Origin of the sequence: Bradyrhizobium vignae (assembly GCF_004114425.1) — a bacterium.
Taxonomy (GTDB): Bacteria; Pseudomonadota; Alphaproteobacteria; order Rhizobiales; family Xanthobacteraceae; genus Bradyrhizobium; species Bradyrhizobium vignae.
On the sequence record NZ_RDQF01000059.1, the window covers coordinates 1 to 48012 of the forward strand.

At 64.5% G+C, this 48012-nt stretch carries 48 protein-coding genes, 1 tRNA gene, 1 pseudogene and 2 riboswitches; of the genes and pseudogenes, 30 read left to right on the plus strand and 20 right to left on the minus strand.

Going from position 1 to position 48012, the window contains the following annotated elements:
- Positions 1 to 180: 180 nt before the first annotated feature.
- Together EAV90_RS32540 and EAV90_RS32545 are read left to right on the plus strand one after the other, a co-directional pair.
- Complete coding sequence (locus EAV90_RS32540) at positions 181 to 921, plus strand: metallophosphoesterase family protein (protein WP_129145773.1); 741 nt, start codon at positions 181 to 183, stop codon at positions 919 to 921.
- A 126-nt stretch (positions 922 to 1047) separates the two neighbouring features.
- Positions 1048 to 1396: pseudogene (locus EAV90_RS32545) on the plus strand (cupin domain-containing protein).
- A gap of 23 nt (positions 1397 to 1419) precedes the next feature.
- Here the strand turns inward: EAV90_RS32545 and EAV90_RS32550 are convergent.
- From EAV90_RS32550 to EAV90_RS32565, 4 genes are all read right to left on the minus strand, one after another.
- Positions 1420 to 1932: a hypothetical protein gene (locus EAV90_RS32550; protein ID WP_129145774.1), complete on the minus strand. Its 513-nt coding sequence runs from the start codon at positions 1930 to 1932 to the stop codon at positions 1420 to 1422.
- A gap of 347 nt (positions 1933 to 2279) precedes the next feature.
- Complete coding sequence (locus EAV90_RS32555; protein ID WP_129145775.1) at positions 2280 to 2702, minus strand: VOC family protein; 423 nt, start codon at positions 2700 to 2702, stop codon at positions 2280 to 2282.
- 138 nt (positions 2703 to 2840) lie between these two features.
- A complete protein-coding gene (locus EAV90_RS32560; RefSeq protein WP_245509670.1) occupies positions 2841 to 3029 on the minus strand; it encodes a hypothetical protein in 189 nt (62 codons plus the stop codon).
- A gap of 3 nt (positions 3030 to 3032) precedes the next feature.
- Complete coding sequence (locus EAV90_RS32565; protein ID WP_129145776.1) at positions 3033 to 4184, minus strand: zinc-binding dehydrogenase; 1152 nt, start codon at positions 4182 to 4184, stop codon at positions 3033 to 3035.
- A 63-nt stretch (positions 4185 to 4247) separates the two neighbouring features.
- On the opposite strand from EAV90_RS32565, the gene EAV90_RS32570 reads away from it, so the two are divergent.
- The 3 genes from EAV90_RS32570 (at position 4248) to EAV90_RS32580 (ending at position 6702) form a co-directional block, all read left to right on the plus strand.
- A complete protein-coding gene (locus tag EAV90_RS32570) occupies positions 4248 to 4841 on the plus strand; it encodes a GNAT family N-acetyltransferase (RefSeq protein ID WP_245509671.1) in 594 nt (197 codons plus the stop codon).
- Between the two features lie 291 nt (positions 4842 to 5132).
- Positions 5133 to 5744, plus strand: coding sequence for a PilZ domain-containing protein (locus EAV90_RS32575; RefSeq protein WP_122402605.1), 612 nt, complete (start codon positions 5133 to 5135; stop codon positions 5742 to 5744).
- Positions 5745 to 6075: 331 nt separating this feature from the next.
- Positions 6076 to 6702 carry a transglutaminase-like cysteine peptidase gene (locus EAV90_RS32580; RefSeq protein WP_122402604.1) on the plus strand — a complete coding sequence of 209 codons (627 nt, stop codon included), beginning with the start codon at positions 6076 to 6078 and terminating at the stop codon, positions 6700 to 6702.
- Positions 6703 to 6822: 120 nt separating this feature from the next.
- On the opposite strand, the gene EAV90_RS32585 is transcribed toward EAV90_RS32580, so the two are convergent.
- Positions 6823 to 8370, minus strand: coding sequence for an FAD-dependent oxidoreductase (locus tag EAV90_RS32585; RefSeq protein ID WP_164937205.1), 1548 nt, complete (start codon positions 8368 to 8370; stop codon positions 6823 to 6825).
- A 127-nt stretch (positions 8371 to 8497) separates the two neighbouring features.
- Here EAV90_RS32585 and EAV90_RS32590 point away from each other — a divergent pair, with 127 nt between their 5' ends.
- Positions 8498 to 8725, plus strand: a complete 228-nt coding sequence (locus EAV90_RS32590; RefSeq protein WP_122402602.1) for a hypothetical protein — start codon at positions 8498 to 8500, stop codon at positions 8723 to 8725.
- Positions 8726 to 8766: 41 nt separating this feature from the next.
- Here EAV90_RS32590 and EAV90_RS32595 read toward each other — a convergent pair whose 3' ends face one another.
- On the minus strand, positions 8767 to 9474 hold the full coding sequence (locus EAV90_RS32595) for a GntR family transcriptional regulator (protein WP_129145777.1): 708 nt from the start codon (positions 9472 to 9474) through the stop codon (positions 8767 to 8769).
- A gap of 260 nt (positions 9475 to 9734) precedes the next feature.
- Here EAV90_RS32595 and EAV90_RS32600 point away from each other — a divergent pair, with 260 nt between their 5' ends.
- The 6 genes from EAV90_RS32600 to EAV90_RS32625 all read left to right on the plus strand — a co-directional run bounded on the left by EAV90_RS32600 (position 9735) and on the right by EAV90_RS32625 (position 15320).
- The gene (locus EAV90_RS32600) at positions 9735 to 10721 is read left to right on the plus strand and encodes an ABC transporter ATP-binding protein (protein WP_129145778.1); all 987 of its coding nucleotides are present in this window, start codon (positions 9735 to 9737) and stop codon (positions 10719 to 10721) included.
- A gap of 42 nt (positions 10722 to 10763) precedes the next feature.
- Positions 10764 to 12053, plus strand: a complete 1290-nt coding sequence (locus tag EAV90_RS32605; protein WP_162500223.1) for an ABC transporter substrate-binding protein — start codon at positions 10764 to 10766, stop codon at positions 12051 to 12053.
- A complete protein-coding gene (locus EAV90_RS32610) occupies positions 12053 to 13012 on the plus strand; it encodes an ABC transporter permease (RefSeq protein WP_129145779.1) in 960 nt (319 codons plus the stop codon). The genes EAV90_RS32605 and EAV90_RS32610 overlap by 1 nt, the downstream gene beginning before the upstream one ends.
- 3 nt (positions 13013 to 13015) lie before the next feature.
- Positions 13016 to 13894, plus strand: a complete 879-nt coding sequence (locus EAV90_RS32615; RefSeq protein WP_129145780.1) for an ABC transporter permease — start codon at positions 13016 to 13018, stop codon at positions 13892 to 13894.
- Positions 13895 to 13915: 21 nt separating this feature from the next.
- Positions 13916 to 14647 (plus strand): aspartate/glutamate racemase family protein, encoded by a 732-nt coding sequence (locus EAV90_RS32620; protein ID WP_129145781.1) that lies wholly within the window; start codon positions 13916 to 13918, stop codon positions 14645 to 14647.
- 178 nt (positions 14648 to 14825) lie between these two features.
- Complete coding sequence (locus EAV90_RS32625; protein ID WP_129145782.1) at positions 14826 to 15320, plus strand: hypothetical protein; 495 nt, start codon at positions 14826 to 14828, stop codon at positions 15318 to 15320.
- Positions 15321 to 15503: 183 nt separating this feature from the next.
- Here EAV90_RS32625 and EAV90_RS32630 read toward each other — a convergent pair whose 3' ends face one another.
- From EAV90_RS32630 to EAV90_RS32645, 4 genes are all read right to left on the minus strand, one after another.
- Complete coding sequence (locus EAV90_RS32630; protein ID WP_122402594.1) at positions 15504 to 15872, minus strand: hypothetical protein; 369 nt, start codon at positions 15870 to 15872, stop codon at positions 15504 to 15506.
- Positions 15873 to 15976: 104 nt separating this feature from the next.
- Positions 15977 to 16315, minus strand: a complete 339-nt coding sequence (locus tag EAV90_RS32635; RefSeq protein ID WP_129145783.1) for a hypothetical protein — start codon at positions 16313 to 16315, stop codon at positions 15977 to 15979.
- A gap of 258 nt (positions 16316 to 16573) precedes the next feature.
- A complete protein-coding gene (locus EAV90_RS32640; RefSeq protein ID WP_122402592.1) occupies positions 16574 to 17104 on the minus strand; it encodes a gamma carbonic anhydrase family protein in 531 nt (176 codons plus the stop codon).
- Between the two features lie 83 nt (positions 17105 to 17187).
- Entirely contained in the window at positions 17188 to 17517 is a 330-nt protein-coding gene (locus tag EAV90_RS32645; RefSeq protein ID WP_027576733.1) for a DUF6949 family protein, read from the minus strand.
- A 222-nt stretch (positions 17518 to 17739) separates the two neighbouring features.
- On the opposite strand from EAV90_RS32645, the gene EAV90_RS32650 reads away from it, so the two are divergent.
- Positions 17740 to 18447: a hypothetical protein gene (locus EAV90_RS32650; protein ID WP_129145784.1), complete on the plus strand. Its 708-nt coding sequence runs from the start codon at positions 17740 to 17742 to the stop codon at positions 18445 to 18447.
- A gap of 311 nt (positions 18448 to 18758) precedes the next feature.
- Here the strand turns inward: EAV90_RS32650 and EAV90_RS32655 are convergent, their stop codons facing one another.
- Positions 18759 to 18977: a DUF3126 family protein gene (locus EAV90_RS32655; protein ID WP_007602550.1), complete on the minus strand. Its 219-nt coding sequence runs from the start codon at positions 18975 to 18977 to the stop codon at positions 18759 to 18761.
- A gap of 128 nt (positions 18978 to 19105) precedes the next feature.
- Complete coding sequence (cysE, locus tag EAV90_RS32660) at positions 19106 to 19930, minus strand: serine O-acetyltransferase (RefSeq protein WP_122402590.1); 825 nt, start codon at positions 19928 to 19930, stop codon at positions 19106 to 19108.
- Between the two features lie 276 nt (positions 19931 to 20206).
- On the opposite strand from cysE, the gene EAV90_RS32665 reads away from it, so the two are divergent.
- Both EAV90_RS32665 and EAV90_RS32670 read left to right on the plus strand, forming a co-directional pair.
- Positions 20207 to 21565 (plus strand): hypothetical protein, encoded by a 1359-nt coding sequence (locus EAV90_RS32665; RefSeq protein WP_164937206.1) that lies wholly within the window; start codon positions 20207 to 20209, stop codon positions 21563 to 21565.
- A 311-nt stretch (positions 21566 to 21876) separates the two neighbouring features.
- A complete protein-coding gene (locus EAV90_RS32670; protein ID WP_122402589.1) occupies positions 21877 to 22263 on the plus strand; it encodes a cupin domain-containing protein in 387 nt (128 codons plus the stop codon).
- A gap of 154 nt (positions 22264 to 22417) precedes the next feature.
- Here the strand turns inward: EAV90_RS32670 and EAV90_RS32675 are convergent, their stop codons facing one another.
- Positions 22418 to 23173 carry an alpha/beta fold hydrolase gene (locus tag EAV90_RS32675; protein WP_122402588.1) on the minus strand — a complete coding sequence of 252 codons (756 nt, stop codon included), beginning with the start codon at positions 23171 to 23173 and terminating at the stop codon, positions 22418 to 22420.
- Positions 23174 to 23339: 166 nt separating this feature from the next.
- A complete protein-coding gene (locus EAV90_RS32680; RefSeq protein WP_129145785.1) occupies positions 23340 to 24476 on the minus strand; it encodes a hypothetical protein in 1137 nt (378 codons plus the stop codon).
- Positions 24477 to 24783: 307 nt separating this feature from the next.
- Between EAV90_RS32680 and EAV90_RS32685 the strand changes: the two genes are divergently transcribed.
- Both EAV90_RS32685 and EAV90_RS32690 read left to right on the plus strand, forming a co-directional pair.
- Entirely contained in the window at positions 24784 to 25029 is a 246-nt protein-coding gene (locus EAV90_RS32685) for a zinc-finger domain-containing protein (RefSeq protein WP_008562814.1), read from the plus strand.
- A 19-nt stretch (positions 25030 to 25048) separates the two neighbouring features.
- The gene (locus EAV90_RS32690; protein WP_129145786.1) at positions 25049 to 26251 is read left to right on the plus strand and encodes an FAD-dependent monooxygenase; all 1203 of its coding nucleotides are present in this window, start codon (positions 25049 to 25051) and stop codon (positions 26249 to 26251) included.
- Positions 26252 to 26276: 25 nt separating this feature from the next.
- Here the strand turns inward: EAV90_RS32690 and EAV90_RS32695 are convergent, their stop codons facing one another.
- Positions 26277 to 26699 carry a twin-arginine translocation pathway signal gene (locus EAV90_RS32695; RefSeq protein ID WP_129145787.1) on the minus strand — a complete coding sequence of 141 codons (423 nt, stop codon included), beginning with the start codon at positions 26697 to 26699 and terminating at the stop codon, positions 26277 to 26279.
- A gap of 173 nt (positions 26700 to 26872) precedes the next feature.
- Here EAV90_RS32695 and EAV90_RS32700 point away from each other — a divergent pair.
- The 3 genes from EAV90_RS32700 to EAV90_RS39825 all read left to right on the plus strand — a co-directional run bounded on the left by EAV90_RS32700 (position 26873) and on the right by EAV90_RS39825 (position 28650).
- Positions 26873 to 26961: transfer RNA gene (locus EAV90_RS32700), tRNA-Leu, on the plus strand.
- 243 nt (positions 26962 to 27204) lie between these two features.
- Positions 27205 to 28455: a multidrug effflux MFS transporter gene (locus EAV90_RS32705; RefSeq protein ID WP_129145788.1), complete on the plus strand. Its 1251-nt coding sequence runs from the start codon at positions 27205 to 27207 to the stop codon at positions 28453 to 28455.
- A 54-nt stretch (positions 28456 to 28509) separates the two neighbouring features.
- Positions 28510 to 28650, plus strand: coding sequence for a hypothetical protein (locus EAV90_RS39825; RefSeq protein ID WP_164937207.1), 141 nt, complete (start codon positions 28510 to 28512; stop codon positions 28648 to 28650).
- A 9-nt stretch (positions 28651 to 28659) separates the two neighbouring features.
- On the opposite strand, the gene EAV90_RS32710 is transcribed toward EAV90_RS39825, so the two are convergent.
- Both EAV90_RS32710 and EAV90_RS32715 read right to left on the minus strand, forming a co-directional pair.
- Positions 28660 to 30252, minus strand: a complete 1593-nt coding sequence (locus EAV90_RS32710) for a glycosyltransferase family 39 protein (RefSeq protein ID WP_129145798.1) — start codon at positions 30250 to 30252, stop codon at positions 28660 to 28662.
- 224 nt (positions 30253 to 30476) lie between these two features.
- Positions 30477 to 32087: an ABC transporter substrate-binding protein gene (locus EAV90_RS32715; RefSeq protein WP_129145789.1), complete on the minus strand. Its 1611-nt coding sequence runs from the start codon at positions 32085 to 32087 to the stop codon at positions 30477 to 30479.
- 267 nt (positions 32088 to 32354) lie between these two features.
- Here EAV90_RS32715 and EAV90_RS32720 point away from each other — a divergent pair, with 267 nt between their 5' ends.
- From EAV90_RS32720 to EAV90_RS32760, 9 genes are all read left to right on the plus strand, one after another.
- Positions 32355 to 33485, plus strand: a complete 1131-nt coding sequence (locus EAV90_RS32720; RefSeq protein WP_129145790.1) for a M20/M25/M40 family metallo-hydrolase — start codon at positions 32355 to 32357, stop codon at positions 33483 to 33485.
- Positions 33486 to 33591: 106 nt separating this feature from the next.
- Positions 33592 to 33696: riboswitch (glycine riboswitch) on the plus strand.
- Positions 33697 to 33699: 3 nt separating this feature from the next.
- A riboswitch (glycine riboswitch) is annotated at positions 33700 to 33812 on the plus strand.
- A gap of 68 nt (positions 33813 to 33880) precedes the next feature.
- A complete protein-coding gene (locus EAV90_RS32725) occupies positions 33881 to 35170 on the plus strand; it encodes a D-amino acid dehydrogenase (protein WP_129145791.1) in 1290 nt (429 codons plus the stop codon).
- Between the two features lie 178 nt (positions 35171 to 35348).
- Positions 35349 to 36290: an ABC transporter permease gene (locus tag EAV90_RS32730; RefSeq protein ID WP_162500221.1), complete on the plus strand. Its 942-nt coding sequence runs from the start codon at positions 35349 to 35351 to the stop codon at positions 36288 to 36290.
- A gap of 19 nt (positions 36291 to 36309) precedes the next feature.
- Positions 36310 to 37197 (plus strand): ABC transporter permease, encoded by an 888-nt coding sequence (locus EAV90_RS32735; RefSeq protein ID WP_122402580.1) that lies wholly within the window; start codon positions 36310 to 36312, stop codon positions 37195 to 37197.
- Between the two features lie 156 nt (positions 37198 to 37353).
- Entirely contained in the window at positions 37354 to 39003 is a 1650-nt protein-coding gene (locus EAV90_RS32740) for an ABC transporter ATP-binding protein (RefSeq protein ID WP_129145792.1), read from the plus strand.
- 214 nt (positions 39004 to 39217) lie between these two features.
- Positions 39218 to 40723: a M81 family metallopeptidase gene (locus tag EAV90_RS32745; protein WP_129145793.1), complete on the plus strand. Its 1506-nt coding sequence runs from the start codon at positions 39218 to 39220 to the stop codon at positions 40721 to 40723.
- A gap of 13 nt (positions 40724 to 40736) precedes the next feature.
- The gene (locus EAV90_RS32750) at positions 40737 to 41909 is read left to right on the plus strand and encodes a M20 aminoacylase family protein (RefSeq protein ID WP_122402577.1); all 1173 of its coding nucleotides are present in this window, start codon (positions 40737 to 40739) and stop codon (positions 41907 to 41909) included.
- A complete protein-coding gene (locus EAV90_RS32755; protein WP_129145794.1) occupies positions 41902 to 43323 on the plus strand; it encodes an amidase in 1422 nt (473 codons plus the stop codon). The genes EAV90_RS32750 and EAV90_RS32755 overlap by 8 nt, the downstream gene beginning before the upstream one ends.
- Positions 43324 to 43462: 139 nt before the next feature.
- Positions 43463 to 44353 (plus strand): crotonase/enoyl-CoA hydratase family protein, encoded by an 891-nt coding sequence (locus tag EAV90_RS32760; protein WP_122402575.1) that lies wholly within the window; start codon positions 43463 to 43465, stop codon positions 44351 to 44353.
- Between the two features lie 55 nt (positions 44354 to 44408).
- Here EAV90_RS32760 and EAV90_RS32765 read toward each other — a convergent pair whose 3' ends face one another.
- Both EAV90_RS32765 and EAV90_RS32770 read right to left on the minus strand, forming a co-directional pair.
- Positions 44409 to 45386, minus strand: a complete 978-nt coding sequence (locus EAV90_RS32765) for an NADPH:quinone oxidoreductase family protein (RefSeq protein WP_129145795.1) — start codon at positions 45384 to 45386, stop codon at positions 44409 to 44411.
- Positions 45386 to 45994, minus strand: a complete 609-nt coding sequence (locus EAV90_RS32770; RefSeq protein WP_122402573.1) for a 2-hydroxychromene-2-carboxylate isomerase — start codon at positions 45992 to 45994, stop codon at positions 45386 to 45388. Before EAV90_RS32770 ends, EAV90_RS32765 begins: the two co-directional genes overlap by 1 nt.
- Positions 45995 to 46103: 109 nt before the next feature.
- Here EAV90_RS32770 and EAV90_RS32775 point away from each other — a divergent pair, with 109 nt between their 5' ends.
- Complete coding sequence (locus EAV90_RS32775; protein ID WP_122402572.1) at positions 46104 to 47126, plus strand: methionine synthase; 1023 nt, start codon at positions 46104 to 46106, stop codon at positions 47124 to 47126.
- Between the two features lie 13 nt (positions 47127 to 47139).
- Here the strand turns inward: EAV90_RS32775 and EAV90_RS32780 are convergent, their stop codons facing one another.
- On the minus strand, positions 47140 to 47769 hold the full coding sequence (locus EAV90_RS32780; RefSeq protein WP_122402571.1) for a hypothetical protein: 630 nt from the start codon (positions 47767 to 47769) through the stop codon (positions 47140 to 47142).
- Between the last annotated feature and the right edge of the window lie 243 nt (positions 47770 to 48012).

Genomic DNA, 48012 nt, shown 5'->3' on the forward strand with positions numbered 1-48012 from the left:
TGCGGTCGCGGATGGGCTATGATCGGCACTGCGGGCAGGCTCGTCGGCCACTTCTACATCCACAATGGCGACGATTCAGCCTTCGTTTGCGAACGCGGCTGAGTTCTTCAACAGCCTGCTAGATGAGTCCTGCGACCCGGCAGAGCTAAGTTCAGATAAAACAGAATAGGGAGCACGACGATGCGGTTGGCAGTCATTTCCGATATCCACGGCAATCTTGCTGCGCTTGAGGCGGTGCTGGCCGACATCAAGGCGCGGGGCGTCGACCGTACGGTCAACCTCGGCGATTGCGTCACCAGCCCGCTGTGGCCGAGAGAAACCTTCGAAGCCCTCCAGTCGCTGGCGTTGCCGACCGTGCGCGGAAACCATGATCGCTGGATTGAGGAGTTTCCGGACGACAAGCTCTCGCCGGCAGGCCTGTTTGCGCGTCGCGCACTGACTGCGGAGCAACGGCGCGCGCTCCACAGCCTGCCTTCCCAAATTCGGCTGGACGATGGGATCCTGGCCTGCCATGGCACGCCCGAAGACGATACGGCGTGCCTGCTGGAGGAAACGCTCGACGACGGCCGCTTTGTGCCGGCACGCCGCGAAGTTCTGGCGACGCGCCTTGCGAGCGAGCCGACGGCGCGCGTGGTGCTGTGTGGCCATAGCCACCGCCAAGCCGTCATTCACGGTCCGCGCGAGTGTCTGGTCCTCAATCCCGGGAGCGTCGGATGCCCGGTCTTCGCGGACATTCCCTTTGCCGCGAAACTGGAACACCGCTCGCCTCACGCCCGGTATGCGATCATCACGAAGGGAAAAAGGGGCTGGCAAGTCGAACTTCTCGCCCTCGAATACGACTGGGAGGCCGCCTCGGCACGCGCGCTCGCCAACAACCGCCCGGAATGGGCGCAGGCGATGTTGTCCGGATACGTCAAATAGAAGCCGGCTGCCGTGAGATCTCCGAATCCACGCCACAGGGCAGGATCGACCGATGAACGCGTACGGCCTTGTCGCGCCCGCAACGCGCCCCCAAATCGTGCCCCAAGCGCGAGCAACGGGTGAAACATGGCCGACAGCATATCGCTTGCCGACAAACTGGCGACCTTTGGGGATTATTGGTCGCCGCGCACAATCACGACCTTCAACGATTGCGACGTGATGGTGGTGAAGGTGAAGGGCGAGTTCACCTGGCACAAGCACGACGACACCGACGATTTCTTCCTGGTCCTGAAGGGCCATCATCGAAATGCGGGATCGCACGGTGACGCTCGGTCCGGGCGAGCTCTATGTCGTGCCCAAAGGCGTCGAGCATCGCCCAGTGGCCCGCGAGGAGGTTCATCTCATGCTGATCGAACCGACCGGCACGCCAAATACGGGCGACACGGCGACCGCCGCTGCGCGCAAGCTCGCCTAGCGAGCAACGCCGTTGTCTCTGGTCTAGTCCCTCGAGGTCTCCAGCCTGCTGAAGCTGCCGACCAGCTTGGCTTTTGCCCGCGCAACAGTGTCCTTGGCAGCGCGGGCCAAGGCTCGGACGGCGCGCCAGGCTTCGGTCGCCTGCAGCCACGCCTTCATCGCCGCGACCTTCCCGTAGGTCCAGGCGAAGGCCGGAATCCGCATCAGCTTGTCCCGCGTGAGATGGAACAGGCGCTCCACCAGCACGAGCTTGAGCAGCTCGCCGACGATGAAAGTCACCGCACCGGTCACGAACTGCCCCGTTGCAGCGAGGTAGGCAGCGACCGGTTTGATCGGTTCGAGAATGATGACGGGCACGGAAAACAAGGCGAGTGACGGATAAGGCGGAAGCGCCCTGATCCAGTCGCGCAACCGCCGGAATTCGAAATGCCGCCCAATCCAGCGGGCGATGGGCCGTGCCACGGCCATGAAGACCGCATCCACCAGGAGGTAGACCGCAGCCAGGATGTAAGTGACGGGTTTCAGGATTCGCTTCACGATACCTCTCCCGCGAACTGAAAGCCGGAACTGGGGCCTAAGTTTCACCTCGACGTGAATAACTTGCGAATTCCTGGTGGAACTTTTTGGGCGAAGGGCGCCCCAACTGCGCTCTTCCTTCTCCCTTTGTGGAAGAAGGTGGGATAGGCGGCCTTCGGCCGCCGTTCCTGAGAACGCCGAAGCGAAGCTTCGGCTGTGGCGCGGGATGAGGGGTATCTCTGGGAACAACGACCGAAAGAGGCTCAGGCGCGGAGAGATATGCCTTACCCGTCTCGCCGCTTTGCGGCGAGCCACCCTCTCCCACAAGGGGGCCCACAAGGGGAGAGGGTGAAGTCAGACCAACGTCCTCATATCTCCGCATAGACCTCCAGAAGATTGCCGTCGGGATCGCGAAAGAACAGCGTGCGGTGGCCGAAAGACTGGTTCGTCGGTGGCGACAGCAGCGCCACGCCATGCCGCGCGAGTTCATTGGCGCATTGATCGACCTCGGCCACGGAAACCCTAAAGGCCAGCTGCAGCGAGGCGCTGCCCGCCGGAATCGGCGCATCGGCGGCGGTGCGGCTCGGTCTTGCCAGCGCCAGCGTGTTGCTGCCGAGGCCGTATTCGATCCAGTTCGGCGACAGCTCGCGCGAGAGCGGAAAGGCGAGGACGTCCTCGTAGAAGCGCCGCATCGCGGCCATGTCGCGCACGAAGATGACGGTGTAGTCGATTGCGCGGATGGAGTTGAAGGGTGAGCGCCGGGCCGGTTCGGGTGTCTTTTCGTCGGTCATTTCGTCACTCGTTCCAGGCTCCGACTTGTAGCCCGCATGGAGCAAAGCGGAATGCGGGACCGGCGTCCCCGGATTACGCTGCGCTCCATCCCGGGCTACGGATTTAGCTATCGCAGCAGGCCGCCACCATAACGCAGCTCATAAAGCGGTGTACCATCGTGCCGCGCAATCGTCTCGATGCCGTGAAACCGATGGCGCGCGGTGCGCGAGCTGCTTCGAGCCGGTGAGCAGGGGCGTGGCGACGGTCGCGTCGTCGTCGAGGCCCGCATAAGTGCGTCGCTTGGCCTCGACCAGGAATGCCGCGAGATCGGGCGGGATGAACGGCATCGCCTATTCCACCAGCTCCGGCCACGGCACGATGGTCGACTTCACCGTCTTCATCGCCATCGCGTCCTTCACCGCCTGCGCGACGCCCGATTCCGTGAACGGATAGATCGTCTGCATCTTCAGCCACGGATATTTGTCACGCGTGCGATAGAGCATGTCGACGCCGAGCGGCAGGTCGTTGCCGGTGAAGCCCCAGGATCCCAGCACGTTGAGGTCCTTGGTGCAGATGCGATGCCAGGAGGTCTCGATCGAGCCGGCGTCGGTGAACTGGCCCATCTCGACATAGGTGCCGCCATCGCGCAACATCTCGATGCCTTCGGGGCCCGCCGAGGGATGTCCCGAGCAGTCCATCACGAGGTCGGCGCCGAAGCCGCCGACGATGTCGCGCACGCGCGCGATGCGCTCCTGCGGTGATTTCAGCTCCTCGATGTTGACCGTCGCCGCCGCGCCGAATTCGCGGGCGAGCTTGAGCCGCGGCTCCTCCGGCGCGCCGACGCAGATGACGCGCCCTGCCCCCATCTCCTTTGCGGCCGCGACCGCGAGAATGCCGATCGGGCCCGAGCCCTGGATCACCACGGTGTCGCCCCAGCTGAACCCGCCCGCGCGGGTCGCGCGATTGAAGGCGCGGATGCAGGAGGTCAGCGGCTCCGACAGCGCCCCCAAACGCAGCGACATGTCATCGGGCAGCTTGTAGATCTTGGTGCCCGGCAACATGTCGAGATCGACATAGACATATTCGGCCCAGCCGCCCCACAGATGCGGCGCCTTGTCGAAGCCGAGATAGCGGCCGTAATAAACCGGCGTCAGGCATTTGTTGGCGGTTTGTGGATAATGGATGCAGTAATAGCAGCGTCCGCACGGCATCAGCGGCGGGATCATTACTTTTGAGCCGACCTTGAGCGGTTTGCTCATGAAGTCCTCGGTGAATTCATCGCCGCATTCGACGATGACGCCGCCAAGCTCGTGGCCGAGCGTGAACGGCCAGGGCAGCGGCTTCGGCCAATGCCCTTTGAGAATATGCAGATCGGTGCCGCAGACCCCGCAGGCGCCGACCTTGATCAGCGCAGCCTTGCGGCCGACCTTCGGCCACGGCACGGTTTTGATGACGGGCTCCGAGCCCGGCCCTGCGTGGGTGCAGACGCGGATTTGCTCCATGGTGTGTCCTCGCTGCCCGTTTGTTATGATTGGTTGTGCGGGCTGATGGGAAGCGTATGTGAGATGCGCGGCCATGCCAAGGTGGTGCGGCAACGCGTAGCCCGCATGGAGCAACGCGGGATGCGGGGACAGCGGCCCCGGATTACGCAGCTCCATCCGGATCTACAAGGATCACGCCGATGCTGCGCGATTATACCCGACGATGCGGATGCGATCGTGCGCGTTGCTCTCGCGGCGTTCGCACAATTCGAGCATGACTATTCCGACTGGCCGCTGTTTACGGCCAATGTCGCGAAGATGCCGCTACTTGCCAAGACCGGCGAGATCATCGTTGCCGAAAACGGCGATCAGATCGTCGGCGCCGTGGCCTATGTCGGCCCACAAGCGCCGAAGCCGGCATTCTTCGATCCGTCCTGGCCAATCATCCGCATGCTGGTGGTCGATCCTTCCGCGCGCGGCAAGGGCATCGGCCGGCAATTGACCGAAGAATGTCTGCGCCGCGCCGAGCGCGATCAGTCCCCGGTCATCGCACTGCATACGACGACGATCATGACGGTTGCGCTGCCGATGTATCTGCGCATGGGGTTTGAGAAGGTGCATGAGGCGCCGGATATCTCCGGCGTGCCGTATGCGGTTTACGTGAAGTCACTCGGGTAGTCTGGTGGCCCGCATGGCGCGCAGCGTAATGCGGAGACAGCGGCCCCGGATTTCGCTTTTGGTCCATCCAGGCTATGGCGCTGATCGGCCTGATCGACGGCGATCCGGCCGGCCCGATCATGAGCGGGGCCGCCCGCGGGTGCGACGGTATCGGCCTGCCCGCCCTTGATGTGGCTTTTCGAGCGCATTGTGTCTGTCCGTTACCGCCGCGCCCGATCCTAACGCGGCATTAACCCTATGCACTTTAGGGTCGTGCCGGACTCCGCCCGGGCGGGGGGTCGGGTGTTGGAAATGGCGTTGGCGAACAAAAAATTTCTTCCTGCCACCGAGGAGCGCAGGCGCTTCCAGCGGGTGAAGGTGCACCTGCTCGGCCGCTACATGCTGCCGGACCGCCGGGAATTCCCCTGCCAGGTGATCAACATGTCGCCGGGCGGCCTTGCTTTGCTCGCCCCCGGCATCGGCAATGTCGGCGACCGCGTGGTTGCCTATCTCGACCATATCGGCCGCGTCGAGGGCAAGATCACCCGCATCATCGACAACGGCTTTGCCATGACGATCGGGGCGACGCCGCGTAAGCGCGACAAGCTCGCGGCCCAGCTGACCTGGCTCGCCAACCGCGACATCCTCAATCTGCCTGAGGATCGCCGTCACGACCGTATCGTGCCGCGCAACCCGATCGCGGTGCTGACGCTCGAGGACGGCACCAAGATGACCTGCCGCATCATCGACCTCTCGCTGTCGGGCGCGGCCATCGCCGCGGAGAACCGGCCGCCGCTGAAATCGACGGTTCTGCTCGGCCGGGTCCAGGGCCGCGTGGTCCGAAACCTCGAAGACGGCTTTGCGCTGGAGTTCATGCACGAGCAGCCGGCCGAGACACTCGAAGAGAGCGTTACCGCGCGGTAAAACGCGAGGACGCGAAAACCTCGGCATTTCCAGGCTCGAAGGCGGCCTCCGCGATGCGGACGCCGCCTTTTTCATGTCTCGCGGCAAGCCGCCCCGCGGTTAACGCGTGGGTTGTAGATGCCTGCAAACAACGCTTCCGCCGGCGTTTCCCCGTTAATGGATAAAATTTGAATCAATTGCAGTCATATCGAATTTTATTTGAATTCGATTCAAGTATAGATCGAATTCGCCGCGCCTTTTACTTGCATTCGTCTCGACTTGACTTGGTTGACTTAGCGGCAACTCAAAAGCTCCGTGCCAAACGTGGTCCCAACAAGAAACGGGGGCCGCAATGTTTGACTTCAAGGGACAGGGGAAGAGGCTGGCGATTGTCGCCATGCTCTTCGGGATCAGCGCGGCAGCGCAGGCCGGCGAAGGCCGTCTGCTCTACGCGAGCCTCGGCGACACCACGCGTGCGCCGATCGGCTGGGTCGAGTTCTGCGCGGACAATGCTGCCCAGTGCCAGGGTGCGCCGATGCAGCCGCGCGACATTGTGATGTCACAGGCCGCGTGGCGCGACCTCGTCAAGGTCAATCGCTGGGTCAACGAGACCATCAAGCCTTTGACCGACCAGGAGCACTGGGGCGTGATCGAGAGGTGGTCGCTGCCGACCGACGGCTACGGCGACTGTGAAGACTACGTGCTGTTGAAGCGCAAGATGCTGATGGATGCCGGATGGCCGCGCCAGGCCCTTCTCATCACCGTGGTGCGCGACAAGAAGGGCGAAGGCCACGCGGTGCTGACGGTGAAGACCGACAAGGGCGAGTTCATTCTCGACAACCAGAACGAGAACGTCGTCGCCTGGACGGAGACCGGCTACCGCTTCGTCAAGCGCCAGTCGCAGAGCGATCCCAACGTGTGGGTCTCGCTGGGCGATACCAAGCCGGCGGTCTCCACCGCCAGCGCGAAGGATCAGTAGGAACGAGACAACGAGTTACGCGGCCCGGTCACATCCCCACCCCTCCCCGTCCCAGACCGGTTCGCGCGCGGCCAGCCATCCCCCAATGGCTGGCCGCAACTTTTTCGGGGGGATGACCACTCACTCTGCGGCTTCAAGATTGGCGGGCTTGTCGGCCTCGCCCAGCGGCGACACTGCGGGGCCGTTGAGCGCGGTGCCGTCGGGCGCAAACTGCGATCCGTGACACGGGCAATCCCAACACTGCTCGAGTGAATTCCAGTGCACGACGCAGCCGAGATGGGTGCAGCTTGCCGAATGCAAGTGCAATTGCCCGTTCCGGTCGCGGCACGCCGCGATCTTCTTCAGGCCGCTGCGGACGAGGCGCCCCTCGCCCGGCCGCAAATGTTCGACGCTCGCGATCTCACTCGCGGTGAGATACTCCGCGAAATTCTTCAGCGGCGTGATGTTCTCGCTGATGAACTCGCCGATGTTCTTGTGGATCTTCCGCGTCGGAGCGTAGACCTCTTCCCACGGGCTCGCGCCAATCGTGATCAGATCCGTCACCAACAAGCCGGCAACGAGCCCGTTCGTGATCCCCTGCCCTGAATCGCCGCTGACGACATAGAGATGCTCTTCGCCGGGACTGCGGCCGATGAAGCCGGCGAAATCGATCGGCTCCAGCACCTGGCCGGACCACCGGTGAGTGACCTCGCGCAGGTGCGGCAATCGCTCGCGCGCCCAGCGTTCGAGCGCATCAAGGCGTTGTGCGCCGTCGTTCGCTTCGCCCGACTTATGGTCTTCGCCGCCGATGATCACGAGATGCTCGTCGGTGGAGAACGGCTGGAGTCGGACATAGTGATACGGATCGAGCGTATCCCAATAGAGCGCGTCCTCCAGCGCTCCGGCCGCGATCTTCGCGGCGAGCGCATAGGTGCGGTAAGGCGCCTGCTTGGTATGGATCGCGACCTGCACATTGACGGGCGAGTTCGTCGCGACCACCACGTCGGCGGCGTGGACCTCGTGGCCTGAGGCGGTCGTCACGACCATGTCGCCTTGGCGTTGACGGATGCTCTCGACACAGGTGTCGGCGTAGAGCCTGGCGCCCCGGCGCTCCAGTGCGCTCGCGAGACCAGCGAGATATTTGGTCGGGTGCAGGCGCGCCTGGCGCGGAAAACGCAGCGAACGCATCTGGCCGTTGGCATGGAACGGGGTCGGCTCGACGTAGTTTTCGACGGGAATCCCCAGCCTGAGACAGCAATCCAATTCCTCGTCCAGCTCGGATGCTGGCGTTTCGGGCGCCTGCACCCAGTAACCGTCGACGCGTTGAAAATCGCAATCGATGTGCTCGATGCGCTGAATGGCCTCGGCGCGATCGATCGCGGTCACAACGCTCTGATAGTAGTGGCGGGCACAGTCGGGGCCTCGCACCCTCAACAACTCGTCGTAACCGTCGTCGAGCGCCGTCGCCAGGTGTGCGGTGGTACGCGCCGTCATCCCGCTGCCGATGCCGCCGCGGTCCAGCACCACGACCGAACGTCCGTGGCTGGCAAGCTCATAGGCGACCGATAATCCGGAAATTCCTGAGCCGACAACGGCGAGGTCCGCTCCCACGGTCCCGGATAGCGCCGGCGCGTCTGCGACCGAGATATCCATCCAAGGCGATCGGGTGTGCTCGTCCCGTACGTTCATGGCAGTTCTCCTCGGAAGAACAAACGATGTGGTACGATCAGGGTTCCTGTCGGCGGCCGGCGAGCGGAACGTGACCGTGCTCACCTCATCGATTAGGAACCTTCATCGTGCTCGCGCATGAAACCGCATGAAAACTCCATCACCCGGAATGCGCAGGGCGCTGCGTCAGGCTCAGTTGTACGGGCACCTGCTCGTCCGCAATGACAGGCTGTATCACCCGGGAGGCAATCATCCGATCTGCTCCATACAGCTTGCACGAGAGATGGTCAGGTCAGGATGGATGACCAAGCACGACGGCGAATACGAAATCACGCCTGACGGCCAGCTCGCCGCTGAAAGCGAACTCAGCCGCTGATGCGGCGTCGCGAGCGCGACCGCAACCCCGCGCGGTACCGGTCAGGCGCCGAGCACATCCGCCAGCCGCAACTCGTCGGCCGCGGGATCCTTCAGGAACAGCTCCGCCTCGATCTCGTTCAGATGCGACAGCATCAAGGCCCCCGCGCGCGCCTTGTCGCGCTTGCGGATCGCAGCGACGATTCCCGCGTGATGATCGGTGCCGCAGGCCGGCGTGTCGTGGCGGCGGTAGAGCAGGATGATGAGCGAGGAGCGCGCGATCAGCTCCTTCAGGAAGCCGAGATAGATGCCGTGGCCGCTCATCTCGGCGACGAGGCGATGAAACTCGCCGGAGAGCCGCACCGAGGCGCGCGCATCGCCGCGCAATTCCGCTTCGCGCTCCTCGGCAAGATGCTGGCCGAGGCGATCGAGCCAGGCCGGCGAAACCGCATCGATCGCGCGATCCACGATGGTAGGCTCGATCAGGCGGCGCGCCTCGAACACTTCGCGGGCATCGGCGGGCGTCGGCCGCGCGACGAAGGCGCCGCGGTTCTTCTCGATGTTGACGATGCCCTCATGTGCGAGCTGCTGCAGCGCGGTGCGCACCAGCGTACGGCTCGCGCCGTAGATCTCGCCGATCTCGTCCTCACCGAGCTTGGTGCCGGGCAGCAGGCGATGTTCGAGGATCGCCGCGGTCACGCCCTCCCGGATACGGCTGACGCGATCGCTCGCATCTGGCGCATCGGGTTTTTGGCGGGTCTTGGCGGCCATGGGGGGCGGGAGCTCGATCGACAGGCGTTCGGCCTCGAATGTTAGTCGACGAGCTGTATCCAATCACAGGCGAAACTTTATACAATCTTCGCCCGTTTTGTGTGCAGATGACTGCGCAGGTGGTGGCCAGCCAACCGGGGGCCGGAACTGACCTAACGATCTGACTCCGCTGCACAGTTTTGGAAATTCGCACAGCCGCGGGCTGTTGGCACGGACCTTGCGGAGAGAGGCGAGACGCATCGCCCCTCCTCGGACACGCCATGGCCACTCCCGCCGCTCTCGAACTGGTCGCCGTCACCAAGCGCTACGACACCACGCTGGCGGTCGATAACGTCAATCTGAAGATTCCGGCCGGCACCTATTGCTGCCTGCTCGGCCCCTCCGGCTGCGGCAAGACCTCGACCCTGCGCATGATCGCCGGCCACGAGGCGGTCAGCGCGGGCGACATCATCCTGGGCGCGCAGAACGTCACCGACCTCGAGCCCGCCAAGCGCGGCACCGCGATGATGTTCCAGTCCTATGCGCTGTTTCCGCACCTCTCCGTGCTCGACAACGTCGCATTCGCTTTGAAGATGCGCGGCATCGACAAGCCGACGCGGCACAAGCGCGCCGGTGAATTGCTCGAGCTGGTCGCGATGAGCCAATATGCGGGCCGTCTGCCGGCGCAGCTCTCCGGCGGTCAGCAGCAGCGCGTCGCCCTCGCCCGCGCGCTGATCACCGAGCCGCAGATCCTGTTGCTCGACGAGCCGCTGTCGGCGCTCGATCCTTTCCTGCGGGTGAAGATGCGCGGCGAGCTGAAGCGGCTGCAGCGCGAGCTCGGGATCAGCTTCATCCAGGTCACCCACGGCCAGGAAGAGGCGATGGCGCTCGCCGACCACATCGTTGTGATGAATCACGGCCGGATCGAGCAGCAGGGCACGGCGCGCGAGATCTTCCACCATCCGCGCACCGAATTCGTGGCGCGCTTCATCGGCGGCCACAACGTGATCAGCGACGCCGGCAATCTCATCGCCGTGCGCGCCGATCAGCTCGGCATCGTGCCGTTGGCCGACGGCGCCTTCGGTGCGCCGGCGCTGCTGACGCAGACCGAGTACCAGGGCTCCTATATCGCCGTCTCGCTCACGCTCGACGACGGCACTGCCCTGTTTTCCCATGTTCCCGAGGCCACCTTCGACGTCCACCCGTTCCGTCCGGGCGATCGCGTGCTGGCCACCTGGGATCCCGCCAAGGCGCAACGCCTGCAATAGCGCCGATCGATCACTGGAATGCGCAACAGAGGAGTGACTGACATGAGCGAGACCACCAGGACGACCGGCGTCAGCCGCCGCACGCTACTCAAGGGCACCGCGGGTCTCGCGGGCCTTGCCGCCGGCTCCGGTGCGATCACCGGCTTTCCCTACGTGAAATCGGCCGACGCGAAGGTGCTGCGTTATCTCGGCACCGCCGTGAACGAAGGCGACGACATCTCCAAGCAGTGCCTGAAGGACACCGGTATCAAGATCGAATACATCACCGCGACCACCGACGACGTCACCAAGCGCGTGATGACCCAGCCGAACTCCTTCGACGTGCTGGATACCGAATATTTCTCGCTGAAGAAGCTGGTGCCGTCGGGCAACATCCTCGCGCTCGACGCCAAGAAGATCAAGGAGTTCGACAACATCACGCCCGTCTTCACCAAAGGCGAGACGCCCGGCGGCAAGAAGATCGGCGGCCAGGGCACGGCACCCTGGAAGGTGCTCTATCTGGAAGGCAAGGACTCCAAGAAGTTCGCGACGTCGGCGACCGAATTCGTGACGCTGATCCCGACCGTCTACAACGCCGACACGCTCGGCATCCGCCCCGACCTGATCAAGCGGCCGATCAGCTCCTGGTCCGAGCTGCTCAATCCCGAATTCAAAGGCAAGGCCTCGATCCTCAATATCCCCTCGATCGGCATCATGGATGCCGCCATGGTCGTGGAAGCCTCCGGCAAGTACAAATATGCCGACAAGGGCAACATGACCAAGGAGGAGATCGATCTCACCATGAAGGTGATGACCGAGGCCAAGAAAGCCGGCCAGTTCCGCGCCTTCTGGAAGGACTTCAATGAGAGCGTCAACCTGATGGCTTCGGGCGAAACCGTCATCCAGTCGATGTGGTCGCCGGCCGTCACCAAGGTCCGCTCGATGGGCATCCCCTGCACCTTCCAACCGCTCAAGGAAGGCTACCGCTCCTGGGCCTCCGGCTTCTGCGTCTCCAAGGGCGTGTCGGGCGCGAAGCTCGACTGGGCCTACGAATTCGTCAACTGGTTCCTGTCCGGCTACGCCGGCGCCTATCTCAACCGCCAGGGCTATTACTCCGCAGTGCTTTCCACCGCGAAGGCACACATGGAGCCCTACGAGTGGGCGTACTGGATGGAAGGCAAGCCGGCCGAGAAGGACATCAAGGCGCCCGACGGCTCGCTCTTGGAAAAGGCCGGCGCGGTGCGCGACGGCGGCTCCTACGAAGACCGCATGGGTGCGGTCGCCTGCTGGAACGCCGTGATGGACGAGAACGACTACATGGTCCGCAAGTGGAACGAGTTCATCGCGGCGTAATGGACATGTCGGAAGAAGTCCTGCAAGAGGCTACCCCGGGCTTGCTCCCGGGGTCGGGCACAGCGCGCGCCGCAAAGCCGACGCGCCTGTCGCCGTCATTCATCTCCTGGCTCCAGGCCGGGCCGATGATGCTGGTGTTTCTCGCCTTCTTCCTCATTCCGCTCGTCTTCGTCGTCATCGTCTCGTTCTGGGACTACAACGAATATCAGCTGCTGCCGGCTTTCTCCGGCCGCGGCTACACCGATACGTTCGAGGGCTGCATCGCGCAGCTTCCCGACCTCTGCACGATCGGCAAGACCTATGTGATGACGCTGAAGCTCTGCTTCATGGTCTGGGCCATCACCCTCTTCCTCGGCTTCTGGGTCGCCTACTTCCTCGCCTTCCACGTCAAGTCCAAGACCTGGCAGATGGGCTTGTCGCTGCTCTGCACGATCCCGTTCTGGACCTCCAACGTGATCCGCATGATCGCCTGGATCCCGTTGCTCGGACGCAACGGCCTCGTGAACTCCGGCCTGATGAAGACGGGACTGATCAACCATCCCTTGGAATGGCTCCTGTTCTCCGAATTCTCCGTGGTGCTGGCGCTGGTGCACCTCTTCACCTTCTTCATGGTGGTGCCGATCTTCAACTCGATGGTGCGCATCGACAAGTCTCTGATCGAGGCGGCCTATGACGCCGGCGCCACCGGCTTCCAGACCCTCGTCAACGTCATCATCCCGCTGGCGAAGCCCGGCATCGTGATCGGCTCGATCTTCGTCATCACCATCGTGATGGGCGACTTCATCACCATCGGCGTGATGGGCGGCCAGCAGATCGCGGCGGCCGGCAAGATCATCGAGACGCGGGTGAATGCGCTGCAATTTCCCGCCGCCGCGGCCAACGCCGTGATCCTGCTCGCGATCACCTTCCTGATCATCACCATGATGTCGCGCATCGTCGACATCAAGAAGGAGCTCTAACGCATGAAGGAAGGACGTCCGCGCTCTTTCTACGTGCTCGCGATCTTCTTCGCGGCCTATGTGCTGTTTCTCTATGGGCCAATGATCGCGATCTACGTGCTGTCGTTCCAGGGACCGCAAGGGGGCCTCACCTTCCCGATGAACGGCGTGTCGACCTTCTGGATCGCAAAACTGTTCCAGGGCACCGGCATCGTCGATCTCGGCGCAGCCTTCCGCCGCTCGCTGCTGCTTGGGGTGATCGTGATGATCGCCACCGTCGTGCTGTCGGTCGCGGCCGGCATGGCTTTCCGCAGAAAATTCAAGGCACAGAGCATCCTGTTCTATTCGGCGATTGCGAGCCTGATCGTGCCCTCGATCATCACCTCGCTCGGCATCTCGCTCGAATTCCGCATCATCGACGATCTGATCAAGGCGCATTGGAACGAGAATTTCGAGACCTCGATGGGCCTGCTCACCTCGGGGCTGGGCGCACATCTGACCTGGACACTGCCGTTCGGCCTGCTGATCATGTTTGCGATCTTCAACCGATTCGACCCGCGCCTAGAGGAAGCCGCGCGCGATCTCGGGGCGACGCCGTGGCAGACCTTCCGACACGTCGTGCTGCCGATCATCCTGCCCTCGGTGATCGGCATCGGCCTGTTCGGCTTCACGCTGTCCTGGGACGAGCTCGCGCGCTCCAGCCAGGCGATCGGCGCGGTCAATACATTGCCGCTGGATCTGCAGGGCCTCACCACCACGGTGACCAACCCCGACATCTACGCGCTCGGCACCGTGATCTCGGCAGTGTCATTCGCGGTGATCACGCTTGCGCTCGGCACCATCCACATGCTCAACAAGCGGCAGGCGGCCAAGGGTTCGGACGCCGGCAAAGGGCTCGTCTGACGAGGGACTTGTCTGATCACGATGCGACTGCACGTCGTCAATCCCAACACCACCGCGTCGATGACCGCGAAGATCGCCGCTGCGGCGCGCAGCGTTGCCCTCCCCGGCACCGTGATCGACGCGCGTCAGCCGACGATGGGCCCAGTCTCGATCGAGGGGTTTTACGATGAGGCCTTCGCCGTTCCCGGCATGCTCGGCTGTATCCGCGAGGCCGACCGCGATGGCGCGGAGGCGCACATCATCGCCTGTTTCGACGACACCGGCTTAGATGCGGCGCGTGCGGTGGCGAAGGCACCGGTGATCGGCATTGGTGAAGCCGGTTTCCACATCGCGAGCCTGATCGCCGCGCGTTTTGCCGTCGTGACGACGCTCGGCGTCTCCATCGTGCCGATCGAGCATAACTTACGGAAATACAGCCTTTCTGATCGCTGCGCCCGGGTCCGCGCCGCCGAGGTGCCGGTGCTGGCGCTCGAGCAGCGCAACACCGATGCGCTCGGCAAGATCTCTGCGGAGATCACGGATGCGATCCGCGACGACCGCGCGGAAGCCATCGTGCTCGGCTGCGCCGGCATGGCCGATCTCGCCAGCGAGCTCGCCGAAACACACGGCCTTCCTGTCGTCGACGGCGTCGCTGCCGCGGTGACGTTGGCGGAATCACTGGTGCGGCTGGGACTGAAGACATCCCGCCTGGGCCCCTACGCAGCGCCGCGCGCGAAGAGCTATTCCGGGCCCTTTTCGCAGTTTCAGCCTTGATCCTGCGCCTTACGGGGCCCTGGAGCCCGCAAGGCCCGCTGATCACTGGTTTTTTGGCTCTCAGCCTCTTTTTGGTCCCATTCCTTGCCGAAACGTAGCGTTTTCGGGACGCCCCCGGTGACCCCTCCGAGTTGCCGGTCTTCGCCACTCGCCAAGTTTCTGTTGGGTTTTGTCAGCGATGATCGATCTCGCCCAGGACACACCGTCCAACCCCCTCCTTCGTCTTGGCGCCCAGCCCATCGCGCTGACCGCTGCAGCCCTGTTGCTCCTGATCGCGGGGGTGACTTCAATCGGGATCTGGCGTGCCTATACCGGCGCCGCCCCCGAGACCGACCGGGTGGTGGCATCGCGACAGCTCCAGGCCCGCACGGTCCAGGCATCCGAGCAGCTGGTTGAGAAAACCAAAGGGCTCGAAGCGACCCAGCAGGAATCAATCGACCAGCTTCAGGTGGTGCAGGACCAGCTCCAGACGATGAAGCGGCTGATGGCGGCGCAACAGGCCGACACCAAGCGCCTGTCCGAGCAGGTCGCAAGCCTGAACGAATCCATTGACGGCCTGCGGCAGTCCTTTGCCAGTGCACGGTCGACCGAGGTCGAAACGCCGTCGGTTACCCGCAGGAAACCTACCCGGTCCCGCGTCCACGCCAGCGCACGCAAGAGCTCGCGCGGCTGACCTGATCAGGGCGCGACGGGAACTTTATTTTCGTCACTTGTGAACTGGATCACATTCGCTCGTATGATTCCGCGCGATGCTCGCGGTTACCGGATGGCGTGAGCCGATTTCAATATCCGGGGCTGGCAAGGTCGTTGACGGTATACTGCGTCAACGGCCTTGTTCTTTAGCAGGCGTACCGCCTCACTCGCAGACGTCGACCCGACGGTACCGCCATCCCGATGGCGTCATGACACGCTTCCGTGCGACATAGCAGCCGCCATAACCGTCGTCGTAGCCGGCACCATAATAGTAGGGATCACCGTAGTAGGGGTAGCCGTAGCCGTAATAGCTCCCGTAGTAGCCGGCACCGACGAAACCCGCCCCGATCGCGAAGCCTGGCCAGAAGCCGCCGCCATGCCAATGCCGGTGCCCCCAGCCGCCCCCACCATGGAAACCACCGCCATGGAAGCCTCCACCATGCCCGAAACCGCCCCGCGCCTCGGCCACTTGCGGCGCTGACAGCCCGACTGCCGCGGCGGTCAGCGCCGCCGTCACCATCTTGCGTAACATGACTCGATCCTCCGCGCGGATACGCTCCACGCTTCAAAGCAGGATCAAGCTAACGTCACCCAGGCATTCCGGACAGCCACACTGTCTCACTTCCGCGCGAGCGTTCAGCAGCCGCGGCAGATGCTGTTCATTTTCTTGTCGAGCCGCCGGTTCTCGGCGTTGACGGTGGCATCAGTCTCCCCACCTGTGCCGGTGCCGGTGGTGACTCCGGATCCCGGACCGGATGATTGAGCCGTACCCAGGCTGTTGGTCCCGGGCGGCGGAGCGGGCGAGTTGCCAACGGCTCCGGTCGATCCCATCGAACCTCCGGTCGTTCCCACCGAGCCTCCGCTCGATCCGGCAGAGCCGCCGGTCGCTTGCGCCAATGAGACGGCCGGCACCGCCGCGAGTGCGAGGATCATGATCGTGGTCTTGATTGAGCCGGTTGCGGACGGTCTGGCCATTGCAAATGCTCCTTTGCCGGTCAACGGCCGCGATCAAGACCTGTTCCGGAACAAATGCCGTCACAGCTTGAAAGCGAGGGAGGCAAATCACGATGACCGACCGCGATCCCTTTGGCGCGCGCAAGATGTCCGGTCTCGTCGTGACGGTGCAGATGCGGCACCTCGCTCTTGATCCGCGAACTGCTTCACGATTAAAGGACGCGCCGGTATTTTTACCGTACCGAGCCCTGCCTGGAGGCGGGCCGCGCCGGCACGTTCTCAGCCGATCCGCTTCAAGCCTTGCTTGAAGCGCGGACCGTTGGCGACGTAAAACCTCGCCGCACTTCCCATCTTCTGCACCTGAGCGTCGTCGAGCGTGCGGATCACGCGCGCCGGCGAGCCGATGATCAGCGAGCGCTCGGGGAACTCCTTGCCCTCGGTGATGACGGAGCCGGCGCCGACGATGCTGTTGCGGCCGATCCTTGCCCCGTTCATCACGATCGAGCCCATGCCGATCAGCGCGCCCTCCTCGATGGTGCAGCCGTGCAGGATGACGTTGTGGCCGACCGTGCAGTTCCTGCCGATGACAAGCGGAAAGCCGAGATCGGTGTGGCAGGTCGAGCCGTCCTGCACGTTGGCGCCCTCGCCGATCTCGATCCACTCATTGTCGCCGCGCAGCACCGCGCCGAACCAGACGCTCGCGCCCGGCTTCAGGCGCACCCGGCCGATCACGGTGGCGGTCTCGGCGATGAAATAATTGCCGTCGGCGGGAAGGTCGGGCGCCTGCCCATCGAGCTCGTAGATCGCCATGGAGGTCTCCTGTCGCGTTGACCACTGGCATAGCCAAACGGCAGCCTGGACGCAAAGGGCCGGCCGCGATCAAGACGCGGGCATCAGACCAGGAGGCCGGCCGCGCGCAGCGTCATCAGAAAGAAGGTGCCGCTCATCATGCTCCAGAACCCGGCGATGAGGGTCGCCATCATCACGAATTCGACGCGGCGGCTTTCCACGCGCATGCCGCGCAGCGTGTTGCGCATGATGATGAAGGGCGCGGCGAACACCAGGAACGGAACCGCCGCAAAGGTTTTCGGCGCCACACCGTCCTGCAACAGGCCGAAGCCGGCGGGCCGCTGCGCGAGCGCCTGGTATCCGTTCACGAGCGCGCCCGCGAGCGCAAAACCGATGCAGATCGAGAAGAAAGTGTTGAGAGCTTCAGGTGTCATCGGAACGGTCCGCCCTTACGCAACGCGAGGTGCCATCCTGTGACAAAAAGTGCCGGTTAACGCTACATTATCCTTAAGGGAAGGTTAACGCGATCGGCCGGTCCGCGCAGAGCCGTCCCCGCTTCCCGCAGCCGCGAACGCTGCGCGAACTCGCCGTCGCGTGGCATATTCGGCGCTGATTCGTCGGCCATCGGCCGACCTCCGGCTCGACTTGCGCAATTCATGACGGTGTTCTCGGCAGCTCCCCTCAGGTCCCCCCGCACGCGCACCCGGGCGCATGTCGTCCCCATCGCGCTCGCCGGCACTGCCGCGGCATGCGCGGTCGCGCTCGTCGCCTACCTGTTGTGGCCGACCTGGGGCAGCCGGGGCGCGGACGCCCCGGACAAGCTGCCGGTGAGCGTCGGCGGCACGCTGTTCAACCTGCCGGTGACCGCGATCCGCATGAAGATCCAGCGGCACTCGGGGCCGCAGGAACGCATCGATCTCGACTTCCTCTACCCCTCGCTGGAGCCGCCCGGCGCGCCCAGGCACGTCACCGCCGACACGGCGGAAGCGGCGGTGCAATCGATCGACCGCATCTTCCTGTCGATCGCGGCCCATCACGAGGCGCTCTCGCCCGAGCAGCGAACCGCAACGATCTATCCGCGCTATCTCGACCAGGCCGCGGCGATGCCTGTGGACGGCCTGACGATGCGGATGTTCCGCACCGACACGCCCTACGGCAGCGAGGACCTCTATTCCGCTGCAAGCCCCGTGCTGACGGCGCGCTGTACCCGCGATGCGGCCACCCCGGGCATGTGCCTCTCGGAGCGCCGCGTCGGCGGCGCCGACCTCACCTTCCGCTTTCCCCGCAGCTGGCTGTCGCAATGGCGCGACGTGGCGGAGGCGATGGACAGGCTGACGGCGCAGTTGCGCGGGCCACGGGGCTGAGCGGGGGCCTTCCAAAACAAAAAGTTCGAAAACAACCCCATGCACAGTAGCCAAGTGCCTGGCACGACTTCGTATTTTTCGAACAAGACTTGATCCGTCGGGCAAAACGGGAGCATGATGCCATCATGCGCTTCCTGAAGCCGCCGGGGTTGGCTCTAACAGACACGTGCGCGAACTATGCAGCGCATCGATCGCGACATTCGCCTCTTTGAAGAGATCAAGCGCGCTCATGGGCGTTGCAGCGCGTCCGGGACACGATAGCGCCGCACACGGCAAAGGTTTCTTCGCCCGCAACGGCGGCGTAGCGACAACTACTCCTGATCGACGAGATCGTCCTCGAGGATCGCCATCTGGAACTGGAACGAACGATCGTCGTCCTCGTCGTCGACGAACAGCACGCCGATGAATTCCTCGCCGATATAGACTTCGGCGGAATCGTCCTTCTTCGGCCGCGGCACGACGCGAATCTTGGGATTGCCGAATACGCGCTTCAGATACGCGTCGAGCTTTCTCACTTCCTTGACGTCCACGGCAGTCTCCAATCGAAAATGGGCTGGCGGGGTTTACGACGAGACGCGGCGAACCGCCAGCATGAATTGCCAAAGAAATTTGGGACGGAAAGGGCCGGAAAACCGGCCCCGTTCCGGTCGAGCGGAGATTAAAGTCCCATGGCGTTGATCATTTGATCCATCGTGCGCGACGGCTCGGCGCAGCCGGCTTCGCCGACGATCTTGGCGGGCACACCTGCAACCGTGACGTTGTGCGGCACCGGCTTGACCACGACCGAGCCGGCAGCGATGCGGGCGCAATGGCCGATCTCGATATTGCCGAGGATCTTCGCGCCGGCGCCGATCAAGACGCCATGGCGGATCTTGGGATGACGGTCCTCGTTCTCCTTGCCGGTGCCGCCGAGGGTGACGCCGTGCAGGATCGAGACGTCATCTTCGATGACGGCCGTCTCGCCGCAGACGAAACCGGTGGCGTGGTCGAGGAAGATGCCGCGGCCGATGCGCGCGGCGGGATTGATGTCGGTCTGGAACACCGCCGACGATCGGCTCTGAAGGTAGTATGCGAAATCCTTGCGGCCCTTGAGATAGAGCCAGTGCGCGAGGCGATGGGTCTGGATGGCGTGAAAGCCCTTGAAGTAGAGCAAGGGATCGATGAAGCGCGAGGTTGCGGGATCGCGGTCGTAGACGGCAACGAGATCGGCGCGGAAGGCGTTTCCGATATCAGGGTCGTCGCGCAGCGCCTCGATATAAGCCTGGCGCACGAGGTCGCCCGACAGTGCGGAGTGATCGAGCCGGTCGGCGACGCGGTGGACCACCGAATCTTCCAGGCGGCCATGATGCAGCACCGCCGAATAGATGAAGGTCGCAAGCTCCGGCTCGCGACGGACGATGTCCTCCGCTTCGCTCCGGATCCGGTCCCAGATCGGATCGAGCGATGCGAGCTTTCCTCCCGGATTGACCTGATGCACTGCCATGGAAATTTGCTCTCTCGAATGGGCTTCTTTTGCGGGCTGTATAGCACAGTCTAGGCGACAAAGTCCTGACGGGCTTGCCTGAGAGTGAACAGCACCTCGCACCACGGGGGCACGCCAAGGCTTTGAAACACAACAGTTTCTTCTGACGCCCCGAAGTGCAAGGTCGGCTCAAAGTGGTCAGAGTTTTGCCAAATTCAAGCGGGGCGGCGTCAAACTATTGGTGAATTCTCTCTGAGCCTTTATTGCGGTCATGTCCGAGCGAGGACGGGAGCGGATTTGAGCATCACCACCGAACAATTGCGCGCGCGCGCCGCTGATACGTTTTGGCTGCGGCTGGCAGCGGTGGCCCTGCCCCTCCTGATGATCGCGCCGGCGGTCTGGAACGGCTATCCGCTGTTGCAATGGGATACCGGCGGTTATCTGGCGCGCTGGTATGAGGGCTATCTCGTGCCCAGCCGCTCCACGGTGTTCGGCCTCTATCTGCATTATGGCGAGGGTTTCGGCTTCTGGATCAATCTCGCCGTCCAGTCCCTGGCGACGCTGTGGCTGCTGCAGCTGACACTTCGTGTCCTCTCGATGATGCAGACCTTCCGCTTCGTCGCGATCAGCCTCGGCCTGATCCTGTCGACCGCGCTGCCCTGGCTTGCGAGCATGCTGCTGACCGACATCTTTGCCGGGCTCTCGGTCCTGTCGCTGTTCCTGCTGGTCGTCGGCGCCGGCAGGACATCGACGCAGGAAAAGGTCGCGCTGTTCGCCTTCACCTCCTTTGCCGCGGCGACCCACAGCGCCACGCTCGGCGTGCTGCTCGGCCTGTGCGTCGCCGGATTGATGGTGCGGCCGTTCATGGGCAAACGCCTGCCGCTTGCCGGATTAGCGCAGGCGAGCCTCTCCATCGTTGCCGGCGGCCTGATGCTGGTGTCGGCCAATTACGCACTGTCCGGCAAGCTGGCCTGGACTCCCGGCGGTTACGGCGTCGCCTTCGGCCGCATGATGCAGGACGGCATCGTCGCACAATATCTCAACGACCATTGCCTGCGCGAACGTTACAAGCTCTGCCCCTATCGCAACGAGCTCCCGGCGACCGCCGATGAGTTCCTGTGGGGCAAGAGCATGTTCAACACGCTCGGCCGGTTCGATGGGCTCAACGAGGAGATGGGCTACATCGTCGTGCATTCGCTCGCGGACTATCCGGCCTGGCAGGCCGGCGCGGCGTTGCGCGCGATGGGCCAGCAATTGCTGCATGTGGCGACCGGCGAAGGCATCAATGGCTGGATCCCGCACACCTACGGCATCATCGAGCGCTACATCCCCGCGCAGGTCGCTCCGATGCGGGCGGCGCGGCAGCAGCACTGGGACATCAACTTCGATGACGTCAACCGGCTGCATGTCCCCGTCGCGCTGGCCTCGATGCTGGCGCTGGTTCTGCTGCTCGCAGATGCGCTGGCGAAACGCCGGCTGGACGATCTGACGCTGCTGGCGGCGACGGTGACGCTGGCGCTACTCGGCAACGCGTTCATCTGCGGCGTGATCTCCGACCCGCACGACCGCTACGGCGCGCGGATGGTGTGGGTGGCGACGTTCGTGGTGCTGACGGCCGCGGCGCGGCGGCTGGGCGAGGACGTCAAAGCGCGATGAGATTGGGATGACGAGTCATCGCGCTTGGTTTCGTCCGAGCAGCGATCGCTTTTGACTTGGCGTTCAGCAGCCTATCCGCCTCGGCAAAGAACGAGAGTCCAATGACAGCCCGTGGCGAACTCCAGGCGCTCTTGCACGTTTGCTCGTAACTCGCTGCTGACATCCCCTATTTTCTGCGCGACCTCCCTGAGGGAGTGGGGAGGGAGCGGACGTGGTGCAACGCACAGAAAATCAATCTTGAGTCGCGGCCGCTGATCGGGCTTAATTTTCGCGATCTGCGATTTCCGCCGATCGGAAAACGGGGAATTGCGATGAAGATGATAATCGGACTGCTGTTTGCATTTCTTTTGGCCGTACCCGCTAAGGCGCAGGACTCTCCATTCCGTAAGGAGCTGAAGCGCGCTGATCTCTCAGGCACAAACATGGAAGTCATCACCAGCATTTCTGAGATCAAACCGGGTGACGTCTCAACCCTCCACATTCACCACGGAGAGGAGTCATTCTACGTCTTAGAGGGCGGCACGATCGAACTTCCCGATGGGAAGCAAGTGCCGTTCCCAACCGGTATAGCTGCCGTCAACGTCCGCGAAGTGCCCCACGGAGCCTTCAAGGTCGTCGGCGACAAAACCGTGAAGCTTCTCACGGTGCATATCGTCGACAAAGGTAAGCCTCTCTACGACAAACCTCCTGCGAAATAGATCGACCCGCGGGAGACCGCATTGTGCGGGCGGTCTCTCCGCTCCCCTGAGAGGAGTCAGGGCGAGTGAACGTCGGCTTTTGGCCCTTTGCGAGTGGATGGCCCCTTGTGATGGGACATTTCAGGACAACCCGACCGCCTCAGACAGCATTGCCTCAGCCGCGCCGTGACAGGAAATCCAGCACGCCGATCTTGTAGACCTTGTCGCCGACCGCACGCATGTGATCGCGATTGGGAATATCGAGCACTTCCGAACCAGGGATGATCGCGCCGAGCGCGCTGGCACTTCCTGCGACGTCGTCGGCGCTGCCGACCGCGATCAGCACCGGCACCTCGATCCGCGCGGCCTCGTCCCTGGTCATGAGCTCGCGCGTGCCGCGCAGGCAGGCGGCGAGCGCACGGCGATCGGAGCGCGTCTGATCGGCAAAAGCGCGAAAGGTGCGGCCGACGGGATCGGTGACGTCGTCGAGCGAGGGTGCTTCCAGCGCCTTGGCGACGTTCTCGCCGGGTCCGGTGCCCTCGATCAGGCCGCCGATGCCGATGCCGCCGAGGATCGCCGAGCGCAGGCGCTGCGGCTCGTTGAGGGAGAGCCACGCCGTCATCCGCCCGCCCATCGAATAGCCCATGATGTCGGCCTGCGGAATGGCGAGGTGGTCCATCAGCGCGAGCACGTCGCCGGCCATCGCGGGAATCGAGTACTGCCCGGGCTCGTAGAGCTTTGCGCTTTCGCCGTGGCCGCGATTGTCGAGCGCAATCACGCGGCGGCCGTTCTTGCGCAGCTCCGAAACCCAGGTCGGATAGACCCAGTTCACGTTCTTGCTGGAGGCAAAACCGTGCACCAGGATGATCGGATCGCCCTCGCCTTCATCGAGATAGGCAATTTCAACGGCGCCGTTGTGGAAGCTCGGCATCAATCAGTTCCGGAGGTTTCGAGGGGGAAAGCTCGATCTTAGAGCATGATCCGGAAAAGTGTGCAGCGGTTTTTCCTCGCGGCAAACGCGGACCGCGCTTGCGCAGAGATCATGCTCAAACAATAGCCCGGAGTGCGCCGACGATTTACCCCAATTTCGTCGCGCTTTAGGCCTCGAGAGCCGCACGTTCCAGCGCGGCTTCGGCTGCGATCTGCGCACGGCGGAGCCGCCGCGCGCGCCGGCGATCGCACCAGGCCTGGGTCAGGCGCTCGGTGGTCGCCTTGATGGAGGAGAGAAGACCGAACAGCGTCAGTGCCGCACCGAGCAGCCAGAGCGTCAGATCGAACGCGCCGCCGATCAGCAGCAGCGCGCCGCGGCCGAGCAGCTTCAGAATCGCGCGGGTCTTGCCGCCCTGCGCTTCCGCAAGCCGCGCCGCGCGCGCGACGTCCTTCGGTCCTTCGGCGATCCGCAGCGTGTCCATCGCGCCGCGCGTGCCGGTCTTTTCGGCGACGCGCGTGACATCCTTGCCGAGCCGGACCAACGCGCCGGCCTTCTCGGCCCGGAACGCGGCCTTGATCGCGCTCACGGTCTGACCCGGCCGCAGCACCGAGCCTGATGCCACCGCGTTCCGGAGCGCCGGCGTGTCGACGACCTCGCGCGCAGACCGGCCGGCCCATGCGGCGAGCCCCTCGCCGAGCCGTCCGACCTTCCGCGCATCCTTCACCAGCGTCAGTCCGGCGCGCACCGGCGCGGCACCGCCGACGGACACGTAGGTTGCCGCCGTCACCGCAAGGCCGGCCGCCGCAAGGGAGAGCACGAGGCGGTCGGTGTCCTCGCCCATGGCCAGATGCTTGCCCTCGCGCACCACGTCCCTGACGTCGCCGATCACGAACAGATCGCCGGCCACCGTTCCCGACAGGCTCGCGACATCGTCCGCGTTGCCGGTGACGAGACCGGTGGCGAAGCGCTTGGCGAAATGCGCGGTGGAATTCGCCGATTTCACGGCGTCCTCGACGCGGCTCAGGAGGTCGTCGGGGAGCGCGATGTTGCGGTCACGCGCCAGCGCGACGAAACTGTCGGCGAGATCGGCATCGCCTGATGCAAGCGCGGCCTCGATATTGTCCTGGACCAGGCGGTCGTTCTGCCTCAGCAGTGCACCGAGCTTCAGCTCGGAGAGCGCGGCCGGATCATCCTGGGCAGAGAGAATCGCGCCTGCCTCACGGGCGTGCGGCGCGACCTGCGCGAGCATGAAGCTGCAAGCCGCGATACCGGTCAACGCTGTGCTGATTCGCAGCCACTTCATGCGGAAAGCCTGGACACTCTCGGATCGCTCGTGCTTGATGACTCGTCTTTCGTCACAAATTGCACGCGTCCCCAGACGTAGTGTGCCAAAATTGCGACACAACGTCCCCGACGAAAGAAGGGCTTCTCTCTGGCCTCAAGATTGTGTCGAATTTGCATGAGCAAACGAGCATGGGGCAATTGCGAAGCTTTCGGTTCCGCTGGACTAGCAATCATCTGCACCCGCCAGTATGGTCCGCGGCGCCTTAAAGATGCCGCGTCAGTCGTTGATTGTGTCTGCCGCCATTGCCACTCCAGGATGAGTTACGATGTCCGACCATGTCGTCCCGCACTTCCATAACGATGCCGGTGTCCCCGTCATCGAGATCGGCTCGCAAGAGTTCATGTGCGTCGGCGCCAATCCTCCGTTCGATCATCCGCACGTGTTCCTCGACCTCGGCAACGACAACGAAATCATCTGCCCCTACTGCTCGACGCTGTACCGCTTCGCGGCCGACCTGAAGCCGGGCGAAGCCCGCCCGCCGGAATGCGTCCTGAAGGACAAGGTGGCCTGACCGCCTCCGTCGGTCTGGGGTGGCGCTCTCCCGAACGATTGTCATCGCCGGCGCCGGCATGGGTGGCCTGACGGCCGCGCTTGCGCTCGCCGCCCGCGGCTTCCGCATCGTCGTGCTGGAAAAGGCCGAGCGCCTCGAGGAAGTCGGCGCCGGCCTGCAACTTTCCCCCAATGCCAGCCGCGTGCTGGTCGAGCTCGGCCTCACCGACCGCCTCAAGTTGCGCGCGGTGATCCCCGAGGCGGTCTCGATCATGAGCGCGCGCGCCGGCGGCGAGCTGCTGCGCATGCCGCTCGGTGAAGCGGCTTCCGCGCGGGCCGGCGCCCCCTACTGGGTGGTGCACCGTGCCGACCTGCAATCGGCACTCGCCGGCGCTGTTGCCGATCATCCCGATATCGACCTGAAGCTGGGTGCGGTCTTCGAGGACGTCGCGCCCCACGCCAAGGGACTGACCGTCGTCCACCGCAGCGGCACGATCCGCCGCAGCGATCTTGCCAGCGCCCTGATCGGCGCCGACGGCATCTGGTCGACGGTACGCCAGCATCTGTTTCCTGAGGTGCAGCCGCGCTTCTCCGGGTTGATCGCCTGGCGCGGCACGCTCGAGGCCACGCAGCTGCCCAAGGAGTATACCGCACGCCGGGTGCAGCTCTGGATGGGGGCGAACGCTCATCTGGTCGCCTATCCGATCGCAGGCGGACGCCAGATCAACGTGGTCGCGGTGCTGCCCGGCACCTGGAACCGGCCGGGCTGGAGCACGCCCGGCGATCCGCGCGAGGTGATGGACGCGTTCGCCGCGCCACGCTGGCCGCCGGCGGCGCGGATGATGCTCGCCCCGGTCGACAGCTGGCGGAAATGGGCGCTGTTCGGCCTGCCCGACGGTTGCCCCTGGAGCAAAGGCCCGGTGGCGCTGCTCGGCGATGCCGTGCATGCGATGCTGCCTTTTGCAGCCCAAGGCGCCGGCATGGCGATCGAGGATGCCGCCGTGCTGGCGCGGCTTTTGAGCCTCGAGGCCGCCGAGAGCACCGCGGGCATCACCGCCGCGCTCAAGCAATATGGAGCTGCGCGCCGGGCCCGCGTGCGGCGGGTGCAGCGGACCGCACGGCAGCAGGGCCGGATCTATCACTTCAGTGGGCCGCTCGCGTTCGCACGCGATCTGGCGATCCGCGCGCTCGGCCCGGAGCGCATGTTGGCGCGGCAGGATTGGATCTACAACTGGCGGCCTTGATGCGAAGCGCCGCTGGCGCGATGCGTCAACGGGCCGCTTTCCCGGATTTCGATGCCGGCTTGGCGGTGGCTGCGGGCGACGTCGCAGGCAGTGTCGCCTCAGGCGGCGTCTCCCGGCACTTGTTGCGGCGCCAGGCGTCCTCGGCCAATTGCGCCTGCCCGCGCACCGCGACGTAGTCGTTGCGATAAGCGAGCTCGGACACGACGGCCCCGCCGGCCCCGGTCTGCGCCTTGTCCATCAGTCTCTGCAAATCGGCGGTGCGATTGGCGAGATTCTTGCGCTCGGTCTCGAGCTGCTTGCAATCGTACAATTCGTATTTGGCGGGATCGGCAAAGGCTGGTGCGATCGTCTCGCTCATGCCGGCGCAGCCGGACAGCGCGACGCCAGCTGCGAGCAGCGCGATGAGCGCGCAAAAGCCGCGCAGCGAAGAGCAAGACGAAACAGCCATGCCGGATGAATAGCCCCCGTGGATTGAGAATGCCTAAAGCAGCTACAGATGTCCGGATTGAGGCTTTGCCTTGTGCGCCCGGCTCGCTTAAGGAAGAACCGTCCCCTCGGCTATGCACCGCGCCAATTCCAGACGGCCGGGATGGACTTAAATATTTGATCTCGTTGGATCAAGCGGGCATGGCGGAATTGGTAGACGCAAGGGACTTAAAATCCCTCGGTGCGCAAGCGCTGTGCCGGTTCGACCCCGGCTGCCCGCACCACGAGAGCTGACGGTCCCACCTCGGCAAGAAATACAGCACTGTCAGAACGGGACAGAGGACCAGCTCGAAGGCCTTCACGATGCCGAGTAACCCGGCCTGAGGCACGAGCGAAAACCATCATCCTTGCAGGCTCCCTCACCGGTTTTTGACCGCCCCTGCCCCGCCTGCCAGCCATCCCGAAACATGGGTTGTGCGACGCAGCATCAGCGCTAGATAAGTCGCTCGATTGCAGGGGTGAGTTTCTTGTCTGACGTCAATGCCGACGATTGGGTGTCCTCCGGACACCGCCCGATGGGTTTTCCAGAATTCGTCATCGTGATCGCGTCCATCATGGCGCTCAATCCGCTCGCGATGGACATGATGCTGCCAGCGCTGCCCAATATCGGCACCGCCTTCAAGATTCCCGTCGCGAACCATCTCCAGCTGGTGCTGTCGACTTTCCTGATCGGCTTCGGCGCCGGCCAGTTCGTCATGGGTCCCCTGTCGGACCGTTTCGGACGCCGGCCGGTGCTGCTCGGCGGCATGGCGGTCTATGCGGTGGCGAGCGTGCTGGCGGTCGCGGCGCCCTCGTTCGAGACGCTGCTGCTGGCGCGTGCGCTGCAGGGGCTCGGCACCTCGGCGACGCGCGTGATCGCGACCTCGATCGTGCGCGACTGCTATGTCGGCCGCCGCATGGCGAGCGTGATGTCGCTCGCGATGATGGTGTTCATCGCGGTGCCCGTGGTCGCCCCCTCGTTCGGACAGGCGGTGCTGCTGGTGACGGCGTGGCGCGGCATCTTCGTGGTGCTGATGCTCTATGGCCTGCTCGCGCTCGCATGGTGCGTGCTGCGGCTGCCTGAAACCCTTCCCGAGTCCGAGCGCAGGTCGCTGGCGCCCGCCGACGTGCTCGCAGCCTTCCGCCAGACCGTGACCCATCGCCAGACGATCGGCTATGCGACGGCGGCCGGAAGCGTGATCGGCGCACTGTTCGCTTACGTCTTCTGCGCCCAGCAGGTCTTCACCGGCATCTATCATCTCGGCCACTACTTCCCGCTCGCTTTCGCGGCGATCGCCGCCGGCACTGCCATCGCCGGCTTTCTCAATGCGAGGCTGGTCGGGCGGCTCGGCATGCGCGTGATCTCGCACGGGGCGCTGACGCTCTACGCCGTGGTGGCCGGCGTGATGCTGCTGACGGAAAGCCTCGGCGTGCTGCCGCTCGCCTTGTTCATGGCGCTCTCCGCTTTGATGATGTTCTCGTTCGGCATGATGGTCGCCAACTTCACCGCGCTCGCGATGGAGCCGCAGGGACACATCGCCGGCACCGCCTCCTCGCTTTACGGCTCGATCACGACGCTGATCGGAATCGTGGTCGGCATGGCGATCGGGCAGAGCTTCGACGGCACGCTGCTGCCCTTCTCGGTCGGCTTCTTCCTGTCGACCCTCGCTGCGCTCGCGATCGTGCTGGTGGTCGAGAAGGGCCGATTGTTCAGGCCGCATCATCGTCCCGTCGGCTGAGGAACCACGCGGCGGCCTCGATGTTGTCCTGCAGCAATGCCAGAGGATGCTGCAATGGAACTGGAACACCGCGAAGAGCGCGGCGAGGTAGAACGGCAGAAGACGGAACGTTCCGAACCGCGCGCTGAGCAGGCCACGTTCACCACGCCGCTTGCGAGCGAGGGGCTCGAGCAGGTGCGCGACAGCCACTGCTGAGCACGCCGCCTATTCGGTGCCCCGCCGGCTGGCGCTGAAATCATCCGCAGCGCTGGCCGGCACCGGGCTTCCCTGCGGCAGCGCCATCAGCACGATCACGTCCCGAGACAAACCAGGCTGGCCCCACAGGGAAGCGCGCACGGTGAACTCGCGCCTGACGAAATGTCCACCGCGGGCGGACACCCATTCCATCCAGCGGCTACAATATTCCTGCCCGCGAAAACAGAGTGCGGCCCAGCCGCGGTCCAGCGTCGTCTGGTGCGGCAGACCCCAAGTGTATTGGTACTCGAACGGCCGCGCGTAATGCGGATGGTCGGGACTGTAGAACGCCGTCGCGAAGGCAAGCGCGTCGTCGCCGCTGACCGCACTCAGCGGCTCACCGGTCTGCTCGCGCCACTCGCGCGTCAACTCGCCGGCCGCCTGCGCGTAAAAGTTCCGTCCCTCTTCATAGCCGTGCTTGTTGCGATAGATGGCATGGATCGGCGCCGCGATCAGGACGGCGGCAAGCGCAGCGCCGGCAACGATCACCGTGAGGTTCACGGTGTGGAAACGCTCGATCGGATAGCTCGTGCCGCAGACCACGAGAACGGCGAACAGGAATAGCCCCTGCAAGGCCCACAGCGACGGCAGATCGGTGCCCCACACAAGCGACGTCAGCACCGGCAGCACGATCGTACCGATCGTGACGTAGAACAGTAACCGCAGGCCCGGGCTCATGGCCGCGAAGTCGGCCGGAAACTGCTTCAAGCGCGTTCCCGCGATCAGCACCCAGAGCAAGGCCGATAGGCTCATCGCGGCGGCCAACCCCAGCACAAAGTTTCTCGCCTCGCCGAGTGAGCTCGAGACGCTGCCGTTGGCATGCGCCAGTGCGTAGGTGAAGGTCGACGCGCCCGTGGTCGCGAGCCAGTAGAGGTGGGGCGACAGCGCCGCGAGCCCGACGACGACCGAGATCCATGGCGAAGCGGAGCTGAAATAGGCGCGCCGCGCCGGGTGCGCCAGCGCGGCAAACGCGAAGCTCACGACGAGAAAGATCGAATAATATTTGCCGACCATCGCCAGCGCGGTCGTGCATCCCGCCGCGATAGCCCACGGCCAGGCGCGCGTCTCGAACGCGCGCAGAAAGCACCAGGTCGCCAGCGGCCAGGTCGCCAGCAGCACCGAATTGGCATTGAAGCGCTGGGCATGAAATTGGTAGGCCGGCGTCAGCATCAGGAGCAGGAGCACCAGGATGCGCTTGTGTCCGGTCACGAACTGCCGCGAGATCAGATCGACGAAGAACAGCGCGAGCCCGGCATTGGCCATTGCCATCAATTGCAACGACCAGTCGCTGAGCGGAAACACCGAGGTCCACGCCGCCGTCACCCACCCCATCAACGGTGGATGCTTGTGATAGCCGAAGGCGAAATTGCGGCCCAGCGTCCAGGCTTCGAGCGTATCGGGATGAAGGCCGCCGCCGGGATAGGCGATAGCGAGATAGAGAGTCCAGACCACGACAAAGCAGGCGATGAGAAGCGGCACGGCCCAGCCAGCCTCGACGGCATCGAGCCAGCGCAGGAAGGGCCGGCGCCAGGGCGCCGGCGCGCGATCGGACCGTTCGGCCATCGCCTGGAATGCAAAATCGATCGGCACGGGAAGCAAATCTGAAAAAATGATACGCGAAGACGCAGCATCTATTTCAGCTTGGAAACAAATAGCAACGATTAGCAATTGAAAAAGCTAAAGGGCCGCCTTTCAACCAGCGCAAGGCCATCAAACGGCAACGGCGCCGCTGATGACAGCGGCGCCGTGCGAGGGTCCGGCCGAAGGCCGCGAGAGGGATTCTCGCCCTATTCCGACTTGTCGATGTTCCAGAACAGCGGCGTCGCCGGACCGTCGAGCACGCCGGTCAGCGATTTGCGCCAGCCGCTCGGCAGCAGGTACTGCCCGAGCGGGATATAGATCACCTGCTCGTAGGCTTCCTTCTGGATGTCGGCCGCGATCTTCTTCTGCTCGTCGAGCGAGGCTGCGCGGACGAACGCATCCTTGAGCTGCTCGATCTTGGCATCCTCCGCCCAGCCGAACCAGCCGCCCTTCTTGCCCTGGCCGCCGATCGAGAGATTGGCGATCGGGTTGGAGACGTCGGCCGCGACCCAGTTGGTGAAGAACATGTTCCAGCCGCCCTCCTTCGGCGGCTTCTGGCTGGCGCGACGGCTCACCACGGTCTGCCAATCGGTCGCCTGCAGGTCGACCTTGAAGCCGGCCTCGCGCAGCAGCTGGGCCGCAACGATCGGCTGTGCCTTCAGCGTCGTGACGTCGCCAGGTGCCATGATCACGACCGGCGTGCCGTCATAGCCGGATTCGGCGAGCGCCTTCTTCGCTTCGGCCATGCCGTTGCCCTTCACGAGGGTCTCGGCACCGACCTCGGTTGCGAGCGGCGTGTCGCACACGAAGAAGGCACCACAGACCTTCTGATATTTCGGGTTTCCGACCAGCGCGTCGAGAACGTCCTTCTGGTTCATCGCCAGCAAGGCAGCGCGGCGCACCTTCACGTTGTCGAACGGCGGATAGAGGAAGTTCATGCGGCCGAGGGTCTGGAAACCGAACTTATTGGAGACCTCGATCGTGAGCTCCTTGTTTGCTTCCAGCACCGGCAGCATGTCGTATGGCAGATTCTCCATGAAATCGATGTCGCCCGACTGCAGCGCGTTCACCGCGGTCTGCGAGTCCGGCATGGTGATCCACTCGACGCGGTCCACCTTCACCACCTTGCCGCCGGAGGTCCAACTCGCCGGCTCCTTGCGCGGCACGTAGTCGGTGTTCTTGACATAGACCGCCTTCACGCCGGGCTGGAATTCGCCCTGCACGAACTTGAAGGGGCCCGAGCCGATCTGCTCGGGGATCTGCTTGTCCGGCGGCGTCTCGGCGAGACGCTTCGGCATCATGAAGGCGACGCGCGAGGACGGCTTGCCGATGGAGTCGAGGACGAGACCGTAGGGTTCCTTCAGCTTCAGCGTGAGGGTCTTGGCGTCGGTCGCCTCGAGGCTCGCGGTGAAGTCCATGAGCTTCTGGCCCATGCCGTCGACCGCAGCCCAGCGCTTCAGCGAGGCGACGCAGTCCTCCGCCGTCACCGGCGCACCGTCATGCCACTTCAGGCCATCGCGCAGGGTGAAGGTGTAGGTGAGCTTGTCATCGGAGATCTTCCAGTCCGCCATCTGCGGCTGGATCTTGAAATTCGAATTCGGGGCGACCAGCGTGTCGTAGACCATGTAGCCATGGTCACGCGTGATGTAGGCCGTGGTGAAGATCGGGTCGATGATGCGCAGATCCGAATGCATCACCGCCGTGAGGGTCTTGCCGGCCGCCAACACTGGCGAAGCCAGCGCAGTCGAAAGCGCGACGACCGTCAGCGCAAGTTTGGAGGCGAATGCGCGAGGCCCCCGGCGCGTGAAGTGGAACATAGAGGGTTCTCCTGACGTGAAACTGTTCAAAGGCAGGTTATTGGTTGAGCATGCGGTTCGTTCGTTGAGCGAACTAACCTCATGCAATGCCTTTATCTTTTCGAGACTTGCAGACAGTGTTGAGCGCGTCAATCCGGTTTCGTCGCAAGCCCTCGCGGCGCGCGCACGGGCTCCACAAAGATCAGTTTGGCTCTACAACGCTCTCCGCTGTCCTGCCCCGCGCCGATGCAATGCGCGTTCCATCTTCGCAGCTTGAGAGACATTGAGATGAATCCAGCCAATCTTCCCTTCGATTCCGAGGCCATGCTCGAGGGCCTGCGCACCTGGGTGGAATGCGAGAGCCCAACCTGGGACGCGAACGCAGTGAACCGCATGCTCGATATCGCAGCGCGGGACATGGCGATCATGGGTGCGACGATCGAGCGCATCGCCGGCCGCCAGGGCTTTGGCGGCGTCATCCGCGCGCGCTTTCCCCATCCGAAGCAGGGCGAGCCGGGAATCCTGATCGCCGGACACATGGATACCGTTCACCCCATCGGCACCATCGAGAAGCTGAAATGGCGGCGCGAGGGCAACAAATGCTACGGCCCCGGCATCTACGACATGAAGGGCGGCAACTATCTCTCGCTGGAAGCAATCCGCCAGCTGGCGCGCGCCTCGTTCACGACGCCGCTGCCGATCACCGTGCTGTTCACGCCGGATGAGGAAGTCGGCACGCCCTCCACGCGCGACATCATCGAGGCCGAAGCCGCACGCAACAAATACGTGCTGGTGCCGGAGCCCGGCCGCGCCGACAACGGCGTCACCACCGGACGTTACGCCATCGCACGCTTCAATCTCGAAGCGACGGGACGGCCGAGCCACGCCGGCGCGACGCTGTCGTCGGGACGTTCGGCGATCCGCGAGATGGCGCGGCAGATCCTCGCGATCGACGCGATGACGACGGAGGATTGCACCTTCTCGGTCGGCGTTGTCCACGGCGGACAATGGGTCAATTGCGTTGCCACGGCAGCCACCGGCGAAGCGCTGTCGATGGCCAAGCGTCAGGCCGATCTCGACCGCGGCGTCGAGCGGATGCTGGCGCTGTCGGGCACCACCAACGACGTCACCTTCAAGGTGACGCGCGGCGTGACGCGGCCGGTGTGGGAGCCGGATGCCGGCACCATGGCGCTGTACGAAAAGGCGCGCGGCATCGCCAAATCCCTCGGCGCGGAATTACCGCATGCAAGCTCCGGCGGCGGCTCCGACGGCAACTTCACCGGCGCGATGGGAATCCCAACGCTCGACGGCCTCGGCGTGCGCGGCGGCAATGGCCACACGCTGGAGGAGTTCATCGAGGTCGATAGCCTGGTCGAGCGGGGACGCTTGATGGCGGGATTGCTGGCGACGTTGGAATAACGGCGCAGCGACGACGCAGGCTTCGCACTGCACAATGCATTGGCAATCGCGGTCGAAATTTAGCCTTGTCCAAAAATGAGGCGTATCGTACTGCTCGGCTTGTCCACGCGACGATGCGGGAGAGATCGCAACGAAGGCATGCTGCTTTCGTTACGGCGCCGACGGAGCAACCGCCCCGGAAACTCTCAGGCAAAAGGACTGTATCGACAGGACGATCTGGAGAGAGACGGCACGATTTGATCATCGTGACGTCCACCGAAGGGGATAGTCCGAGGCTGACCTTCCGAGGTCCGCGCCGGATCAAGCTCTCAGGTAACCGTGACAGATGGGGCGCCGCCAACGGCTTTCGAGCCGGCGGTCAGCCATCTCTAACTCACGGGAGCCCCGACTTCATCATGACTCATATCGCCATCATCGGCGCCGGCATCACCGGCGTAACGACCGCCTATGCCCTGCTGGAACGCGGTTACAAGGTGACGGTGCTCGACAAGCACCGCTATGCCGCAATGGAAACCTCGTTTGCGAACGGCGGACAGCTCTCCGCCAGCAATGCCGAGGTGTGGAACTCTACCGCGACGATCCTGAAGGGCCTGCGCTGGATGTTCCGGCGCGATGCGCCGCTGCTGATGAATCCGCGGCCGAACTGGCACAAATATTCGTGGATGAGCGAGTTCGTCGCCAATATCGGCAACTACCGCGCCAACACGGTCGAGACCACGCGGCTCGCGATCGAAGCGCGCAAGCATCTGTTCGAGATCGCAGCGCGCGAAGGCATCGACTTCGACCTCGAACGCCGCGGCATCCTCCACATCTATCACGACAAGAAGGGCTTTGAATCCGGCCTGCGCGTCAACGCGCTGCTGAAGGAAGGCGGCCTCGATCGCCGCCCGGTGACGGCGGAGGAAATCCGCAACATCGAGCCGACGCTGCGCAAGGATTATTACGGCGGCTTCTTCACGCCGTCGGATGCGACCGGCGATATCCACAAATTCACGCGCGGGCTGGCAGAGGCCTGCAAGCGTCGCGGCGCGACCTTCGTCCACGAAGCCAACATTGATTCCATCGCGCAAGCCGGCGGCGGCTTTGTCCTCGGCTGGGCTGATCTGTCCGCAAGCGACGCTCGCGGTATGTTGAAAGCGGATGGCGTCGTGGTCTGCGCCGGTGTAGCCAGCCGTCACTTCGCGGCGATGCTCGGCGAGCGCGTCAACGTCTATCCTGTGAAGGGCTACTCGATCACCGTGCAGCTCGACACTCCCGAGAGCCGCAACGCCACCCCGACCGTGAGCCTGCTCGGCGAGGCCGCCAAGATCGTCACCAGCCGGCTCGGGGCCGATCGCTTTCGCGTCGCCGGCACCGCCGAGTTCAACGATTTCAATCGCGACATCCGCGCCGACCGCGTGCAGCCGCTGATCGACTGGGTGCGCAGCAACTTCCCCGCCGTCGAAACGTCGCGCGTCGTGCCCTGGGCCGGGCTGCGCCCGATGATGCCGAACATGATGCCGGTGGTGCGCGCGGGACGGATACCGGGCGTGTTCTTCAACACCGGCCATGGCCATCTCGGCTGGACTCTGTCGGCGGCGACGGCGCAGATGATTGCCCAGACCATCGACGGCTGGCGCGGGCTCAATGCGCCGCCGACCGTGCCTTCACTTAGGGGTGAGCATGAACTGCGACATGCATCCTGAGTGGCCGATGCCGGGGAAATGCCGGCCTCTTGCTACAGCGCAGCCCTTGGCACACAATTTGCCCCAAGAGGATGGCGTCTCCGGGCAGCCTTTTCAGCCCAAGTGATAGGCATGATAGACACGACAGAATTCCCGGGTGCCTCGAGGCGCCACAAGTTCCGCAGCCGGAGATAGGTGCATGCTGGGTTATCTTATTCGCCGCGTTCTGGCCGCGGTGCCCGTGATGGGCGTCGTCGCTCTGTTCGTGTTCCTGCTGCTGCGGCTGACGCCCGGCGATCCCGCCGCGATCCTCGCCGGCGACAACGCGACGCCGGAACGGCTCGAGCGCATCCGCGCCTCGCTCGGCCTCAACGAGCCGCTGATCGTGCAGTTCATCACCTGGGTGAACAAGCTGCTGCACGGCGACCTCGGAACCTCGCTGATCTCCAACCTGCCGGTGATGAAGATGATCGGCCAGCGCGTCGAGCCGTCGATCTCGATCGCGCTGTCGACCATCGTCCTCGCCGTGATCGTCGCAGTGCCGCTGGGCGTGATCGCGGCGTGGAAGCACGGCACCTGGATCGACCGTTTCGTGATGGGCCTGTCGGTCCTGGGCTTCTCGGTCCCGGTGTTCGTGGTCGGATATGTCCTGATCGAGATCTTCGCGATCGATTTGCGCTGGGTGCCGGTGCAGGGCTTCCGCAGCATCTCGAACGGCTTCGGGCCGTTCTTCGAGCGTATCATCCTGCCGACCTGCGCATTGTCCTTCATCTACATCGCGTTGATCGCGCGCATGACGCGCGCGGCGATGCTCGACGTGCTCGGCGAGGATTACGTGCGAACGGCGCGTGCGAAAGGCATCAACGAGGTTGCCGTGATGATGCGGCATGCGCTGCGCAACGCCGCCGTGCCGGTGATCACCGTGATCGGCACCGGCTTTGCGCTGCTGATCTCCGGTGTCGTCGTCACCGAGAGCGTGTTCAACATCCCCGGCATCGGCCGCCTCACCGTCGATGCGGTGCTGGCGCGCGACTATCCGGTGATCCAGGCGATGATCCTGCTGACGTCGCTGATCTATGTCGTCGTCAATCTCCTCATCGACGTCGCCTACACCCTGCTCGATCCCCGGATCCGGTACTGAGGCAAGGATAAGAACACACATGTCGGTCGATACCCTTCCCCAGTCGTCCATTCCGATCACGTCGCCACTGCGGCCGCGCTTCGGATTCCTCACCTCGACGCCGATCATCGCCACGGCGACGGTCCTGCTCGCCCTGATCGTGGTGGTCTCGATCGTCGCCCCGCTGATCGCGCCGCATGATCCGATCCAGCTCGCGCCGTCGCAGCGATTGAAGCCGTCCTCGGCGCAATTCCTGCTCGGCACCGACGCTTACGGACGCGACCTGTTGTCGCGCGTGATCTATGGCGGCCGCATCTCGCTTCTGATCGGCATCGGTTCGGCGATCCTGTCGATCGCCATCGGGCTCGCGATCGGCCTCGTCTCCGGCTTCTTCAAGCTGATCGATTCCGTCCTGATGCGCGTGATGGACGGCCTGATGGCGATGCCGAGCATCCTGCTCGCGATCGCCGTGGTCTCGCTCTCCGGCGCCAGCCTCTGGACCGTGCTGATCGCGATCACCATTCCCGAGATCCCGCGCGTGGCGCGCCTGGTCCGCTCCGTCGTGCTGTCGGCGCGCGAGGAGCCTTACGTCGAGGCCGCGATCTCGGTCGGCTCGAGCCTGCCGAAGATCATGTGGCGGCACCTGATGCCGAACACGATCGCGCCGCTGATCGTCCAGGGCACCTATGTCTGTGCAAGCGCGATCCTCACCGAGGCTATCCTCTCCTTCCTCGGCGCCGGCATCTCGCCGGAGACGCCGACCTGGGGCAACATCATGGCCGAGGGTCGCCAGTACTTCCAGATCAAGCCGTCGCTGATCTTCTGGCCGGGCCTCTTGCTCTCGATCGCCATCCTCAGCATCAACCTGATCGGCGACGCCGCGCGTGACGCCCTCGATCCCCGCATGAAGCAGCGGGAGGGCAAGTGATTTGTTTCCCCGGCCCATCCCCTTGTTCCGTCATTGCGAGCGAAGCGAAGCAATCCAGTCTGCCTCCGCGGAAGGATTCTGGATTGCTTCGTCGCCAGCGCAGAATTGCTCTGCAATCTTGTCGCGGGCTCCTCGCAATGACGACGGAGTGACCTGATGACCAAACTCGTTCTCGACATCAACAACCTCGTCGTCTCCGTCGGCAAGAAGCCGAAGGGCGCCAACATCATCGACGGCATCTCGATCCAGGTGCGCGAGCGCGAGACGCTGTGTCTCGTCGGCGAAAGCGGCTCGGGCAAGTCGGTGACCTCGCTCACCACGATGGGCCTGCTGCCGAAGGGGACGCTGGTTCCCACCCGCGGCAGCATCAAGCTGGTCGGCGAAGAGGTGCTCACCGCGACCGACCGCCGCCTGCGCCAGCTCCGCGCCACACAGATGGCCATGATCTTCCAGGAGCCGATGACCGCGCTCAATCCGGTGGTACCGGTCGGCCGCCAGATCGACGAGGTGCTGCGCGCCCATACCGATCTCGATGCCAAAGCGCGCAAGAAGCGCATCCTCGACATGATGGAGCAGGTTCGCCTGCCCCAGGTCGAGCGCATCTTCGCCTCCTATCCGCACCGCCTCTCCGGCGGCCAGCGCCAGCGCATCATGATCGCGATGGCGCTGGTGCTGGAGCCGAAGCTCCTCATTGCCGACGAGCCGACCACCGCGCTCGACGTCACCACGCAGAAGCAGATCCTGACCCTGATCCGCGACCTCCAGCGCGATCACGGCACCGCCGTGCTGTTCATCACCCACGACATGGGCGTGGTCGCCGAGATCGCCGACCGCGTCGCGGTGATGCGGCAAGGCCGCCTCGTGGAGACCGGCCCGCTCGAGACCGTGCTGCGCAACCCGACCATGGAGTATACCCGCAACCTGCTGGCTTCAGTGCCGAGCCTGGTGCCGCGACAACCGCGCGAGGAGACCCGCGAGCCGATCGTGCTGGAAGCCAACGAGCTCAGCAAGATCTACAAGGAGCGCGCCTTCTTCGGCAAAGGCCGCGAGGTCGTCGCCGCCGACAAGGTCACGCTGACCTTGCGCAAGGGCCGCACCCTCGGCATCGTCGGCGAAAGCGGCTCGGGCAAGTCGACGGTCGCGCGCTGCATCGTCCGCCTGATCGATCCGACCTCGGGCGGCGTGCGCCTTGCCGGCCGCGAGATCGCCGACATCTCGCGCCGCCTGCTGCAGCCGCACCGGCAGAAGATCCAGATCGTGTTCCAGGATCCCTACCGCTCGCTCAATCCTCGCGTCACCGTCGGAGAGAGCATCGCGGAAGGCCCGATCAATTACGGCGTGGCGCACCCTGACGCGATGAAGCGGGCGCGAGAGCTGCTCGAGCTCGTCGGCCTGCCGGCCGATGCGGTGTCGCGTTACCCGCACCAGTTCTCCGGCGGCCAGCGCCAGCGCATTGCGATCGCCCGGGCGCTCGCGCTCGATCCGGATGTGCTGGTCGCGGACGAAGCGGTCTCCGCGCTCGACGTCTCGGTACAGGCGCAGGTGCTGGAACTGCTCGACGAGATCCAGAAGCGGCTCGGCATCGCCATCCTGTTCATCACCCACGATCTGCGCGTCGCCGCGCAGATCTGCGACGAGGTGGTGGTGATGCAGCACGGCCGCGTCGTCGAGCAGGGACCGGCCGCCGAAGTGCTGACGCATCCGAAGGAGGCCTACACCAAGGCGCTGCTGGATGCGGCACCGGGGCGTAACTGGGACTTCGCCAATTTCCGGCCGGTGGCGGAAGGCGTGGGGGCTACGGCGTAGCTCTCTCCCCTCGTCAATTGCGAGCGTAGCGAAGCAATCCAGAATCCCTCCTTGGAAAGACTCTGGATTGCTTCGCTACGCTCGCAATGACGGTGTGCGCGGCACACATTCCCAAAACAGCTTGACCCTATGCGCGGCGCGATTGCTTCCCGCCTTGCCCTCGGCTGCGGGCCAAGGCTAACGTCGCGCACTTTCCAATGCTGGACTTGAATTGATGACACGCATCGCCGTCGGCGGCTTCCTGCACGAGACCAACACCTTCGCTCCGACCAAGGCGACCTTCGCGGATTTCCAGCATGGCGGCGGCTGGCCGGCGATGACTGAAGGTGCCGACGTCTTGAAGGTGATGCGCCGCATCAATGTCGGCCTTGCCGGCTTCGTCGACAGCGCCGAGGCGAACGGCTGGGAACTCATCCCGACCATCGCCTGCGGGGCGAGCCCCTCGGCCCATGTCACCAAGGACGCCTTCGAGCGCATCGTGAAGGTGATGGTCGACGGCATCGCAGCCGCGGGCCCGATCGATGCGGTCTATCTCGACCTGCATGGTGCGATGGTCACGGAGCATCTCGACGACGGTGAAGGCGAGATCCTGGCGCGTGTGCGCCGGGTCATCGGCAAGGATGTTCCGCTGGTCACCAGCCTCGATCTCCATGCCAACGTCACGCCCGAGATGATCGCGCATGCCGATGCGCTGATCGCCTACCGCACCTATCCCCACGTCGACATGGCCGAGACCGGCCGTGCCTGCGCAAAGCATCTGGCGCTGCTGCTGGGGACGAAGCAACGCTTCGCAAAGGCTTTCCGGCAATTGCCCTTCCTGATCCCGATCAGCTGGCAATGCACCAACGACCAGCCCACCAAAGGCATTTACGAACAACTCGCCGCATTAGAGGGCGACGCCGTTCCGACGCTCTCCTTCGCCCCCGGCTTCCCTGCCGCCGATTTCCACCATTGCGGTCCGAGCGTATTCGCCTATGGCAAGACGCAAGCCGATGCCGACCGCGCAGCGGATGCGATGGTGAAGCTGATCGAAGGCCACGAGGACGATTTCGACGGCAAGATCTGGACGCCCGACGATGGCGTGCGCCATGCGATGGAGCTTTCCAAGAACGCGAGCAAGCCGATCATCATCGCCGACACCCAGGACAATCCCGGCGCCGGCGGCGATTCCGACACCACGGGCATGCTGCGCGCGCTGGTGCGCAACAAGGCGAGCGCCGCGACCGGCGCAATCTACGATCCGGTCTCGGCGAAGGCCGCGCACGAAGCCGGCATCGGCGCCACCGTGACGCTGTCACTCGGCGGCAAGTCGGGGATTCCCGGCGACGAGCCCTATCGCGAGACCTTTGTGGTCGAACAGCTCTCCGACGGCCGCTTCATCGCGCCCGGCCCCTACTATGGCGGCCGCGAGATGGAGATGGGTCCCTCCGCAGCCTTGCGCATCGGCGATGTCCGCGTGGTCGTCTCCTCGCACAAGGCCCAGCTCGCCGACCAGGCGATGTATCGCCATGTCGGCATCGAGCCGACACGAGAGAAGATCCTCGTCAACAAGAGCTCGGTGCATTTCCGTGCCGATTTCGAGCCGATCGCGGAGGCGCTGATGATCTGCGCCGCGCCCGGCGCGATGCCGGCCGACACTGCTTCCCTGCCCTGGACGCGCCTGCGGCCGGGCATCCGCATCAAGCCGAACGGCCCCGTTTTCAATCCTCCTTCACGCTAACCGGACAGGACACATGCCCACGATCGACCGCATCGACGGCTATGCCGACGAACTCACTGCCATCAGGCGCGACCTTCACGCCCATCCGGAGATCGGCTTCGAGGAGGTGCGCACCTCGGGCATCGTGGCCGACAAGCTGAAGAGCTGGGGCATCGAGGTGCATCGCGGTCTCGGCGGCACCGGCGTGATCGGTGTCATCAAGGGCAAGGGTTCGGGCACCAAGCGCATCGGCCTGCGCGCCGACATGGACGCGCTGCCGATGGAGGAGAACACCAATCTGAAATGGAGCTCGAAGATCCCCGGCCGCTTCCACGGCTGCGGCCATGACGGCCACACCACCATGCTGCTCGGCACCGCGCGCTATCTCGCCGAGACCCGGAACTTCGACGGCACCGTGCACCTGATCTTCCAGCCGGCCGAGGAAGGTCTCGGCGGCGCCCGCGCGATGATCAAGGACGGCCTGTTCGAAAAATTCCCCTGCGACGAGCTCTATGGTCTGCACAACGCGCCCGACCTCAACCACGGCGAGATCGCGATCCTGCCCGGGCCGGCCATGGCCAGCGCCGACTTCTTCGACCTCCGCATCACCGGCTATGGCGCGCATGGCGCGATGCCCGAGCGCTCCAAGGACGCCGTGATCATCGCGACCACGCTGGCGCAGGCAATCCAGACCATCGTCAGCCGCAACGTCGAGCCGCTGCAGGCTGCCGTCATCTCGATCACGCAGATTCACGCGGGTTCCGCCTACAACGTCATCCCCGGCGAAGCCCATCTCTGCGGCACCATCCGCACCTTCTCGGATGAAGTCCGCGCCATGGTCGCTGAACGCATCCGCGCGATCTGTGCCGGCATCGCGGCTGCGTTCCAGTGCACGATCGAAGCCGACATCCGCGACACGTTTGGCGTCCTGGTCAACCAGGTCGAGCAGTCCAAGGTGGTCGAGGAGGTTGCGCGCACGATCGTCGATCCCGCCAACGTGATCACCCGCGCGCAGCCGAAGATGGGCAGCGAGGATTTCGCCGACATGCTGCAGACCGTGCCCGGCGCCTATTTCTGGGTCGGCCATGACGGCTCTGTGCCGGTGCACAATCCCGGCTTCGTGCTCGACGACAAGATCCTGCCGATCGGCGCGAGCATGTTCGCCCGCATCATCGAGACGCGCATGCCGGTAGGTGGCAATGCATAAAAAGAGTGCCGAAGAGGCGGTCACCTCGCTGCACGATCTGTCCGCTGTCGATCTGATCGCGGGCTATCGCGCAAAACAGTTCTCGCCGAGCGAGGTGCTGGAGGACGTGCTCGCGCACGTCGCTGCGTGGGAACCGCATCTGAGGGCGCTCTATGCATTCGACCCCGACGCCGCGCGTGAGGCCGCAAGGGCCTCGACCGCGCGCTGGTCCGGCGGCGAGCCCTCCGGCGCGCTCGACGGCGTGCCTGTCACGGTGAAAGACAACATCGCAACCAAGGGTGTGCCGGTGCCGCTCGGCGCGGCCAGCGTCAAGCTCGTGCCGGCCGAGAAGGACGCGCCACCCGCCGCGCGGCTGCGCGAAGCCGGCGCGATCATCTTCGCCAAAACCACCATGCCCGATTACGGCATGCTGTCGTCGGGCCTCTCAAGCTTCCATGCGCTCGCGCGCAACCCCTGGGACCTCAGCAAGAACCCCGGCGGCTCCAGCGCCGGTGCTGGCGCCGCTGCCGCGGCCGGGTACGGTCCCTTGCATCTCGGCACCGATATCGGCGGCTCGGTCCGCCTGCCCGCCGCTTGGTGTGGCCTCGTCGGCCTGAAGCCGAGCTTCGGCCGCGTGCCGATCGATCCCACCTATATCGGCCGCGTCGCAGGTCCCATGACCCGCACCGTCGATGATTGCGCGCTCATGATGAGCGCGATTGCAAAGCCCGACCGGCGCGACGGCATGAGCCTGCCGGCCGAGCCGCTGAACTGGAAGGGATTGGAGAAGTCCCCGCGAAAGGCGCGTATCGGCCTGATGCTCGATCCCGGCTGCGGCCTGGCGCTGGAGAAGCCGGTGCGCGAGGTCGCGGTGAAGGCGGCAAAGGCTTTCGAATCCGCGGGCGCGGTCGTGACGGCAGTCGACGGCATTCTCACCCGCGAGATGCTCGACGGCCTCGACAATTTCTGGCGCGCGCGGATGTGGGACGATCTGTCGAAGCTGACGCCGGCCGAGCAGGCAAAGGTGCTGCCCTACATTTTCAAATGGGGCGAGTCCGGCGCGAAGCTCTCGGGCGTCGACGTCATCCGCGGCTTCAACCAGACCATGGCGATCCGCGCGGCGGCGTCAAAACTGTTCTGCGAGCTCGACTACGTGATCTCGCCGACCGCGCCGAACGTGAACTTTCCGGCGGAGTGGGCCTCGCCGACCAATGATCCCATGAAGCCGTTCGAGCACATCGCCTATACCGTGCCATGGAATATGTCGGAGAATCCAGCGGTCTCGATCAACGGCGGCTTCGACGCCAAGGGTTTTCCCATCGGCGTGCAGATCGTCGGCCGCCGCTTCGACGACATCGGCGTGCTCGGCATGGCCAAGGCTTTTGAAGGTCTGCGCGGCCCGCAGCGCCCCTGGCCCAAGCCGCCGGCGCAATAGACTCGCATTCCAGCGTCTCAGCACAAATCGTCATGCGCGGGCCCGACCCGCGCATCCATCCTCTTCAAAAAAGATGGATTGCCGGGTCAAGCCCGGCAATGACAGAATTGATTCAAGAATGACAAGGAAGGAAACCACCATGGCGTATGAGACGATCAAGTATGAGGTCGCCGAGCAGATCCTCACCATCACGCTGAACCGGCCCGACAAGCTCAACGCCTTCAACGCGCAGATGCAGGCAGAGCTGATCGATGCGTTCGACGCCGCCGACAAGGACGACAACGTCCGCGCCATCATCGTCACCGGCGCGGGCCGCGGATTTTGCGCGGGCGCCGATCTTTCGTCCGGCGCCGACACGTTCGACCGCGACGCACGGCGCGGGCCGGTGAAGCGGTTCGCCGACGGCAAGGTCGATTACAGCGATCCGCAGGTGCGCGACGGCGGCGGCCAGGTCACCTTGCGCATCTTCAAGTGCCTGAAGCCCGTGATCGCCGCGGTGAACGGGCCCGCCGTCGGCATCGGCGTCACCATGCAGCTTGCGATGGACATCCGCATCGCCTCCGAGGCCGCACGCTTCGGCTTCGTGTTCTCCCAGCGCGGCATCGTGCCGGAGGCAGCCTCGAGCTGGTTCCTGCCGCGCATCGTCGGCATCTCGCAGGCGCTGGAATGGTGCTATTCGGGCCGCGTCTTCCCCGCCCAGGAAGCGCTTGCGGGGCGCCTCGTCAGCAAGGTGGTCCCGCCGGACGATCTGCTGCCGACCGCACGTGCGCTGGCAAAGGAGTTCGCCGCCAAGACCGCGCCGGTGTCGGTGGCGCTGATCCGCCAGATGATGTGGCGCATGATGGGCGCCGACGATCCCATGGAAGCCCACAAGGTCGACAGCCGCGGCATCTATGCCCGCGGCCGCTCGGACGACGTGAAGGAAGGCGTGGTGTCGTTCCTGGAGAAGCGTCCGGCACAGTTCAAGAACAAGGTGTCGACGGACATGCCGGACTATTTCCCGTGGTGGACGGAGCGGGAGTATAAGTGAGGCTCTAGAGATGGTGGGCGCGGCGCAAGAGCGCCTTTGCCCACCTGCGGCAGCGTCACTCCATCACCAGCGCCACGCGCCCGATCGCCTTGCGGTCGATCAACAACCGCATCGCCTTCGCGTAATCCTGCAGCGGTAGGCGGTGCGAGACATTCGGGCGCAGCTTGCCCTCCTCCGCCCATCGCAAGAGCGCCTTCAGGCGCACTTCTCCGAGCGCGGGATCTCTCCGTGCCGCCTCGCCGGCGCGCACGCCGAGCACGCTGGCGCCCTTGATCAGCAGCAGATTGGTCTTGGCCGAACCGATGCCGCCGGTGAAACCGATCACCAGGAGCCGCGCGCCCCAGGCGATGCAACGCATCGAGTCCTCAAAGACCTGGCCGCCGACGGGATCGAACACGACATCGGCCCCGCGGCCGTCGGTGATGCGCTTGACCGCGTCGCGAAACGGCTCGCGGTCGTAGCGGATCAGGTGATCGGCGCCACGCGATTTCGCGACAGCAAGCTTTTCGTCACTGGAGGCGGTGGCGATCACGGTCGCGCCCAGCATCTTGCCGATCTCGACGGCGGCAAGGCCGACGCCGCCAGCGGCGCCATGCACCAGCAGCACCTCACCCGGCGCGACCCGGCCGCGGTCGATCAGCGCGTGATAGGCGGTGCCGTGGCCCGCGAGATAGGTTGCGGCCTCGGCGTAGTCGAACGTGGAAGGCATCGGCGTGAGCTGGGCCGGCGTCACCACAGCTTCGTCGGTGAAGGCACCATGGCGCATCTTGACGATGACCTTGTCGCCGACGGTGACGCCCCTCGCCTCCGCGCCCACCTCGGTGACATCGCCGGCGGCTTCCATGCCGGGCGTGAACGGCAGCTCCGGCTTGAGCTGATATTCGCCGGCGGCCATCAGCACGTCGGGAAAATTCAATCCGGCGGCGCGGATGGCGACGCGGACCTCGCCCGGCTTCAGCGCGCGCGACGGAAACTCTTCCAGCAGCAAATGCTCGGGCGCGCCGAGTTCACGGCAGATGACGGCGCGTACCATCAGGCTGCGCTCGCCCTGCGGCGCAGCAGCGCCTCGCGGATCAGCGGCAGGCGGTCGTTGCCGAAATACATGTCGGTCTTGCCGACGAAGATGGTCGGTGAGCCGAAGCCGCCGCGCGCGACCACCTCCTCAGTATTGGCCTTGAGCTGATCCTTGATGCTCTGTTCCGAAATGCCGGCGAAGAATCTCTGTTCGTCGAGACCTACCTTCCTGCAGATCCCGGCGAGCACGGCGTCCTGCGAGATATCCTCGTCCGCGCCCCAATAGGTCTCGAACACGGCGGTCGCAAACGGCAGCATGTCCTTGCCCAGCCAGATGCAGCCGCGCATCGCCTTGACGCTGTTCACCGGAAACACCGTCGGCGGCATCTTGATCGACAGGCCGGCCGAGCGCGCCCAGTCATTGAGATCCTTCAGCATGTAGCGCGCCTTCAGCGGCACCGGCTTCTCCCGCTGCGCATAGACGCTCGGATTGACCGTGTTGAAGATGCCGCCGACCAGGATCGGCCGCCAGACGATCTCCGCCCCGAGCTCCTTCGCGAGCGGCTGGATGTTGTGGAAGGCGAGATAGGTCCAGGGGCTGGAGCAGTCGAAGAAGAATTCGATCATGGCGTTTCCGATCCGGCGTCGCGGGTTTCAGGACGACTTTTGTTGTTCTGTACCTCGACGTTAAGTCATGGCAGGAAGGGGCGCAACACAACCTGCCGGGAGGGCCGCCATGCTGTTTCCAACCACGATCGCCGGCTCCTTGCCGAAGCCGGAATGGCTCGCCGAGCCGAACATGCTCTGGGCGCCCTGGAAGTCACAGGGCGAAGAGCTCCTGCGCGCCAAGCGCGATGCGACGCTGATCTGGCTGAAGATCCAGGAGGACGCCGGCATCGACATCGTCACCGAGGGCGAGCAGGCGCGTCAGCATTTCGTCCACGGCTTCCTGGAGAAGATCGAAGGCATCGATTTCGCCCACAAGGTCGAGATGGGCATCCGCAAGGACCGCTACAAGGCGATGGTGCCGCAGGTCGTCGCCCCGCTCCGCCTCAAGGGCCGCGTCCATGACTTCGAGGCGCGCGTCGCGCGCACACACACGAAGAAGCAGCTGAAATTCACCCTGCCAGGGCCAATGACCATCATCGACACCATTGCCGATCGCTATTATGGCGACCGCGTGAAGATGGCCTTTGCCTTCGCCGAGCTGCTCAACGAGGAGGCCAAGGCATTGCAGGCCGACGGCGTCGATCTCGTGCAGTTCGACGAGCCCGCCTTCAACGTCTACATGGACGAGGTCAACGATTGGGGCATCAAGGCGCTGGAGCGCGCTGCGCAGGGGCTGACCTGCGCCACCGCCGTGCACATCTGCTACGGCTACGGCATCAAGGCCAACACCGACTGGAAGGAAACGCTCGGCACGCAATGGCGGCAGTATGAGCAGATCTTCCCGGCGATCGACGCGAGCCCGATCCAGCAGGTCGCGATCGAATGCCGCAATTCGAAGGTGCCGCTCGAGCTGCTGGCACTGCTCGAGACCAAGATCGTGCAAGCCGGCGTGATCGACGTCGCCAGCGACACGGTGGAGACTGCCGAGGACGTCATGAAGGTGATCGAGGCGGTGTCGAAATTCGTGCCCAAGAGCAACATCATCGCCACCACCAATTGCGGCATGGCGCCGATGCGGCGGGAGATCGCTGAAGCAAAGCTGGCAGCGCTCGGTGCGGGTGCTGCGCTGGCGCGCGAGAAGCTGGGCTGATGGCGGCGATCCGCTAGTCCCTCGGCTGGTCCAGAGCCGTCGGATGCAGTGCCGGCTGATATCCGGCGCCGAGCGCCCGCAGTGTGGACGGGGGCGTCAGCAGCATCGGGCTCTCCAGCTCGTGCGCGGCACGGGCATAGCCGGCTGGCGACCATAGCAGCGGCCGGCCCTTCATCATCAGAAAGCTCTGCTCACCCTGCTGCAGCATCGCGCCATCGGGCAATTCCGCGAGCGGCCCCGGCAGCGCGTGCAGGCGTTTGCGGCCACGATCCAGACGTTCCAGATGCAGCCGGGCGTCCATCGCCTTTGCGCTCACTTTGCTCACCCCATTTCCCCCCTCCCATGCCGCGCGGAAGCGGTTGGCATCATCGCGGCGGCAGAAGAAGCAGGGACGGTGTCCGGCTGCAAAGGCGGTGGCTTCGTCGAGAAAGAACAGCTCGGTCCAGCTCCGCCGTGCCATCACCGGGCGCCGCCAGCCGCGGAATTCGCAGAGGCATGTGATCCAGGCCGGTGTCGACCAGCGCTTCTTCAGAAGCGTCTTGGTCGCGGGATCGTGGATGATGCCGCGGTTGCCGGTGAACATGCCCCGGTGCGGCGTGGCGATGATGTCGCCGGTCGGAGTGACGCGGTTTTGCAGGGGCATGGGTGCATCCGCGCGTCATTGCGAAGAAGCCCGCGACAAAATTGCGAAGCAATTTTGCGCTGGCGACGAAGCAAATCCAGACTGTTTCCGCGGATACATCTCTGGATTGCTTCGCGGAGCCTGTCATCGGGCCGCGCTTCGCGCGGACCCGTTGGCTCGCAATTGTGCATGTTCAATAATTCGCTGATTGGATCGCTGCAGCGGAGGAACGATCCGATGCGAGACAACAGCTATGACCGAACG

Bases quoted from the DNA above. Each gene is read 5' to 3' on its own strand.
- EAV90_RS32685 (WP_008562814.1), top strand. From the start codon at position 24,784: ATGTCCGACCATGTCGTCCCGCACTTCCATAACGATGCCGGTGTCCCC.
- EAV90_RS32710 (WP_129145798.1), bottom strand. From the start codon at position 30,252: ATGGCCGAACGGTCCGATCGCGCGCCGGCGCCCTGGCGCCGGCCCTTC.
- EAV90_RS32760 (WP_122402575.1), top strand. From the start codon at position 43,463: ATGGCGTATGAGACGATCAAGTATGAGGTCGCCGAGCAGATCCTCACC.
- EAV90_RS32725 (WP_129145791.1), top strand. From the start codon at position 33,881: ATGACTCATATCGCCATCATCGGCGCCGGCATCACCGGCGTAACGACC.
- EAV90_RS32755 (WP_129145794.1), top strand. From the start codon at position 41,902: ATGCATAAAAAGAGTGCCGAAGAGGCGGTCACCTCGCTGCACGATCTG.
- EAV90_RS32630 (WP_122402594.1), bottom strand. From the start codon at position 15,872: ATGTTACGCAAGATGGTGACGGCGGCGCTGACCGCCGCGGCAGTCGGG.
- EAV90_RS32615 (WP_129145780.1), top strand. From the start codon at position 13,016: ATGAAGGAAGGACGTCCGCGCTCTTTCTACGTGCTCGCGATCTTCTTC.
- EAV90_RS32740 (WP_129145792.1), top strand. From the start codon at position 37,354: ATGACCAAACTCGTTCTCGACATCAACAACCTCGTCGTCTCCGTCGGC.
- EAV90_RS32555 (WP_129145775.1), bottom strand. From the start codon at position 2,702: ATGACCGACGAAAAGACACCCGAACCGGCCCGGCGCTCACCCTTCAAC.
- EAV90_RS32635 (WP_129145783.1), bottom strand. From the start codon at position 16,315: ATGGCCAGACCGTCCGCAACCGGCTCAATCAAGACCACGATCATGATC.
- cysE (WP_122402590.1), bottom strand. From the start codon at position 19,930: ATGGCAGTGCATCAGGTCAATCCGGGAGGAAAGCTCGCATCGCTCGAT.
- EAV90_RS32570 (WP_245509671.1), top strand. From the start codon at position 4,248: ATGCGCGGCCATGCCAAGGTGGTGCGGCAACGCGTAGCCCGCATGGAG.
- EAV90_RS32640 (WP_122402592.1), bottom strand. From the start codon at position 17,104: ATGGCGATCTACGAGCTCGATGGGCAGGCGCCCGACCTTCCCGCCGAC.
- EAV90_RS32695 (WP_129145787.1), bottom strand. From the start codon at position 26,699: ATGGCTGTTTCGTCTTGCTCTTCGCTGCGCGGCTTTTGCGCGCTCATC.
- EAV90_RS32670 (WP_122402589.1), top strand. From the start codon at position 21,877: ATGAAGATGATAATCGGACTGCTGTTTGCATTTCTTTTGGCCGTACCC.
- EAV90_RS32750 (WP_122402577.1), top strand. From the start codon at position 40,737: ATGCCCACGATCGACCGCATCGACGGCTATGCCGACGAACTCACTGCC.
- EAV90_RS32540 (WP_129145773.1), top strand. From the start codon at position 181: ATGCGGTTGGCAGTCATTTCCGATATCCACGGCAATCTTGCTGCGCTT.
- EAV90_RS32735 (WP_122402580.1), top strand. From the start codon at position 36,310: ATGTCGGTCGATACCCTTCCCCAGTCGTCCATTCCGATCACGTCGCCA.
- EAV90_RS32675 (WP_122402588.1), bottom strand. From the start codon at position 23,173: ATGCCGAGCTTCCACAACGGCGCCGTTGAAATTGCCTATCTCGATGAA.
- EAV90_RS32715 (WP_129145789.1), bottom strand. From the start codon at position 32,087: ATGTTCCACTTCACGCGCCGGGGGCCTCGCGCATTCGCCTCCAAACTT.
- EAV90_RS32560 (WP_245509670.1), bottom strand. From the start codon at position 3,029: ATGCCGTTCATCCCGCCCGATCTCGCGGCATTCCTGGTCGAGGCCAAG.
- EAV90_RS39825 (WP_164937207.1), top strand. From the start codon at position 28,510: ATGGAACTGGAACACCGCGAAGAGCGCGGCGAGGTAGAACGGCAGAAG.
- EAV90_RS32565 (WP_129145776.1), bottom strand. From the start codon at position 4,184: ATGGAGCAAATCCGCGTCTGCACCCACGCAGGGCCGGGCTCGGAGCCC.
- EAV90_RS32650 (WP_129145784.1), top strand. From the start codon at position 17,740: ATGACGGTGTTCTCGGCAGCTCCCCTCAGGTCCCCCCGCACGCGCACC.
- EAV90_RS32680 (WP_129145785.1), bottom strand. From the start codon at position 24,476: ATGAAGTGGCTGCGAATCAGCACAGCGTTGACCGGTATCGCGGCTTGC.
- EAV90_RS32610 (WP_129145779.1), top strand. From the start codon at position 12,053: ATGGACATGTCGGAAGAAGTCCTGCAAGAGGCTACCCCGGGCTTGCTC.
- EAV90_RS32780 (WP_122402571.1), bottom strand. From the start codon at position 47,769: ATGCCCCTGCAAAACCGCGTCACTCCGACCGGCGACATCATCGCCACG.
- EAV90_RS32730 (WP_162500221.1), top strand. From the start codon at position 35,349: ATGCTGGGTTATCTTATTCGCCGCGTTCTGGCCGCGGTGCCCGTGATG.
- EAV90_RS32595 (WP_129145777.1), bottom strand. From the start codon at position 9,474: ATGGCCGCCAAGACCCGCCAAAAACCCGATGCGCCAGATGCGAGCGAT.
- EAV90_RS32605 (WP_162500223.1), top strand. From the start codon at position 10,764: ATGAGCGAGACCACCAGGACGACCGGCGTCAGCCGCCGCACGCTACTC.
- EAV90_RS32600 (WP_129145778.1), top strand. From the start codon at position 9,735: ATGGCCACTCCCGCCGCTCTCGAACTGGTCGCCGTCACCAAGCGCTAC.
- EAV90_RS32580 (WP_122402604.1), top strand. From the start codon at position 6,076: ATGTTTGACTTCAAGGGACAGGGGAAGAGGCTGGCGATTGTCGCCATG.
- EAV90_RS32765 (WP_129145795.1), bottom strand. From the start codon at position 45,386: ATGGTACGCGCCGTCATCTGCCGTGAACTCGGCGCGCCCGAGCATTTG.
- EAV90_RS32745 (WP_129145793.1), top strand. From the start codon at position 39,218: ATGACACGCATCGCCGTCGGCGGCTTCCTGCACGAGACCAACACCTTC.
- EAV90_RS32625 (WP_129145782.1), top strand. From the start codon at position 14,826: ATGATCGATCTCGCCCAGGACACACCGTCCAACCCCCTCCTTCGTCTT.
- EAV90_RS32620 (WP_129145781.1), top strand. From the start codon at position 13,916: ATGCGACTGCACGTCGTCAATCCCAACACCACCGCGTCGATGACCGCG.
- EAV90_RS32590 (WP_122402602.1), top strand. From the start codon at position 8,498: ATGAAAACTCCATCACCCGGAATGCGCAGGGCGCTGCGTCAGGCTCAG.
- EAV90_RS32770 (WP_122402573.1), bottom strand. From the start codon at position 45,994: ATGATCGAATTCTTCTTCGACTGCTCCAGCCCCTGGACCTATCTCGCC.
- EAV90_RS32645 (WP_027576733.1), bottom strand. From the start codon at position 17,517: ATGACACCTGAAGCTCTCAACACTTTCTTCTCGATCTGCATCGGTTTT.
- EAV90_RS32775 (WP_122402572.1), top strand. From the start codon at position 46,104: ATGCTGTTTCCAACCACGATCGCCGGCTCCTTGCCGAAGCCGGAATGG.
- EAV90_RS32575 (WP_122402605.1), top strand. From the start codon at position 5,133: ATGGCGTTGGCGAACAAAAAATTTCTTCCTGCCACCGAGGAGCGCAGG.
- EAV90_RS32585 (WP_164937205.1), bottom strand. From the start codon at position 8,370: ATGAACGTACGGGACGAGCACACCCGATCGCCTTGGATGGATATCTCG.
- EAV90_RS32720 (WP_129145790.1), top strand. From the start codon at position 32,355: ATGAATCCAGCCAATCTTCCCTTCGATTCCGAGGCCATGCTCGAGGGC.